Annotated in this window: 39 protein-coding genes and 1 tRNA gene (1 of these 40 running past the window's edge); 23 read left to right on the top strand and 17 right to left on the bottom strand. The window is 55.3% G+C overall.

The features are described 5' to 3' along the window. A protein-coding gene (locus Pla52o_RS25925; protein ID WP_146597549.1) for an ABC transporter substrate-binding protein crosses the window boundary here: on the bottom strand, positions 1-794 show its start. Its footprint begins 937 nt before the window's first position; only the first 794 of its 1,731 coding nucleotides appear in the window; it begins with the start codon at positions 792-794; the stop codon falls past the left edge of the window. A 329-nt stretch (positions 795-1,123) separates the two neighbouring features. Here Pla52o_RS25925 and Pla52o_RS25920 point away from each other — a divergent pair, with 329 nt between their 5' ends. Beyond that, positions 1,124-2,608 (top strand): cytochrome ubiquinol oxidase subunit I, encoded by a 1,485-nt coding sequence (locus Pla52o_RS25920; RefSeq protein WP_146597548.1) that lies wholly within the window; start codon positions 1,124-1,126, stop codon positions 2,606-2,608. After that, on the top strand, positions 2,605-3,633 hold the full coding sequence (cydB, locus tag Pla52o_RS25915; protein ID WP_146597547.1) for a cytochrome d ubiquinol oxidase subunit II: 1,029 nt from the start codon (positions 2,605-2,607) through the stop codon (positions 3,631-3,633). Before Pla52o_RS25920 ends, cydB begins: the two co-directional genes overlap by 4 nt. Here the strand turns inward: cydB and Pla52o_RS27760 are convergent. Continuing rightward, a complete protein-coding gene (locus tag Pla52o_RS27760) occupies positions 3,630-3,755 on the bottom strand; it encodes a hypothetical protein (protein WP_261343370.1) in 126 nt (41 codons plus the stop codon). The two genes, cydB and Pla52o_RS27760, sit on opposite strands and share 4 nt — an antisense overlap. A gap of 375 nt (positions 3,756-4,130) precedes the next feature. Here Pla52o_RS27760 and Pla52o_RS25910 point away from each other — a divergent pair, with 375 nt between their 5' ends. From Pla52o_RS25910 to Pla52o_RS25900, 3 genes are all read left to right on the top strand, one after another. After that, positions 4,131-6,095, top strand: coding sequence for an AI-2E family transporter (locus tag Pla52o_RS25910; RefSeq protein ID WP_146597546.1), 1,965 nt, complete (start codon positions 4,131-4,133; stop codon positions 6,093-6,095). Between the two features lie 13 nt (positions 6,096-6,108). After that, on the top strand, positions 6,109-6,492 hold the full coding sequence (locus Pla52o_RS25905; protein WP_146597545.1) for a response regulator: 384 nt from the start codon (positions 6,109-6,111) through the stop codon (positions 6,490-6,492). 423 nt (positions 6,493-6,915) lie between these two features. After that, positions 6,916-9,333 (top strand): DUF4838 domain-containing protein, encoded by a 2,418-nt coding sequence (locus tag Pla52o_RS25900; RefSeq protein ID WP_197169541.1) that lies wholly within the window; start codon positions 6,916-6,918, stop codon positions 9,331-9,333. 168 nt (positions 9,334-9,501) lie between these two features. On the opposite strand, the gene Pla52o_RS25895 is transcribed toward Pla52o_RS25900, so the two are convergent. Then, a complete protein-coding gene (locus Pla52o_RS25895; protein ID WP_146597543.1) occupies positions 9,502-11,934 on the bottom strand; it encodes a hypothetical protein in 2,433 nt (810 codons plus the stop codon). A gap of 452 nt (positions 11,935-12,386) precedes the next feature. Between Pla52o_RS25895 and Pla52o_RS25890 the strand changes: the two genes are divergently transcribed. The 5 genes from Pla52o_RS25890 (at position 12,387) to Pla52o_RS25870 (ending at position 19,410) form a co-directional block, all read left to right on the top strand. Beyond that, on the top strand, positions 12,387-14,138 hold the full coding sequence (locus Pla52o_RS25890) for an FAD-dependent oxidoreductase (protein WP_146597542.1): 1,752 nt from the start codon (positions 12,387-12,389) through the stop codon (positions 14,136-14,138). Positions 14,139-14,845: 707 nt separating this feature from the next. Beyond that, entirely contained in the window at positions 14,846-15,994 is a 1,149-nt protein-coding gene (locus Pla52o_RS25885) for a DUF1559 domain-containing protein (protein WP_197169540.1), read from the top strand. A 265-nt stretch (positions 15,995-16,259) separates the two neighbouring features. Next, positions 16,260-16,601, top strand: a complete 342-nt coding sequence (locus Pla52o_RS25880; RefSeq protein ID WP_146597540.1) for a hypothetical protein — start codon at positions 16,260-16,262, stop codon at positions 16,599-16,601. Positions 16,602-16,815: 214 nt separating this feature from the next. Further along, a complete protein-coding gene (locus tag Pla52o_RS25875) occupies positions 16,816-18,057 on the top strand; it encodes a heparan-alpha-glucosaminide N-acetyltransferase domain-containing protein (protein WP_197169539.1) in 1,242 nt (413 codons plus the stop codon). 66 nt (positions 18,058-18,123) lie between these two features. Next, a complete protein-coding gene (locus Pla52o_RS25870; protein WP_146597538.1) occupies positions 18,124-19,410 on the top strand; it encodes a heparan-alpha-glucosaminide N-acetyltransferase domain-containing protein in 1,287 nt (428 codons plus the stop codon). Between the two features lie 320 nt (positions 19,411-19,730). On the opposite strand, the gene Pla52o_RS25865 is transcribed toward Pla52o_RS25870, so the two are convergent. From Pla52o_RS25865 to Pla52o_RS25855, 3 genes are all read right to left on the bottom strand, one after another. Continuing rightward, positions 19,731-21,323 carry a serine protease gene (locus Pla52o_RS25865; protein ID WP_146597537.1) on the bottom strand — a complete coding sequence of 531 codons (1,593 nt, stop codon included), beginning with the start codon at positions 21,321-21,323 and terminating at the stop codon, positions 19,731-19,733. Between the two features lie 152 nt (positions 21,324-21,475). Next, positions 21,476-22,819 carry a DUF1501 domain-containing protein gene (locus tag Pla52o_RS25860; RefSeq protein ID WP_146597536.1) on the bottom strand — a complete coding sequence of 448 codons (1,344 nt, stop codon included), beginning with the start codon at positions 22,817-22,819 and terminating at the stop codon, positions 21,476-21,478. A 10-nt stretch (positions 22,820-22,829) separates the two neighbouring features. Beyond that, positions 22,830-25,070 (bottom strand): DUF1549 and DUF1553 domain-containing protein, encoded by a 2,241-nt coding sequence (locus tag Pla52o_RS25855; protein WP_146597535.1) that lies wholly within the window; start codon positions 25,068-25,070, stop codon positions 22,830-22,832. Between the two features lie 868 nt (positions 25,071-25,938). Here Pla52o_RS25855 and Pla52o_RS25850 point away from each other — a divergent pair. Then, positions 25,939-27,207 (top strand): right-handed parallel beta-helix repeat-containing protein, encoded by a 1,269-nt coding sequence (locus tag Pla52o_RS25850; RefSeq protein ID WP_197169538.1) that lies wholly within the window; start codon positions 25,939-25,941, stop codon positions 27,205-27,207. 258 nt (positions 27,208-27,465) lie between these two features. Here Pla52o_RS25850 and Pla52o_RS25845 read toward each other — a convergent pair whose 3' ends face one another. The 4 genes from Pla52o_RS25845 to Pla52o_RS25830 form a co-directional block, all read right to left on the bottom strand. Continuing rightward, positions 27,466-28,224, bottom strand: a complete 759-nt coding sequence (locus Pla52o_RS25845; protein ID WP_146597533.1) for a hypothetical protein — start codon at positions 28,222-28,224, stop codon at positions 27,466-27,468. A 343-nt stretch (positions 28,225-28,567) separates the two neighbouring features. Then, positions 28,568-29,032 (bottom strand): YaiI/YqxD family protein, encoded by a 465-nt coding sequence (locus Pla52o_RS25840; protein WP_146597552.1) that lies wholly within the window; start codon positions 29,030-29,032, stop codon positions 28,568-28,570. A gap of 5 nt (positions 29,033-29,037) precedes the next feature. Further along, positions 29,038-30,564 carry a 4-alpha-glucanotransferase gene (malQ, locus tag Pla52o_RS25835; RefSeq protein WP_146597532.1) on the bottom strand — a complete coding sequence of 509 codons (1,527 nt, stop codon included), beginning with the start codon at positions 30,562-30,564 and terminating at the stop codon, positions 29,038-29,040. Beyond that, positions 30,564-33,038 (bottom strand): glycogen/starch/alpha-glucan phosphorylase, encoded by a 2,475-nt coding sequence (locus tag Pla52o_RS25830; RefSeq protein WP_146597531.1) that lies wholly within the window; start codon positions 33,036-33,038, stop codon positions 30,564-30,566. The genes malQ and Pla52o_RS25830 overlap by 1 nt, the downstream gene beginning before the upstream one ends. A 530-nt stretch (positions 33,039-33,568) precedes the next feature. Between Pla52o_RS25830 and Pla52o_RS25825 the strand changes: the two genes are divergently transcribed. Then, the gene (locus Pla52o_RS25825; protein ID WP_146597530.1) at positions 33,569-34,540 is read left to right on the top strand and encodes a methyltransferase domain-containing protein; all 972 of its coding nucleotides are present in this window, start codon (positions 33,569-33,571) and stop codon (positions 34,538-34,540) included. A 115-nt stretch (positions 34,541-34,655) separates the two neighbouring features. Here Pla52o_RS25825 and Pla52o_RS25820 read toward each other — a convergent pair whose 3' ends face one another. The 3 genes from Pla52o_RS25820 to Pla52o_RS25810 form a co-directional block, all read right to left on the bottom strand. After that, positions 34,656-35,462, bottom strand: a complete 807-nt coding sequence (locus Pla52o_RS25820) for a DUF1559 domain-containing protein (protein WP_146597529.1) — start codon at positions 35,460-35,462, stop codon at positions 34,656-34,658. A gap of 94 nt (positions 35,463-35,556) precedes the next feature. Then, positions 35,557-36,534 (bottom strand): SDR family oxidoreductase, encoded by a 978-nt coding sequence (locus tag Pla52o_RS25815; RefSeq protein WP_146597528.1) that lies wholly within the window; start codon positions 36,532-36,534, stop codon positions 35,557-35,559. Positions 36,535-36,722: 188 nt separating this feature from the next. Further along, a complete protein-coding gene (locus Pla52o_RS25810; RefSeq protein WP_146597527.1) occupies positions 36,723-37,571 on the bottom strand; it encodes a hypothetical protein in 849 nt (282 codons plus the stop codon). A 357-nt stretch (positions 37,572-37,928) separates the two neighbouring features. Between Pla52o_RS25810 and ychF the strand changes: the two genes are divergently transcribed. The 6 genes from ychF (at position 37,929) to Pla52o_RS25780 (ending at position 46,040) form a co-directional block, all read left to right on the top strand. Beyond that, on the top strand, positions 37,929-39,020 hold the full coding sequence (gene ychF, locus Pla52o_RS25805; RefSeq protein ID WP_146597526.1) for a redox-regulated ATPase YchF: 1,092 nt from the start codon (positions 37,929-37,931) through the stop codon (positions 39,018-39,020). Between the two features lie 267 nt (positions 39,021-39,287). Continuing rightward, complete coding sequence (locus Pla52o_RS25800) at positions 39,288-39,908, top strand: hypothetical protein (RefSeq protein WP_231612669.1); 621 nt, start codon at positions 39,288-39,290, stop codon at positions 39,906-39,908. Positions 39,909-40,039: 131 nt separating this feature from the next. After that, positions 40,040-40,393, top strand: a complete 354-nt coding sequence (locus tag Pla52o_RS25795; protein WP_146597525.1) for an amidohydrolase — start codon at positions 40,040-40,042, stop codon at positions 40,391-40,393. A 24-nt stretch (positions 40,394-40,417) separates the two neighbouring features. After that, the gene (gene rdgB, locus Pla52o_RS25790; protein ID WP_146597524.1) at positions 40,418-41,026 is read left to right on the top strand and encodes an RdgB/HAM1 family non-canonical purine NTP pyrophosphatase; all 609 of its coding nucleotides are present in this window, start codon (positions 40,418-40,420) and stop codon (positions 41,024-41,026) included. 455 nt (positions 41,027-41,481) lie between these two features. Further along, complete coding sequence (locus Pla52o_RS25785) at positions 41,482-44,568, top strand: PSD1 and planctomycete cytochrome C domain-containing protein (RefSeq protein ID WP_146597523.1); 3,087 nt, start codon at positions 41,482-41,484, stop codon at positions 44,566-44,568. Further along, positions 44,565-46,040 (top strand): DUF1501 domain-containing protein, encoded by a 1,476-nt coding sequence (locus Pla52o_RS25780; RefSeq protein WP_390620932.1) that lies wholly within the window; start codon positions 44,565-44,567, stop codon positions 46,038-46,040. Before Pla52o_RS25785 ends, Pla52o_RS25780 begins: the two co-directional genes overlap by 4 nt. A 179-nt stretch (positions 46,041-46,219) precedes the next feature. On the opposite strand, the gene Pla52o_RS25775 is transcribed toward Pla52o_RS25780, so the two are convergent. From Pla52o_RS25775 to Pla52o_RS25765, 3 genes are all read right to left on the bottom strand, one after another. Beyond that, positions 46,220-47,599: a mandelate racemase/muconate lactonizing enzyme family protein gene (locus Pla52o_RS25775; protein WP_146597522.1), complete on the bottom strand. Its 1,380-nt coding sequence runs from the start codon at positions 47,597-47,599 to the stop codon at positions 46,220-46,222. A 245-nt stretch (positions 47,600-47,844) separates the two neighbouring features. Beyond that, positions 47,845-48,477: a response regulator gene (locus tag Pla52o_RS25770; RefSeq protein WP_146597521.1), complete on the bottom strand. Its 633-nt coding sequence runs from the start codon at positions 48,475-48,477 to the stop codon at positions 47,845-47,847. 599 nt (positions 48,478-49,076) lie between these two features. Beyond that, complete coding sequence (locus Pla52o_RS25765; RefSeq protein ID WP_146597520.1) at positions 49,077-49,349, bottom strand: hypothetical protein; 273 nt, start codon at positions 49,347-49,349, stop codon at positions 49,077-49,079. Between the two features lie 611 nt (positions 49,350-49,960). Between Pla52o_RS25765 and glgX the strand changes: the two genes are divergently transcribed. The 4 genes from glgX (at position 49,961) to Pla52o_RS25745 (ending at position 53,850) form a co-directional block, all read left to right on the top strand. Continuing rightward, complete coding sequence (gene glgX / locus Pla52o_RS25760; RefSeq protein WP_146597519.1) at positions 49,961-52,087, top strand: glycogen debranching protein GlgX; 2,127 nt, start codon at positions 49,961-49,963, stop codon at positions 52,085-52,087. Between the two features lie 303 nt (positions 52,088-52,390). Next, the gene (locus tag Pla52o_RS25755; protein ID WP_146597518.1) at positions 52,391-53,023 is read left to right on the top strand and encodes a ClpP family protease; all 633 of its coding nucleotides are present in this window, start codon (positions 52,391-52,393) and stop codon (positions 53,021-53,023) included. 80 nt (positions 53,024-53,103) lie between these two features. Further along, a complete protein-coding gene (gene clpP / locus Pla52o_RS25750; RefSeq protein ID WP_146597517.1) occupies positions 53,104-53,694 on the top strand; it encodes an ATP-dependent Clp endopeptidase proteolytic subunit ClpP in 591 nt (196 codons plus the stop codon). An 83-nt stretch (positions 53,695-53,777) separates the two neighbouring features. After that, positions 53,778-53,850: transfer RNA gene (locus Pla52o_RS25745), tRNA-Glu, on the top strand. 145 nt (positions 53,851-53,995) lie between these two features. Here Pla52o_RS25745 and Pla52o_RS25740 read toward each other — a convergent pair. Beyond that, positions 53,996-55,321, bottom strand: coding sequence for a metallophosphoesterase family protein (locus Pla52o_RS25740; protein ID WP_146597516.1), 1,326 nt, complete (start codon positions 55,319-55,321; stop codon positions 53,996-53,998). 366 nt (positions 55,322-55,687) lie between these two features. Here Pla52o_RS25740 and Pla52o_RS25735 point away from each other — a divergent pair, with 366 nt between their 5' ends. After that, on the top strand, positions 55,688-57,193 hold the full coding sequence (locus Pla52o_RS25735) for a hypothetical protein (protein ID WP_231612668.1): 1,506 nt from the start codon (positions 55,688-55,690) through the stop codon (positions 57,191-57,193). Positions 57,194-57,671: the final 478 nt, after the last annotated feature.

Genomic DNA, 57,671 nt, shown 5'->3' with positions numbered 1-57,671 from the left:
CGATGCAGAACCTTGTTTTTGGCATCCAGCGAATCCAACTGGGTGAACACGGTGATCGTTTCGACTTTGGGATACTCCGAATTCCAATAATAGGGATTCGCTCTCAGGACGGCTTTCGCGGTTTGCCGATCGCCTTCGAGATAACCTTCGCTCAAAACATACGGTCCCAAGCCGTAGGGACCCGGTCGCGACAGATTGGGACAGGTGGCCTTGCCGTTCCACCCCCCACAAATTCGAAGATACTCGGCAGTGTAAAATTGCATCCAAATCAGATCGTTCATAAAACACCCGTACTCTTCGCTCAAATGAAAGCGTACGGTGTCATCATCAATCTTTTCGACGTGGTCAAACACTTGATCGATCTTGCTATAGAGCGTCGGCTGTTTCTTAAACGCCTCCATGTTCAAGACGACGGCATCCGCGTTAAAGGGACTGCCGTCTTGAAATCGGCAGCCTTTCCGAAGTTGAAATTCATAGGTGGTTTCGTCGATCTGGCGATGAGAAACCGCCATGTCATACTCCCAGCCTTGAGCATTGTCGGACGGTTTGATCATCGCTCCGTTGATCGCATGCGACGTATATAAATACGGCAGCGTGGGAAGAAAGACCTTGACGTGAGAACCGGGGACAGCGTGGGGAAGCGCCCTGACATCAGCGTCATCGGTCCGCAGTCGTAGCGGTTCGATGGGCCGCGTTGCATCTTGCGCCGTCACTAACACGGGGTCGGACAAGCTCAGGTAAGCAATCACCGAACCCGCCATCAAACCAAGCAAAAAAATGCGTTTCAGGATCATGGACGCGATCTCGAAAGGAAGGCCGTCAGCGCAGCCGAATTCGTCGTAGAGCGTCCTCGACGAGGGAACGACCGCATTACGTAGTTTAGCGGGGACGGACCAATGCTACTAAATTAATTAAAAACTTCTCAAAAACAGCTCCGAGACGATCACATCGTGACCTTTGTCTGTCGTGCCCACGGTTGTCCCGCTCTTGGCTCACGCAGCCGCTAAGTACAAAACCGGCACCGAAGGACACTCCATCGCTGGTGCGTCCCTTTGCCACTTCTTTGCATGCTGTTTGCTTTTCGCCACAATAATGAGGTGAGACACCAGGACAAGGAGATTCGATGGACGTTGAAATACTCAGCCGACTGCAGTTCGCGCTCACCATCATGTTCCACTATTTGTTTCCGCCGCTATCGATCGGACTGGGACTGCAACTCTTCTTGTGCGAATGGCGTTACTTTCGCACCCGCGATCCGGCATGGGAGGCAGCGGCGCGGTTTTGGACTCGCGTGTTTGCTGTGAATTTTGCGATGGGGGTCGCCACCGGCATCGTGATGGAGTTCGAGTTTGGCACCAACTGGGCAGCGTATTCACGTTTTGTTGGCGACGTATTTGGCTCGGCTTTGGCCGCGGAAGGCATTTTCGCCTTCTTTCTTGAAAGCGGCTTTTTAGCGGTACTGGTGTTTGGCTGGGATCGTGTCGGAGTGAAAATGCATCTCTTCAGCACGCTGATGGTCTTTCTGGGATCGGTGTTTAGTGCCGTCTGGATCGTCGTGGCCAACAGCTGGCAACAGACGCCGGCCGGATACCACATCGTTTGGCATGACGTTCAAGGCGAAATGATGCCGAGAGCGGAAGTGACTGATTTTTGGCAGATGGTGCTCAATCCGTCCTCAGTCGATCGGTTGACCCACACCCTGATTGGCGCGTTCGTATTGGGATCATTTTTCGTCGCATCGGTGTGCTCGTTTTATCTGTTGCGGCAACGCCATCTCGAAGTCGCGAGACGATGTCTGTCGATCGCATTGCCATCCGCGTTGCTGTTCACCCTCTTGGCTGCACTAACCGGACACGACTCGGCTCAGAAATTAGTGGAGACTCAACCCGCCAAGCTTGCCGCGATGGAAGCACATTTTCATACCACCGATGAGCCCACCGGACTGTATCTGTTCGGATGGCCCGATGCCAAAAACGAAAAGGTGCATTTGGGCGTGCAATTACCGTACTTGTTGAGTGCGATGGTTTACAACGATCCGATGAAACCGGTCCCCGGCATGGACCAAATTCCTGCCGACGAGCGGCCTCCGGTGTGGCTACCGTTCCAAATGTTTCACTTGATGGTCGGCATCGGAACGATGATGATCGTCGTGGCCGCGTTTGGGTGTTGGTCGTGGTACCGTGGCTTGTTGGAGAGACGACGATGGCTGTTATGGGTGATTGTCGTCATGCCCGTCGCCGCGATGACCGCCAACCAAGCCGGCTGGATTACCGCCGAGGTCGGCCGCCAACCGTGGATTGTCTACCCTTCAGTGCAAGCGGGTGTTCCAATGATGGGGCTGAGAACCGCGGACGGTTTGAGCGAATCGGTGACCGCCGAACAAGTGCTTAGTTCAATCATCTTGTTTGGCGTCATTTACTCGCTGCTGTTTGCGGTATGGGTGTTTGTGCTTCATCACAAAATACAACATGGTCCCGAATCGCCCGAGGAATTGACGCGGTACAAACTTCTCCGTAGCGGAGAGCATAACAACGAATCAATTTCCGAGGTGATTAGCCACCAAGGAACGTCGCGTGGCGGTGGATTGATGGAGGACGACGAACGATGAGTTACGAAGCGTTGACATTCATTTGGTTCGTGCTGTTGGGCGTTTTGCTATGCGGCTATGCGATTCTAGATGGATTTGATCTCGGGGTCGGAATGCTGCATCCGTTTATCGCCAAAGATGACCGCGAGCGGCGTTTGGTCATGAATTCGATCGGCCCGTTGTGGGATGGAAACGAAGTCTGGTTAGTGACCTTTGGCGGGGCACTTTTTGCCGCGTTTCCCGTCGCTTACGCGACGGTATTCAGCAGTTTTTACACCGCATTCTTTTTACTGCTGACCTGTTTGATCGGCCGCGCGGTCAGCCTTGAATTTCGCTCGAAGGTCCAATCGGCTCGCTGGAGATCGGTATGGGATGCTGGCTTTTTCCTCTCCTCGTTGACCGCCGCGGCGCTGCTAGGCATTGCCGCCGGGAACATCATGGCGGGCATGGAACTTGGCCCTAAATACAAGTACGAAGGAAGCTTGCTTAGCCAAATCTATTGGTACCCGTTGCTCGTCGGCGCGTTGACCGTTTCGTTGTTTGCACTTCATGGTGCGATCTATTTGTATCTAAAAACCGAAGACGAGCTTCAAGATCGCGTGCGGCGTGCGATTCCTCGTTTGATCTACGCGTTTGCCAGTTTGTATGTCATCGTGACGCTGGCGACATGGTGGCACGTCCCGCACGCGACTGAAAATATCGCCGCGAACCCAATTCTTTGGATCGTTCCGATTCTCAATGGATTAGCGGTGATGAACATTCCTCGAGCGATGCATTTGGGGAAACCCGCCTACGCATTTTTCACATCATCGATGGTAATTTTGGCGTTTGCGTCGCTCTTCAGCGTCGCCATTTTTCCCAATTTCATGCTCTCGACGATCGATCCAGCCTTCAGCGTGACCCTCGACAACGCCCGCAGTAGCCAACAAACCCTAGGCACCATGTTGATCATTGCAGCGATCGGGATCCCGTGTGTACTGAGCTACACCGTCACGATTTATTGGATTTTTCGAGGTAAGGTAAAACTCGATCCACATAGCTATTAATCACTGAATCGTTGTTCCGGCCCGATCACCCCCGCCGCTGATTCGCCGGGTTGTGGGCCCAATGGAATCATTGCTGGCAACCCAATCAACTCGCGTTTGGTGTCATCGTCGCGTGGTGTCATCGTCGCGTCTCAAAAAGGTTGTCTTTCTGGGAAGTGAAGCGTTCGAGAAACGCAAAGCGACATCCCGTGAGGGTCCCAATCGGTGTCGTCTGCGTTTTCGGGTCTTTCAGCCCCCAACGCTTTCGACTTCGGCATTTTGCAACGTGCGGCTTGTCGCCGGGAGACAGCATTTTTGTGACGCGAGCACGATTGAATCGTAGGGCGTCGGTACGCGGTTTGCGTTCCCTTGTCGTTGTTAAAAAAGTGTTATCTCGTCACGAATCTCGTCGGCGTTTAAGACACGTTCGCAGTCCACCTCTCGGGCGCGTCCTCCCTTCATTTCCCGCGAACGCTCTTGTTCTTTTCACGTTCTCCAAAGTCAACCGGCAAACATGAATGGTAAAGCCTAGATCCGAGCTTGCGACCCTCGCGGCGGTCGCACAACTGTTCGCGGTCGTATTGATTGTGGCAGCACTATTCTTTGCCCGCGATGTCTTCATTCCGCTGGCACTTGGATTGTTATTGTCATTTTTGCTCAGTCCGATTGCAAACCGACTGCAACGGCTTGGCATACCCAACGTGCTTGCCGTGATCACGACTGCGGCGTTTGCCTTCATCCTGCTTGCGAGTGGCTTTACCTTACTTGGTCGCGAACTTACCACGTTGGTCGGTGAGCTGCCTAAGCACAAAGACGAGCTAGTGGAAAAAGCACGTGGCGTGGCCGGGCTGACAACGAGCGTAGGAGGCTCGCTTGGCAATTTGGCCGACCAGGTTAGCGAGGCGATTACCAAAGAAGGGGAGGCGATCGAGGCGACTCCGCCCGAGCAAACGGTGTTCCAGCGATGGACCGACAAATTGTTACCAGCCCAGAGCGACTCCGTAAAGAAGCTCAACGATGGAACTTCCGTCAAAACACCACTCTACATCAAGCAGGTTGAAGCCGACGTTCCCTTGGCCACCTGGGCGGCAACCGCGGGAACGGTGTTGGGGCCGTTGGCGACAGCGGGACTCGTCAGCGTGTTTGCGTTATTTATGTTGATTCACCGCGACGATTTGCGTGACCGCATCATCGCCGTGATCAGTCATGGTGACTATGTGACCACCACTGAAGCGCTCGACGAAGCCGCGCAACGCATCAGCCGCTATCTGGTCGCTCAAACCTTCATTAACACCAGTTACGGGATCGTGTTGGCGATCGGATTGACTTCGATTGGAGCGTTCATGACCCCGGACGGCGTTTTCCCGAACGCGATCCTCTGGGGCGTGTTAGCGACCTGCTTGCGTTATATTCCGTATCTCGGTCCCACCGCGGCAGCAATCTTGCCGGCGACGATCGCATTATCGGTCTTCCCCGGCTACAGCGTATTTTTTGCGGTGGTTGCTCTGATCACCGTGATGGAATTGATCAGCAACAACGTGCTTGAGCCATGGTTGTATGGAACGAGCACCGGGATTTCGGCCGTCGCCGTGATCATCGCCGCCGTGTTCTGGGGATGGTTGTGGGGGCCCGTCGGTCTGCTGCTTTCAACGCCGTTGACGGTTTGTCTGGTGGTACTAGGACGCTACGTGCCGAGTTTCAAAATTCTTGCGACGCTGTTGGGAGACGAAGTTGAAATCAAGACCTCGATGAGGTTCTACCAACGGCTGCTTGCGGGCGACGAGCATCGCGCTCGCGAGGTGCTCCGCCACCATTGTCACCAACATGATTTTGAGACAAGTTGTGACGACGTGCTGGTGCCCACGATCAAACGCATTCGATCCGATCACGATGCGGATCATCTGAATGATGGCGACGCCCACCGGTTGTTTGCGATGACGGGTGGCTTGATCGCTGAGTTACCGGAGCTAACCGAATCGGATGACGCGCCAATCGCGTCCGAAGCGTTCGAGCATGATCGTCCCACAGTAATCGGTTGCTCGTCTCATCACTTTAGCGAGGCGTTAGTTCTAAATCTTTTGCGACTTGGTGGTGACGAGTCTTTCCAACTCGAAACCATCGACGATGACGTGATGCCGCAAGAAATCAGTCGGCAGGTCGCCGCCAAGAACCCCGTCGCGGTCGTGATCGTCGTCGTGCCTCCGGGCGGATTGCCTCAAGCCCGATACCTCTGCAAATCAATTCGTGACGAAGGGTACCAGGGAGCCGTCGTGGTCGCTTGTTTAGGTAAGTTCAAAAACTTCGATCGCTTATTTGTCAAGTTTCGCAAAGCGGGTGCGACCAGCATGACCACGTCTTATTCTCAGACCCGTAGCAAAGTCGAATCGATTGTGCGTCGATCTTATCCCGCCCCGCGAATTGCGTCCCTCGGTCTTTCGGGAGCGACTTCCGGCTCCGCGAACCTGACCGATCCCATTACTTAGAAGGTAATCAGCCATGCCTACCATTCTCGTTGTCGACGATCACGACGACATCCGCGAACTATTGAGACTGCGATTGGAAAAGCGTGGTTTCACAGTCACCTGCGCTCGCAATGGACTCGAAGCGGTTATGGCTGCGGCCAACGCTCCGCCCTCATTGATTTTGATGGACGTCAACATGCCTGAACTCGATGGCCTCGAGGCGACGATGCAAATCCATCAGGCCGATGAAGGACATCGCATCCCCGTCATCGCGTTGACCGCCTATGCAGCGTCTGGCGACGAAGCGGGAGCGATCGCGGCGGGTTGTGACGCGTTCCATACGAAACCAATCGACTTTGAAAAACTGTTTGTTCAGATCAACCAACTGATCACAACAACATCCGCCCCGTCTTCGTAATCGCAGACCTTCCCAGCTTGTCGAACTCCAAACCAATAACGCCTTGCTACGTAGATTCGTCGAGGACGAGGGGAACGGCGCCGCTTGGGATCTGATACGATGTGAAACAATCACTCGTTTGCACAAATACCTACCAACGCATCTCGGTTTGCCTATCGCGCGTCACGACGAGACGCCCCCACCACCGCTGGAGAAGAGACCGATCGAATGCTGCGACACTCCTTTGGCATTCGGGTCCTGTCGCTGGCTGAACTCTGCTACGCCGAGCACGGGCGGTCCAATGAACGACGGGCTTGAGCATTTGATGCATAATGGCTTCTGCAATATTCTTCGTTAAAGCTCCCACGCTGACGATTCCTCCTTCGTCCATCCTGCGCATCAGACACACCTATGAAACATCCTGTGATCGCATTGCTCCTGGCTATGACATTTTCCATCCCCGCCGGAGCTCAATCCATTGAGTTGATTCAAAACGGAACCAGCCGCTATGTAATTTACCATGAAGCCACTGCGCCTCGATCGGTGACTCGAGCTGCTACTGAATTGCAGGACTACTTGCATCGCTCCAGCGGTGCGAAGCTACCGATTGTCACGCGTCCAGCCCCCAAAATGATCTCTCTGGCAGACAACGCGGCGTCCCGAGCTGCAGGTTTTTCGGCGTCAAACATTCCGTGGGAAGGATTCCGGATCGTTACGAAGGATTCCAACGTCTACCTGATCGGTCGTGACACGGCGGATCGGCAACGGACGCCCAACGGCGGCAGAGCGTCGGGAACCTACAATGCCACCTGTGAATTCCTGGAACGCTTTGTGGGGGTGCGTTGGCTCATCCCCGGAGAACACGGTGACTACGTCCCGAAACACACGGACCTAAGGATTCCTGAGACCGACGTCAGCGACGCTCCGGCGATGCAAAACCGCCGCGTGCCCTACACGCAGGAACGGCGCCCAGACGTGCAACAGTGGTGGCATCGACAACGGCTCGGGTGGAGCTTGTACCTGAATCATTCTCACAATTGGCGTCACACGATTCCTCCTTCCCATTTCGAGCAGCATCCGGAATGGTTTCCGATGCGGGCCGGCGTGCGTGTTCCTCCCACGGGCCGATACAAACTCTGTACCACGAACGCGGAGTTGGTTCGTGCTTACGCCGACGCAACCATCGCATTCTTTGATCGCAGCCCAAGTGCAACGTGCTACTCGTTGTCGCCATCGGATTCCTCAGGCTATTGTGAATGCGAGCACTGTTCGGCGCTGTACGAAATAGATCCGCATGGAAAACGGTCGGTCACCCCCGCGATTCTCACGTTCTACAACGACGTAGCCAAGCTCGTTGCCCAAAAGTATCCGGATAAAATACTCGCGGGATACGTGTATGCGGAGTATCTGTTCCCGCCTAAAAAGACGATCAAACTTGAACCCAACGTGTTTCTGGTCTGGGCTCCAAGTTTCGACTATGGTTTCACGCTGGCTCGCCCTGAACTGCAACAGCAATGGGAACAGGTTCTCGCGCAGTGGACCGAGGTCACTCACAACCTCGCCTACTACGATCTGCCGGTGAATATTAGCACCGAAGCTGGAGCATTGAATCCGCCGGGGCTAGAGATTCTAAAGTTCCTGTACCCTCGGCTGCAGGCTGCCGAAATAAAGGGCGTGTATGTTTACGGGATTTCAGCGTGGGGGCGAGCCGCACCGCTGAACTATCTGCTGGCGAAACTGGCATGGAACCCGCAGGCCGATGTCGAGGCATTATTTGATGAATATTGCGTCAAGGCATACGGGGCTGGCGGCCAGGAGATCAACCGGATGTTCCGAGGACTGGACCGCGAGGTCGCTCGTCATTACCGCGAATTCCCCAACGCTAGCTACACGTTGACGCCGGACATGATGCGGGACATTTATGCGAAAAACCTGCCGCAAATCGAACGGCTTTACCGCTCCGCCGAAGCAAAGATCCAGGACACTGACGCCAAAGCGCGACTCGCGATGATCGGCGATAACTTGACCGTATTGCACTGGAACTTACGCCAGCATGATCTGCTGGACGAACCAAAACGCTCCAGCTTCTTTCTTTCGGACGCCGAGTTCTTTGCGTTTCTGTCGAGCCATCAAGGATCGCTGGCTCTGCATCCAGGAACATCTAGCAATGCCCCGTCCTATGTGAAAACAAAGCAAAGCGTCGACGTGCCGCCAAAGTCGCAGCAGACCGAGGCGGTGCGACCGTTTCGCCTGCGTGGGGACCAACATCTGATACTGCGTCCCACCACGGACGCTCAAATGGAAGTCAAATTCAGCCGCATGGCCACTCGCGGGAAACTGGTGACGTACAGCGTCTATCGCCCCGATGGCACGGCAGTGACCAGCGGTTTGATGAGTGACGAAGTGCCGCTGGTACTGGAGGCCGATGGTGCCGAATACTATCACCTCGTGATTTCAGCAGGGACGGCGTCGTTCATGATTAAAACCAGCGGGGCCGCGTGGGCGGTCGATAGCACGTTGTCCGACCAAGGGCTGCATTTACTGGGGACAGCAACACCGCTTTACTTTTATGTCACGGAACAGACGCCTGCGTTTCACTTGTCTTTGGAAGCGACACCTCCGGGCGAAACGGCGGTTGCCACACTTTATGCCCCCGACGGTCAAACCGTGACGGAGTTCGACTGCACAAAAATTTCGGTTGATCGCCAAAAGATTAAGGTGGCAACTGGCCAGACCGGCTGGTGGAAACTGGAGATTCAGAAACCAGCCATCGGCCAGATCGATGACGTGTGGGTCAAATTGGCGGCCCCACACAGTGGCTACTTCTCACTCGATCCCGCTCAGGCTGCCGCGGTGCGTTAGAACCGTTCATCGACGGTCGAACGAGTTCGGCTTGCACGGCAACCTGCGAAAAAATCGCTGCGAGCGCAACTCGCGTGCTTTCGATTGCCGACGTTTTATCAACACCCTCCGGCGCCGTCTTAGCGTCCCGGTGGTGTTTTAGCAGCATCGTGTTTTAGCCGTCGTATTTTAACGGATGGCCACTGCGTCAGATTCCAAACCATGATGGCTTTTGAGCATCGCGATAAAATTGGGGTGAAGCTCGATCTTTTTGGCTTTAAAATGCGCGAGTAAGTCATTTCCGATCGCCGTATTGAGCTGATAGAAGCGAACTCGCTTGTTGGGCTGGATGAACTCCAGACGATCGGCCTGATCGGGTTTCGCCACTCCGGCGACCCGTGGCGCATGAACGGTGCAGTTTGTCAGATGGGTGCCCAGTTCGGCGTCGAGTGCATAGATAGGTTCCGTGCCCTCGATAACCTGAGGAGCAAGCCGACAACTTTGCAAGTTCAGACTGCCTCGTAGCGGTCCATCGGCAGCGGCGGTGCAACGATCGATCGTGGTGTCGGTAACCGAAAGATTCGCGGCGCTGCCGCCCAGATAGGCACTCAAGTTTGGACAGTTCGTAATTCGAACATGAGGATAAAGCGCCTTGCTGTCTTGATAGGGCGTGCTGCCCTTGTTGCCGATTCGAAAATGAGCATGTTCCGGATCGTTTGGTTTCGAAGGCGGAAGTTCCTCAAGTAAGATGTTCTCAAAAACCATCTGGCAATTGGGCTTCAATTGTATTCCGTCGTAGCTTCCTTCACGCCCCAAGTCGTAGTGATAAGGCTCTGGGATATTCATTAACCGCACCCCTTGCTGGCGACCGGCCACGGTGACGTTACGTGCCGAAATCTGGTTTGCAAAGAAATGTCGTGCACCATCCTCCGTCGTTGAAAACTCGGCGAGACTGATCAACCAAATAGGAGCGGTCGATGTCGGAAAGCCACTGAAGTCCACTTCGACGTTGTCGATGTCAATTGCGCGCCCACACCCGACGGGATAGCCATAGTCGAATTGACTCGGGCGGCTGCTGAGAATCACAACGGTGCTGTCGCGATAAGGGATAAGTTTGCAGTTGCGAATGCGGATATTGCCGTCCCATTTGGCACCAAAGTCACGGCGAAAGTTGACAAACACGTTGCCGTGCTGGACGGTGTTCTCGATCGTTAAGTCGCCACCCCCGGTAATCGAGATGCCGCGCAAGCCGATTACGGAATCGACGATGCTCAAGTTCCAGCAGTGGAAGTGGACATCGACGCGATTGAGTTGGCATTTTTCAATTCGGAAGTTTTTGTTCAGGTTCGTGCCAAAGACGCCCCAGTGCACCCAACTGCCTTCGGCCGTGATATTACGAAACGTACAATTGAGCATCCGGGCACCGCCGATGCCGTAGGTCCCCGCTCCCACCTTCTTTTTGGGATCGCTGCGATTTTGTTCCCAGGGAATTAAGCGAATGTTTTCCAACGTTGAGTTGTAGACTCGGCTAAGGTTATAGAAACCCGATCGAGGCTCCATCGAAATGTCACGCTTGCCCGGCTCCAGTCCAACCCATTGGTTTTGGATCTTGGTTCGACTGCGTTGGATGCGAAAGCCGTTTTGATAATAGCCCGTGTACTTTTCGCCGGGATTATCTCCAGAAACATAGAAGCCGCCCCCGTCGATGATTAAAAAACTATCGTTACAAGGCGTTGCGGTCAGGCTCGTGTAATTCTTGAACTTCCAAGCGATGTCGCCCAAGATGCGTCCCCCTTCTTCGACGTAGAAGAGTTCCTCGCGATTCCATGACTGGCCCTTGTAACGGTCACCGGCGCGGAAGCCGATTTTATCGCCGGAGTCATGAATGCTAATGAGGCAGTTTTTATAGGGAGCCATCTCTGGGATGAGCTGCACGCCTGGTTTCAGTCGTGAGAGAAATGACTTTTTGGCCGCCTCATCTAACTTGATCGACTTGGCCGAATGCGGGTTGGGGACAACGAATCTCGCCTTTCGCTTCTCGTTATATTTTTCATCGAGATGAAAGATCGTGTTTCCCCATTGGACATTGGTGGTAATGGGAATTTCGTTTGCTTTGATGATCCAAAATTCACCATGGCGCTGGATGATGGGTAATTTGTGCCGCTGGGCGAACTCATGGGCCTGTTTGATTTGCACGCCATCGTCGCTCTTGCCATCGCTCTTAGTGCCAAACATGTGATAGTTGACCGCGTTGCCTGGCAATAAATTCGCCTGCAGATCCTTGTCCAAACCAATCACCGCACCCGAGTCGGCAGGCTTTTTGGCCGCCGCAGCCGAGATCGTATAGGTGGCCTCTCCTCCGTCGCCCGCCGTGTGATAGCCAAGCGTGCGAACCACAGCGCCGGCACGCAGTGTGGTGTCCTTGCGCAGCTCCGCGATCGTCGAATAAATCCGTGACGCAGACGGCGTTTCGTCACTTGCTGCGTCATTGCTCGTTGCCGCAACCACGGTACGTTGCGTCACCGCGATTCCCCCCAAACTAAGCAATGCTAGCGCACCGCGACGCTGCAACGCTCGTTCAGTGCTTTGGGGCGGGGTGTGATCGGAATCGAGAAGAGTCATTGCGTATCCTTTGCCATGCAGACGTGGTGAGAAGGAGGGGGGGGGAGCAAATAGAGAGGTAGGCGAGCGGACTGAAAGAACGTAGAGACCTTACTTTAGTCGCGAGCGGAGCAAGGTGATTGGAGAACTTAAGTTGGAATGGGATAAATGAAAAGTGCAAAGCAGCAATCCAATCCACAGCGGGATCCACTCCGATATATCGTTCGATAACTTTCATTGGCCAGCTCGACGGCCGTGTGAAGTTTTTCCGCAGCGCGGCCCAGCCCCCCCCCCAATCCGTCATGCCGACGGCCACCCCGGGGGTGTTATGCATTCCGTGATGGTGGGCGACACCGATGAAATACCACTGAACTAACCCGTAGTAACAAACCTATCTATACTGTGACGGAAAAGGCCGTGCACTCGGGCCTCCCTACAGCATCAAATTTGAAATGCACCCTTGGAAAGTTACGATGACTAACAAAGCTAACTCCGAACAACCCCAGACGTATGCTCGCAATTTTCAGCGCCGTCGCTTCCTTGAATTGTGTGGCATTGGCGCGGCATCCGCGTTTTATCCGCAGATTGCTGCTGCGGCAGGTTCCCACAATTCCAACAAACCACTTGATGTCGATGTCGTCGTCATCGGCGGAGGTCTCGGAGGTTGTGCTGCCGCGCTCGCTGCAACGCGGATGGGGAAACGAGTGCTGTTGACAGAGCCGACCGACTGGATCGGGGGACAACTCAGCCAACAAGGCGTGCCCCCAGACGAACATCACAATATTGAGACGTTCGGCTGTACTCCCAGCTACCGTCAATTTCGTGAAAACGTCCGGGATTATTATCGCAGGAATTACCCGCTCACCGAAGCCGCTAAAAAGAACCCTCGACTCAACCCCGGAAACGGAAGTGTATCGCGATTGTGCCATGAACCACGCGTCGCAGTTGCCGTGTTGGACGCCATGCTGGCTCCTGCCGTAAGCAGCGGCCGCTTGACCATTTTGCTCAATACACAACCGATCAAAGCCGAGGTCGAAGGGGACCGAGTTCGCTCGGTAACCCTAGCCACCGATCAAGGTCAGGAACTTCACGTTGCCGCTCCGTATTTCATCGACGCCAGTGAGCAAGGCGACTTGTTGCCGCTTACAAACACGGAGTACGTCACCGGCGCCGAGTCAAAGCAAGAAACCGGAGAAGCCCATGCGCCCGAAAAAGCCGCTCCCGATAACATTCAATCGTTCACATGGTGTTTCGCAATCGACCACATCGATGGCGCGGATCACACCATCGCCAAGCCCGATCAGTACGACTTCTGGAAAGATCACACGCCAGACTTGACTCCACCTTGGTCCGGAAAGCTTCTTTCTCTGCGGTATTCCAAACCCAATACACTCAAACCACACGATCTCGCCTTCGTTCCACCGACAAAGGCCGGCCCGCCGCAGAAAACCAAAGCATTGAATCTGTGGCTCTACCGGCGCATCATCGATCCCGCAAATTTTCTCCCCGGCACATATGACAGTGGTGTGACAATTGTCAATTGGCCACAGAACGATTACATGCTGGGAAATATCATCACGGGCGGAGAGCAAGAAATTGCCAAGCATCTAGAAGGCTCTCGGCAACTTAGTTTGTCGCTGCTTTATTGGTTGCAAACCGAAGCGCCGCGACCGGATGGCGGCACCGGTTGGAAAGGACTTCGCTTGCGCAAAGACATCATGGGTACCGCAGATGGTCTCGCCAAATATCCCTACATTCGCGAGTCTCGCCGCATTCAAGCGGAGTTCACGGTACTGGAGCAACATCTCTCACGGGCCGACCGCAAAGCACGACTCAAGAATGCATCGGATAAAGTCAAGGCCGCTTCATTTCACGATTCCGTTGGAATTGGCTACTACCATTTGGACCTCCACCCCAGCTCGGGAGGCGACAACTACATCGACTTCTCCAGTGTCCCCTTTCAGATTCCACTTGGTTCTCTGATCCCACGGCGAATCGAGAATTTGATTGCCGGCTGCAAAAACATTGGCACCACTCACCTCAGCAACGGATGTTATCGATTGCATCCAGTTGAATGGAGTATTGGAGAAGCGGCTGGTGCGTTGGCCGCTCATTGCTTGGACCAACGGGAGAGTCCCCGCGGCATTCGCAACCGTTCCCAAGCCCTCTCCCAATTCCAGCACACGCTCAAAGGTCAAGGCTTTGAACTGGAGTGGCCCGCGTAAGACGTAGAGCGATCGCGTCGAGGACTGGACACGGGGCACCTCGCTATCGTGCCCCCGGATGAACCTGAAAATCGACGCAGCCAGAGATTGACGTGAAAGCCGGGTGGCGGGGAAACCGGCCTTCTCCCAAATCGCGTAGAGGGGAATGTTGCCACGCAATACCGTCCCCAGATGAACCGTCCCCAGATGACGACGAGTTCTTTACCCCGTAACGTCTGGCCCCCCCTTCTCCCTATTGTTTCCGCCCAACGCCAACCCCCGTTTTTTACTTAGCGACAGCCATTTATCCGGATCCTACCGCAGCGATTCAGTGGACCGAAGTTGGCTACGGTGGCGTGTTATCCCAGTACCGAAGTCGGTGGAAACATTCTCTAAAACGGCTCTCGCTTCGCAATGCAGAAGAGGGGGCCGGATGTGGATCTGCCGAAAATCGCAGCGTAAATTGACACCGCACCACCGCGGTTTACCCCGCCATTAACGGGAAAATCTCGCGATTGGACGCCTCGGACTCCTAACGGAGAAGCACGGCGAATGCGCTTCCTGGAAAAATATCGAAGCAAGTCTATAGAAAAGTGTTGACTTGACTCGTTCGCCGCGCTCTAATCGATTTCAACGAATCGAGCAACGCGGGTAACGCTATTCGAGAACGTTCAATGCGGGCACTCGATTCGCATCTTTTCTTTAATCTATGTTTATGGAGTCATGCTATGTTCAATGGCGCAGGTACTCGTTCGCGCAGGGCTGGTTTCACCCTTGTCGAACTCTTAGTGGTGATTGCAATCATCGGTGTTTTAGTTGGCTTATTATTGCCAGCGGTTCAATCGGCTCGTGAAGCCGCACGTCGAATGCAGTGCAGCAACAACATGAAGCAACTGGGATTGGCGTTGCACAATTTCCACGATGTTTACAAAGCGTTCCCGATGGGCGATTCGCCTCGTGCTGCAAGCGACGGTTACATGTATGTGCGATCGCATGCGATGGTTTCGCTGCTGCCTTTTCTCGAACAGTCAGCGATGCAGGATGTCCCCGACGTGCAGGATGACTGGTACGGTGCGGCAGAGAATTCAGACATCGATAGAACGGTACTTCCCGCAGCGATCTGTCCCTCGGCCACCAATGGCCCCTTAAATCCTGTCGCATTATGGGGACCTGCGGGCGACGAGATTCATAGCCCGAGTGTGGGCGTCCCTGAGTTTGCGGCGATGCATTACGCATTCTGCAAAGGGGTGACCGATGCCTGGGCAGTCGATTGGGATCGCGCCGACCAAAACGCTGCGGGTTTTGTCTTGGCTGCCGATGGTCGGCCTCAGCGGGGTAGCAAGAAAGGCTATCTCAACGGGCCGATTCCCGCCTCAGAAAAAGGGATGTTCAATCGCGCATTGAAGGTGCGATTTGCGGAGATCACCGATGGCACAAGCAACACCTTTGCGATGGGTGAGGCAGCGGGGGGCGACGCATGGCCGTTGTGTCGCGGCGTAAACTGCACCGATCCAGTATTTAACGGCGAACGTTTTCCAGCCAACTCAGGTTGGTTGATCGGCCAGCCTGGAGATGAGGATCAACCTAACGTGCTGGGTACCAACGCCTTCGGTTGCACGATGGAACGGCTCAACAAGTGGCCAGTCACCGACAGCTACATGGCGTTAGGAGGAGACCGAGCGTCGCAGCAACGCGATACAAGGAGCAGCGCCAATGGAGGGCTCAACAGCACCTCGAACTTCCGCAGCCAGCATCCTGGTGGCGGAATGTTTGTGTTGGCCGACGGTTCGGTGCGATTTGTCAGCGAATCGATCGATATGACGATTTATCGCAACAGCTCAACGATCGCGGGCGGCGAAATTGTCACCGAGTTCTAAGGCAATTGGCTGTGGATCGTAGAAGCAAGCAGCATCGAAGATTGGTCGATGCTGCTGGAGGGATTGATGATCATTTCTGCCGCCAGGTGAGTTTAGAAACGGAGCGGTCGGGTGATCCAATATGCGGAGAGTAGGGGTACTCTTTGAGTCTGGGCCGGGGTATCCGCAGACTCCCCCTGGAGTAACTAACATTCGCCTGCTGCGTGATGCGCAGGCAGACCGCTGATCATCCGATCGGCGGCTTCACAAATGGGAGACCAAGTTAATGTTGCGAGTTGTATTTTCTGCGTGTTTGCTGGCCACATGTCTCGGAATGATGGGCTGTGGTAGCGATCCGGTGCCCACCGCGACTGCACCGCAGGCGGAAGGACAAATGGCGAAGACCGACCAAGAAAAGATGGATTATCTGATCGAGATGCTGCATCGAAAGAACAGCGTAAAGAAGAACGCGCAAGCGGCGCGAGCGCTGGGTCAAATGGGGGCGTTCGCCGAGCCGGCCATTGCCGAACTGAAAAAAGCGGTCGAACAAACGTCTGACGACAAAGTGCGCTCGGATGCTCAAGCTGCGATCCAAGAGATCGAAACCGCTCTCACGACCCCGGAATAAGGTTCGCTTGAGATTCCCACTGGCTGTTTGGCACGCCAGCACGTGGTGAAAGATGGAGTCCTGCGTCACCTCACACGACGCAGCGATCCTTCGGCGGTGCAGGCGTGCACCTGCGACCCTGACCTCACCCCCGTCGATGGCCCCACGCGGCGTTTGCTGCAACGCGACGCCGAACCGCGGGCCAACCACCTTTTCTCGGGCGAAACTCGCAACCATGACGGCATCAATGGACTCCTCTTCGGCGATCGCAGAAAAAACCGTGGGCGGCAAACGAATTTTGTCGCTCGATCAATTTCGTGGCTACACCGTGGTTGGCATGTTGTTGGTCAATTTCTTGGCCAGCTTTTCCGTTTCACCCACCGTTCTGAAACATCATCACGACTATTGCAGTTATGCCGACACGATCATGCCGCAATTTTTGTTTGCGGTTGGCTTTGCATTCCGTCTGACTTTCGGGCGTCGTGTGCAACGCGATGGTGCGGTCGCGGCAAACCTGCGGATGGTGCGGCGATTGTTGGGGCTGATGTTGGTGTCGGTGGTCATATACAACGTTTCGCCCCCGGCCTCAACGTGGTCGGAATTGGTGGCCTTGGGCCCGAGCGGGATACTGCCGGAATTGCTGAAACGCAGCTGGTTCCAAACGCTCATGCATATTGCCGTCACGACGCTGTGGATATTGCCCGTGATCGCGGCGAGCACCAAAGTGCGAATTTTGTGGGTCCTTGGCAGCGCAGCGCTGCACGTGTTGCTCTCGTATTGGTTCAACTACGAATGGGTCAACACCAGTCCCAACGGCATTGATGGCGGCCCATTGGCTTTCCTAACGTGGTCGGTTCCCACGATGATGGGCACTTTTACGTGTGACGCGATCGTTACGAACCCCGATGGAGCACCGCGGATGCGACTGTTGCGTTGGGCGGTGTGTCTGATGGCATTGGGCTATGTGATGTCCTGTGGAACGCGGCTGTACGATGTCCCGCCGTCGTCGCAAGCGGCGGCAGCGAGCGAATCGAAACTGGCCGTCGATCCAGTCCTCCCATCGGCTCAACGCGTTCAAATTTGGTTGCAAAATGTTCACTGGAGCGACTATTTCGCTGAACCCCCGTTTGTTCAACCGCCTGACCAAGAACATCGCAAATGGAACTATTGGATGATGAGCCAGCGGGGAGGCACGCTTTCCTATACGACCTTCTGTGCGGGCGTGTCGGTGTTGATGTACCTTTTGTTTTACCTTGCCTGCGATCAATTCCGCTTCCATTCGTCGTTTTTTCAAACGTTTGGCACCAACGCCCTAGCGGCGTACGTGTTGCATGAGATGGTGGGAATGGCGGTGAAACCTTTTATTCCCAAAGACTCGCCAGGCTGGTACGTCGCGTTGGGTTTGTTCGTCTTTTTCCTGATCACATGGACCTTTGTCCGGAGTCTGGAGAAACAGAAGATTTTTCTACGTTTGTAGCGTGATCGCGGGTTCACGGTTTTGTAGGGCGTTACCCGTCTCTTTTCGACTTCTCAGGGATTCCGCATGTCTGTCTCAGCCGCCACAACTTCGCCGCCGCTTTCGCCGACGTCCCGTGTCGTTTCAATGGATCAATTTCGTGGCTATGCGGTCGCGGGGATGTTTGTCGTGAACTTTCTGGGCGGACTTGCGGTCACGCACCAGGTGCTCAAGCACAACAATACGCACTTCAGCTGGGCCGACTCGATCATGCCCGGATTTCTGTTCGCTTGCGGTTTTTCGTATCGCTTGTCGGTATTACGCAAGATTCCCAAACTGGGACGCCCGGCCGTCTGGCTGGGGATCGCGAAACGCTCGCTGGGCTTGGTGTTGTTGTCGTTGGTGCTGTATGGACTAGGGAGCAGCTTCGATTCATGGCAAGCAATTGATGCCGCTTCGGTGCAATCGTTCGCCGCTGAAATGTTGAAGGCCGACCTCTGGGAAGTGTTAGCCATCATCGGTGTGGTGCAATTGTTGTTGTTACCGGTGGTCGAACTTTCCTGGCGTCTGCGATTGGTAATAGCGATCGTATTATCGCTCAGTCATATCGCGTTATCGGGCTGGTTTAATTATTGGTTTGTGTACGGCCAACCCAACTGGTTCGATGAGCTGTTGGGGACCACCGGTCGCCGCGCATGGGACGGTGGCTGTTTTGGCCTCATCAGCTGGGGCGTCGTGATGCTGGCGGGCACGTTGGCGTACGATCTGATGTCGACGCAAACCGTTCGTCGCGCCGCGTCGACGCTCGTGGTGTGGGGCATTGCGTTGATGGGCATCGGATACGCCGCTTCCTGTCTGACAACGCTTTACCAGGTGGACGACCAATATCGCGCTCCGGTGGAGAGTGAAATCGACAGCAAATTTGCCACGTCCCCCGTAATCCCACCGTGGGAAAACGCAGAGGGGCGGTCTTGGAGTTCGCTATTGGCCGAAGCACCGTTTTTTGAGCCGCCGGGAACCGACCAGCGGAAATTGAACTACTGGATGATGGACAAACGCGTCGTGACACAAAGCTTCGTCTGGTTTTCCACAGGCTTTACCTGTTTGGTTTACGCAGTCTTTGTGTTGCTATGCGACTTGGGAACCCTGCGTGTGGGGCTGTTTACCTTGTTTGGACAAAATGCGCTCGTCGCGTATGCGATCCATCACCCGGTTGCCGAGATGGTCTTGCAGGTCGTGCCCAAGGACTCTCCCGTCTGGTGGGCGACCGCGGGAATGTGCCTCTTCTATCTGATCACGTGGTTATTTGTGGTTGCCTTTGTGAACATGTTCTCTGGTTCCGCTGGCAAGCCATCGTCGGGCTCATCTGCCTAATGTCCTAACCACTCTCGCGGCGCGCCGTGCCGCTCTAGCGAGTTCTTTAAAAGCAATTGGGGAATTTGGTGCCACCGGGGGAACTTGGTGCCACCCACAAATACTTGATAGCAAACAAGGTGTTGAGCTTATTGGCGATTTGGTGCCACCCACAAAAGGTTGATAGCAAACCGAAGAGGGCGTGCTCATTTTGTGGGTGGCACCAATTACCATCGCAATTCGCGGGGGCGAGCGTGGGATTCGGCCGCCCTGAAGCCAACGCGATCCCGTCTCACCGTATTCCCCCATCCAATCAACGCACTGCAAACCCTGTTTGAGGATCAATCCTTGGCTGCGGCGACGGTTAGCCAGAACTCATGGATCGTGATCGGCTCTTGCAATGCGTGAGTTGCCGTGAACGAGGCTAGGGGCGAGCCGTCCTCGGTTGATCCGACACTGGCGATGATCCGGAAGGGGCCTTGATAGGTGACGTTTTTGTCCGCGACAAGCTTCAGTTTGACGGACTTGGAGCTGTCACCTTTCACCTGCGACACTACGGGCTCGGCTTTGATCCCCTCAGGTAAGCCTTCCGCGGTGATCGTTAGCTCTTTGTCGAAGCCATGCTTTCGCGAGACCGTCACTGGAATCTCGATGCTACCCTCTTTATTGATTGCAAAGTGATCCTCGGCGACGGTCAATTCTACCGTTGCGGACGCTTCGCTGATCACGACGCTATAGGCGTGGCGGGCGCTATGACCGTCGACAAGATCCGAGATCTGCAACTCCACTTCACCCTCAACTTTGGAGCTAAACGCGACTACGGCGGGAAATTGGTCGCGAGCCAAATCGTCGTTCCTCGCCAGCTCGCTGCCGTCGGCAACGTTGATCACGCGACGTAGGGCGATAAGCGGAAACCCGAATGCTCGTGAATGCACAACCGCTTCGTAGCGTGTCGATGCCTTCACTTTGAAACGCAACCGATCGGTCTGGTTAGGCTCAGTGATATGGCCTGAAAAGATACAAGGCAGTGACGGGGCGTGGGCCGCATCGTCACCGTCGGTTTCTTGTACCACAATCGCATCTTGCGGAAGCGTCGTTTGCCATTGCCAACCGAGTGCCGAGGGAACATGTGCGATCTGCGGCGATTGCTTCGTTGCCGCGGTTTGATTGAGATCGACTTTAGCAGCCATATTCCAACCGTACGCGACACTGTTAGACGGGGAATGATTCGGTGGGACGACGAGCGGCAACGCATGATCAACAAAAACGTCGTTCGTCATACGAATGGCGTAAACAAACGAATCGGACCCGGCATATCCAATCGTGCTGTTGGGAGTTTCCGGAAAGGCAAACGTCCGCACAAAGAGCTCACGGTCTTCGCTGGCTTCGTAGACGAGCTGTGGATCGAGACCACGATCATCATCCGCTTGAGCGAGTACGTTGCCGCGTTGATCGACCAACTGCATCACGGCATCCATCGGGGATTGCAGCGGGCGATGGGCGAGCATCGATGCGATGAACGTTTGTCCCTTTTTAAGATTGACGCGAAAGGTATCGATGTCATTGGATTTCGCCAGCCGCCCGTAGACCACGGTGGGCAAATTGACCGCCGTTGCCTCGCTGATTTTTTGGTTTGGCTCGACCTCCGCGACCGCCGTCATCGGCGCGATCAACAGCGGCACGAGCTTCGACGCGGACGTGTCATCCACCAAGCGAACCCAGACAACCCCGGGCGCCACATCGGAGGACAAATTCACGCTGAGCTGCCCCGACTCTTTTTCGACAACCACTTCCACATCGTCGCGATCGACCACGGCTTTGGCAGGCCAGTTTGGGAATTTCCCTTCCGCTTTGACGACGGTTTTACCACCGACGGAAACCACCGGCGGGTAGAAGCGATCGAGTTTAACTTGTGCCGATGCAGTGGAAGACACACACAATCCAAAGAGCAACGTCAGAGACAACCTTCGGACGACGGTCGTAACGCAACGCGATCGACTCGCACACGCGGCGAGCGGTTCAGCTACGACAATCGATGAAGCTTGGATGCTACGTGGAGTGAATCGTGATTCGAATGTCTTTTGCATCAGCTCATCAATTCCGAAATCGGCGTCTCGTCGCTGACCAAATGCACAGGTCGGCCTTCAGGTGAATTCAACATTTGCCCAGGATCGATACCGAGTTTGCGATAGACGGTCGAGACAAAATTCTCGGGAGCCAGCACCCGTTCGACCGCGGCGTAACCATGGCGATCGGTTGCACCAATGACTTGGCCTCCCGATGTTCCGCCGCCCGCAAACATCACACTCATCGCATTGGACCAATGATCTCGACCACCGTCTTTATTGATCTTCGGCGTGCGTCCGAATTCACCCAACGCGATCACTAATGTCCGCTCGAGCATGCCACGGTCCTTGAGATCCGACACCAACGCTGCGATCGTGGCCTCGAAGGAGGGCATCTTTTTGTCATACGCATTGAACAGGTCGCGGTGGTGATCCCAGCCGCCTTGCGCAAGCGTGACAAAGGGCACGCCAGCGCTAACCAAGCGACGCGCCAGCAACGCTTGTTGACCGAAGGCATTGCGACCGTAGGCGTCGCGAACGCTGTCGGGCTCGGCGTGAATGTCAAAGGCAGCTTGCGATTGCGGGCTGCTGACCAATTCCATCCCTTGAGCATAAAACTCATCTGCCGCCATCACCGGATCGGCCGCGGCTGCGTCCTTGATCCGCATCAGTTTATCGATTTCCTTACGAATCTGTTGGCGTGACGCAAAACGCGCGTCGGTCAAGCCGTTGGGAATCGTGACGTCACGAACCCGAAACTTCTCGCTATTTGGATTATCGGGGACGACAAAGGGGGCATGTTTGGCACCGAGAAAATTGGGACCGCCCGAACGCGACATGCTGGGGATCGAAAAGTAGGCGGGGATGCCGTCGGGGGCACCGATCTGGTGCGACACCACGCTCCCTAGACTGGGGTGAAAACTGACAAACGCGCCACAACCAACCGGAATTCGTGTTGGCGCCCCAGTCATCATGTAATGATTTCCCGCACCATGGTTACCTTGGTCATGTCGGATCGAACGGACGATTGCCAAATCATCCGAGATCGCGGCCAAACGCTTCATCGGTTCCGAAAAGTAAATTCCGGGGGTTTGCGTGGCGATCGGCTCGAACTTACCACGAATTTCGATGGGTGCTTCGGGTTTCGGGTCAAATGTCTCGTAGTGACTCGGGCCTCCATCCATCCAAATCAAGATGCACGCATCGGCTTGTTTTTTGAGTGTCGACGGTTGCGCTTGGCTGGCCTGAGCCGAAGTTGCACGCAGCGCACCGGCGAGACCTCCGGCGATCAAGCCTTGCAATCCGAGTTTCAGTCCGTCGCGGCGAGTGATGCCGTCACAGTTCGGCAGGGGGCGTGTCGTCATGGTTCCGTACCTAATTGAGGATTGAGAATTCTGGGGAATTGAGCATGGCCCACATAATGTCTTCGATCACACTGCGGCGGTCCGTTGCCTCAGTAATCAGCTTTGCAGCGTACGCTTGCTCGCTCGCGACGGGATACCGCGAGAACACGGACAAATACAGTTCGTCGACAATCTGTTGCGCCGTCATTTCGCTGCTAGCCAATCGGGCGGCGCGACCGTTGTCAGACCGCACTCGCTGGTCGAGCTGTTGAGAGTTCATTAGATGCAGCGCCTGGGTAACGGTCGATTCAGGAGTCCGCTCACAGGGTGGATCTTGGTTCTCGTTGGGGCGTCCAAAGGTATCCAAAAATATCGAGTTGACCCGAGTCGTCCAAACTTGGTTGGCACGTGACTCTGGTGGCATCCCTTGGAATGCCTCGGGAACCTCCGTAACATCGGCGACCGCGTCCAGCAAAACCTCGGCTCGCAATCGGCGACGGTAGTGCCGTGAATAGTTCGAGTGGTCACCGACATTGGACGCGGTCGGTTCGGAACTGTGCAGGTAGACTCGCGACAATGTGATCGTCTTGAGCAAGTGTTTGAAGTCGTATCCAGAGGCTTGAAAATCAGCCGCCAAGGCATTTAGTAACGCCGGATTCGTCGCGGGATTGGTGCTACGCAAATCATCCACAGGCTCGACCAAGCCGCGTCCCAACAACATGGCCCAAGTTCGATTGACTTGCACTTGAGCAAAGAATTCGTTGTCCGTTGATGTCATCCAGTCGGCCAGCGCATCACGGGGGTCAACCGGTTCTTCGCTGCTGGCGTCGGTCGTGTTGGCATCATCCAGCCCAGCGATCTCGAACAGAGGCGTCGGCGTCATTTGCTCTTGGGTCAACGGGTGCCGCACCGATCCACGGGTTGATGTGTACACCACTTCTTCGCCTCCGGAGATAGGTGGCGACAATCCGGTGCCCTTATGACCGACCTTGGAGAAGAAGGCAGCAAATTCGTAAAAGTTTTGCTGGCTCCACTTTTCAAACGGATGGTGGTGACACTTGGCGCAGTCCAGTCGAATCCCAAGAAACAATTGGCTGACCATGGTAGCCACTTCGTCGGGGCTGCGTCGATCGCGATAAAGGGTTGCGGCACCATTTTGCCATGTGCTGCCTTTGGCCGTCACGAGTTGGCGAACGAAGGTGTCGTAGGGTGCGTTGTCACGAAATTGTTGGCGAATCCAGTTGTCGTAATTCATCACCGCTTTGATGCCGACGCGGTAAGGATTCGGGCGCAACAGGTCGGCCCAATATCCGGCCCAATGGTCGGCAAACTCAGGCCGCTCGAGCAGTCGGTCGACGAGCTGGGCTCTGAGGTCCGCTGGGCTTTCACTCTCGCTGCCATCGAGAAACTCACGAGCTTCTTCGGCCGTTGGCAAGCGGCCAATCAAATCGAGGCTGGCTCGCCGCAAGAAGACATGATCGTCAACCACCGACGAGGGCTCGATTCCCAGTGATTGCAGTTTTTCGTAAACCAATTCGTCAATGAAACCGTTTCGCGGCAACGATTCGAACAAGGAAGCCGGCAACGGTTCCGTTTGAGGAATTGCGACGTTGACCACTTCGATGTGGTACATGTAACGCGCCATCACCGCCGTTTCACCAGGTAAATCACCGGCTTGAATGACGCCGTTGGCGTCGACCGAAACGATGGCATCGTCGTTCGAGAGATAGGTGGCCAACCGGGTGACATCACGCGTCGATTGGTCACTGTAATGCGCCGTCACTCGCAACGGTTGAGACTCCTTTGGCGAAAGCGAAAAGGAAGTGCGCTCGAGTGTCACTTTCTCGAGCACCGGCTCGCCTTCAACGCGACGCGGCGCTCCTTGGCGGATCCACTGCTTCAACATTTGATAGTCTTCCGAGCCCCGCTCGATCTTTCGTCCGCCACCGTGCGGTAATTCGGCTGTCGCTTTGAGAAGCAGCAGGCTGTTCTCCGGTGATGCGGGGAAGATCCGTCGCCCTCGAGCCTCGCGGGTTACCGCAGCGTGGTCGAATTCGGGATCAAACCCTAACAACGATAGTTGGAAGCCGTTTTGGCCCCGTTGCTTCCCGTGACAAGCGCCCGAATTGCAAGATTGTGCCGACAAAATCGGTTGGATATCGAGTTCAAAGCTGAGAGGTACCTCGGCTGCAGCTGAGGCGGAAACCAACGAAGCAGCGATGCTCAACGCGAGCCAGAACGAATTGCGACAATGTCGAATGATGGTGAGCATAAAGTCCACTCGAGTGGGGCAGGACTGTCTGTCGGGGGGCGTCAAATCCTGAGCAATGATACACATACGAATCATCTCGGGAAGCGAATCAAACCGGGCAGGAAGGGGCAGCAGCAGGGTCGGGATCGGGGTGGGGCGTTCATTATAGCCTATTGTATCCCATTTTGATGCATCGATTCGTAATGGTTAGGGGAGGATTTCCCAGAAGTCTCCAAGGTGACGAGCACGTTCGCTCCCGCATTTGCCAAATTGCTCTGTTTTTCCACGCAAGACGGCAAAAACGAGGTTCTGCGTCCAACCACATTCTGGGTCCAACGGGGATGCTTAGGATCCAGCCACCGGCCCCTTGGCAATGCGGCCCCAGAAGAAATGGCACGTTAGAAAGCCCTCCACGCCCCCCCGAAGTGCTAGGCCTTCCCTGAATTCCTATTTGACCGCATTGACATTGCTATCAAGACCGTTTTATTTCCCTGCGCAGAGAAGCGTCGGGCCCCGCTGCGTCGGGCCCCGCTGCGTTGCTCCCCCTGCGTTGCCCCCCCCTGCGTTGCATGGCTGGATTTGAAACCGATACAGCGGCCCCCCACCACTCCACCGTAGAACGAAGGAGTCTTTCGCAATGCAGTCTTCGATCCAACGAGTATTCGATCCAAGGATTCGAAGGGCTCGATTTGTCATGGTGTCAAAGATGACACGGGTTTACGGGAAAACGATCGAAAATCTGCGTAGCGGAAATCGGAGCCTGCATGTCCAACGACATAGCAAGTTCGTTTAGAATCGTTTCACCGATCCCGAAAACGGCCGATTCCAAGCTACCAGCGAATCACTCAGAAATCAGATGGACGTCTCGACGACTTTACGGAGCTTCACCATGCTCCTCGCCCTGATTTCATGGCCGGCGCATCCGTTACCAGCGGTTGCCGATGAATCGGGCGCTCACGAGACGATTCAGCCTTCGGGTGATGCGGACACGGATACAGCAAACTTAATCGCTGCGGTGTCGCGTTCTAATGTTGTCAAGCTGGTCGACGGCGCCACGTACACCATTAACTCAACCGTGGCGATCCGCAATCCGACGGTTCTGTGTGGCAAGGCTACGGTCATTTCTGGAACCCGACGGGAGCTAATTCAAGTCGTTTCAGCGGATGTCGCGATTCGCGGCATCACGTTTGACGGTAATGGCAAATCAAACTATCCCGGAATGATTCGCGTCTATAAAGGGTCGCATCGATTCGCCTTTTCCGATGGGGTGATTCAGAACGTGCACTCAGGGAAGAAGGGCGTTGGAAATCTCTATCCCCTTTGGATCAGTGTCGATGGGGTTAATGATTGGTTGGTGCGTTCGAGCCGATTCCAAGACATTTCAAATCACGGCGATGGAAAACCAATCGGCAAGGGGTTTGTGGGTGCATTCCGCTACGGAGACGTCGTTAACGACACGAACCCGTTAACGCCGGTCACGATTCCATCAAACGGTCGCATCACGGGGTGTACATTTCGCGACATTTTCACGGTAACGGACAAGTTGAATGACATCGATGCGGACGCGATCCGAGCATCGGTGAGTATGCCCTCAGACGCCGACGTCGATGTCGTACTTCGGATCGAGGACTGCGCGTTCGAGGACGTGCAGAAATCGGCGGTCAAGGCGGCTCATATAGGGGGCGTGGTTATCGATAATTGCATCGTGACGAACCGCCGAACGGATTTCCCAATGTCATTTGGATTTCGCACAAACACAACCACAGGCTTTCGTGTCCACCACTGTGAAATACGAGGCAATGTTCTTCGCGGTGTGTACCTTGGTAATGGGGGACCGTGTATTGTTTCCGATTTGATCTTCCGGCCGAATGATCCGGTCAAGGTGGGTGATTCACAAGGGTTGGTTGCGGACTCGGCTGTGCAGTTGGGAGCGCGAAACAATCCCGCTCGCTTCGTGAAGCGTGCGGTGATTCACGACGTTTATGTTTCCAACGCTCGCCGCGGCATTTACGGAGCGAATTGCGATTGGATCAACGTTTCGAATATCACCCTGGCAAAGGGCGTGGAAACGGTCACAATGCCCACTGCCGCAAAACGGATCGAGTTGTCGAACACTCCATCTCCCTTTGAACCTCTCGCAGATACGTCACCCCGCTGAATCGGAGCGAATGAACGAAAGCGGGCCTGATTCAGCCTCGCTTGAATGCGCCACGAGAAACCGTATTTCGTTGGGGTCGATGACGATCGATTCTGTGAACTGCGGGGCATGTTAGCAGGCGACACAGGTTCGCAGGCGACGCAGGCAAACCATCGCTGAAGGTTGAAACGCGTCTGATCAACAACCCGATCCCCCAACCCCAAGGCGTGACGCTTACCCGCAAAGTTGCGTGGGCGGTACGCATTGGCATGTTCCCCATTATTGCGCTTCCATAAAACGCCAGTACGTCATCGCGATCGCGATGAACAGAATACCGAAAATGATTTGCTGGAGTGACAATTGGAACGGTTCGGCCGGATGGTTTTCGTCCGCCAAGTCATGCTTGGCCCATGACGTCCACGTCCACGATGCAATCATAATCATGGTTACGGCAATCATGGATAAGACGCCTCCGTACAACAGACGCTTAATCGGCATCATCCAAAACCATCGCAGCGAAAAGATCGCCAGAACACTGAGGTAGGTTTGTGCCCACGTCGCCGCGGCAACCTTTTGTCCTTCCATCCAAAACCATGTCATGCGGATACCAACGAGGGTAGCCGAGGGGATGACGATGGCGGCACAGACCATGGCGACCCGGCTTTCGCTCGTGCTGCTGAACAACAACAAAAGCCAAATCGCAAACAGATACAAAGAAAATCCGATTGGCAGCGCAATCAAGAAGCGTTCAATTTGTCGAGGGCGAACGACGACAAGGGCGATAAACAGGAGAAACGTGCCCAGGCCAAACACGTAAGGCCAGAAGAACGTGAGCGTGATCAGCGGTCTCCCCTCCGCGGCCTCGGCCCCCATAATCTCAATCGGTCGCAATGACTCATCGTTGCACCCGACCGAATGCGGTAACATCACGCAAGCGACCAACGATAGCGAGGCGACCAAATTCGAAATCGCCGTTGGCGAAACGAGCGCCGCTCGCAACGTTGGTTTTCTGCGATCCGATTCCGATGGATTGGACATTCGAGCGCACCCCCATGATTGCCAAAAGTCATCGTAGCGGATGTTGCCAAGACGCGTCCAACAAAAATCGATTTCGCCATAGCTACGCTCGCCAGAGCGTGGAATGTTTCAACGCATTCCCACCATCCGGCGACGATAGCCACCGTTTTGTCGGGGCGTGTCTGCTACGGTTTGCAGAAATCCCCCTGTGGCCAAATTCCCTGCCCTGGGAACGGTGCCGGAGCGTCGCGGCGTCTGAGGATCAACCTGGCTGCACTTGCCAGTCCCTGGTCTCGCCCGGGTTTCGCTCGCTTTGCAAGAAAGACGATGTGCTGCAGCGGGGCCGAACCAGCGATACGGTGACTCACTTGCTCGCGATTCGCAATGCCTTGGTTAGCAATCGATCGAACGTCGCAGCGAATGCCTTCTTATCGGCATCGCCGTACGGGGATGTGCGGCCGACCACCATTCCCTCGCCTCGCAAATCGTCCATAAAGTTCCGCATCGAGAGACGCGACGCAATCGTATTGGGCGAGTATTCATCACCGCGAGGGTCGATCACAAAGACACCTTTTTCCACCAATAAGCCCGCCAATGGCAAATCAGCGGTGATGGCAATGTCATGGCGTTCGCTATGCATTTCAATGTAACGGTCGGCTTGATCAGCCCCGTCACGGACCACCACCGACCGGACCATCGTCAGGGCCGGTGGCACATCGAGCGGGCGGTTAGCAACCAAGATCGTTTCAACGTCCAATCGTTTAGCGGCACGAAAAACAATCTGTTTAACGTCTTGAGGTGCCGCATCAGCGTCGATCCAAATCTTCACGTTGCTCAACGCCCCGCGTTTCGTGTCATTTCACCGATCGTTTTCGCAACCGGGTCGGTCAATTGTCCCGGCATCAATCGCCAAGCCCAATTCCCATCGGCCAATCCCGGCATATTCATTCGCGCTTCGTTGCCGAGCCCCAGGATGTCTTGGACCGGAATGATCGCGGTGTCCGATGCCGAATGAAGCACCGCAGCAATCAATTGAAGATGGATGTCGGTATCGCTGGTGACGACCTCCGCTAATAAATCTTCTTGCCCCTTGGCTACTTTACGTGCTTTATACCACCCCATCACGGTGTCATTATCGTGCGTGCCGGTGTAGGCGACCGAGTGTTCCGGATAGGTGCTGGGACGATGGAAATCATCCTCCTTCACATCAAATCCGAACTGCAACACCCGCATGCCTGGAAATCCAAGACGGTCGCGAAGTTCGTGAACCGATTCGGTGATCATGCCAAGGTCTTCGGCGATCAACGCCAACTCCCCGAGCTTTTCACGAGCCGCATCGAATACCTTTTCTTTAGGTCCCTCGACCCACTTGCCGCCAACGGCCGTTTTCGCGCTAGCAGGAATTTCCCAATACGCTTCGAAGCCGCGGAAGTGATCGATTCGCAACAAGTCGAATTGCTGGAACGCGTAACCAAAACGCTGGACCCACCAACGGTAATCGGTTTGTTCCAACACATCCCAGCGATACTGAGGGTTACCCCAGAGCTGACCTGTTTTGCTAAAGTAATCCGGTGGTACCCCGGCTACGAGCGTCGGCTTACCCGATTCAGCTAAACAGAAGATGGATTGGTTGGCCCAGACATCAGCGCTTTCATGAGCGACGAAAATGGGCATGTCGCCATAGACCCGCACGTTGCGATCATTGGCGTATTGTTTCAGTCGCCGCCACTGGGAATCAAAAACGAATTGCTGGAACTCGGCAAACTGGATTTCGCTACTAAGTTTAGCGTCCCAAGTCTCGATGGTTTGCTCGAATTCAGGCCCCGCTGCATGACGAACAAGTTCGGCGGGCCACTGGGTCCAATCCGCCTTGCCGAAATGCCGCATCAAGGCTTCGAAGCGACCGAAGTCGTCCAGCCACCAAGCGTTCAATTCAATAAAGCGATCGAAGTCCTCGCGCTGCTGCTGGCTGCCGCGTTCGCAAAAATTGTCAAACGCTTTTCGCAACACGGGCAACTTGAATTCACTAACCAAGGCATAATCGACCTGTGCCCGTGGAGTGCTCAATCCCGACGGCAACGCGATGTCATGCTCGCTTAACCAACCTTCTTCGACGAGCATGTCGAGGCTAATCAGCAGCGGGTTGCCTGCGAACGCAGAATAACTGCTGTAGGGCGAATCGCCAGCCGCGGGAGGCCCCAATGGCAACACCTGCCAAATGGTTTGTCCGGCCGCTTGTAAATAGTCGACGAATGCGTACGACGCCTTACCCAGGTCACCAATGCCATATTCACGAGCTTCGCTCGCGGTAGGCAAACTGGTTATATGGCAAAGAATCCCTGATGATCTAGGAAAACGCATTACGCATTCTCCAGTGGCTTGACGTTCCAAATCTCATCAGCGTACTGAGCAATCGTACGGTCGCTTGAGAACCAGCCGCTATTTGCCGAGTTCAGGATGCTCATTCGGTTCCATTTCTCTTGGTCCAAATAAGTTTCTCCGGCCTCGGTTTGGGCGTCAATGTAACTGCGCAAGTCCGCAATCGTCAGCCATGGGTCGTGAGGATTTCGCAGCCCTTTGGTCAAGAGATCGAAGATCCCTGGCTCCTGTTCATTGAACTGGCCGCCTTCGATCAATTCCATGACACGTCGAATTTCCTCGTCCGCAGCAATGATCGCGTTGGGATCGTAAACCTTCTTTTCTTCCTGGACACCAACTTCATCGAGTCCAAACAGGAAGAAGTTTTCAGCCCCCGCTTTTTCGCGAATTTCGATGTTTGCACCGTCCAGGGTGCCGATCGTCAAGGCACCGTTCATCATGAATTTCATGTTGCCAGTACCCGATGCTTCTTTGCCCGCAGTCGAAATTTGCTCGGACAACTCGGTCCCCGGACAAATGATCTCCATCGACGAAACGCGATAATTCGGAAAGAAAACTAATCGCAACAAACCCTTCGTCTTGGGATCGGCATTGACGACCGCCGCGACGTTGTTAATCAACTTCACGATCAACTTTGCGACGTGGTAGCCGGGAGCCGCCTTGCCGCCGATCAACACGCAACGTGGTACCATGCCTTTCGTTTCGCCACGCATGATGCGGTCATAGAGATGAACGACGTGCAGCACGTTGAGCAGTTGACGCTTGTATTCGTGGATCCGTTTGACTTGAACATCAAACACCGCATCGGTATTGAATTCAACGCCAGTGTTGGCTTTCACGTAATCCGCTAAGCGACGCTTGTTTTCCAACTTCACCGCTTTCCAGCGCTCACGGAACGAGGCATCGTCGGCGAACGGAATCAGTTTACTCAATTGAGTCAAATCCGATTCCCAACCGCTACCAATCGTTTCATTCAACAGGTTGCGCAAGCCGGGGTTACAGTGCGATAACCAACGCCGCTGAGTCACACCGTTCGTCTTGTTGTTAAACTTTTCCGGCCACAGTTTGTAGAAGTCCGCGAACAAACCGCTCTTCAGGAGCTCGGTGTGCAAGTGGGCGACGCCATTAACCGAAAAGCTTCCCACAATACTGAGGTAAGCCATGCGAATGTGCGGCTGGTCCCCTTCTTCGATCAACGAAACGCGGCGGAGTAATGCGACATCGCCTGGATATTTCTTAGCGACATCGGTCAAGAATCGCTCGTTGATCTCATAAATAATTTCAAGCAGACGAGGCAATAGGCGGCTGAACAACGCAACACTCCATCGCTCCAACGCTTCGGGGAGCAAGGTGTGGTTGGTGTAGGCCATGCACTGGGTCGTGATCTTCCAGGCGGAATCCCAGTCAAGGTGGTACACGTCCAACAACAAACGCATCAACTCGGGTACCGAGCTAGCAGGATGGGTGTCGTTCAGCTGGAAGCAATTCAAACGCCCGAAATCGGTGAAGTCTTCGCCATGCTTGGCGACCCAAGACTCGAGCACGTCTTGCAAACTAGCCGAGCTGAGGAAGTATTGCTGCTTTAGTCGCAACTCCTTTCCATTCTCGCTCGCATCGTTGGGATACAAAACCATCGAGATCTGTTCGGCGTTGTTCTTTTGAACCACCGCGTCGGGATAGTTACCCGAGTTGAATTCTTCGAGATCAAAGACGTCCGTCGCCTCGGCCTTCCAAAGACGCAAGGTGTTGACGGTTTGGTTCTTGTAACCTGGGATCGGCATGTCGTAAGGAATCGCCAACAAATCGTTGGTGCCAACCCAGCGCGTACGCGGTTTGCCTTGCTCATCTAAAGCCCGTTCGGTATGGCCGTAGAAGCGAATGGTCTTCGCGTCTTCGTGGCGTTCGATTTCCCACGGGTTGCCATCGCGGAGCCAGTGATCGGGACCTTCCACTTGACGACCATTTTCGATCGTTTGATGGAACATTCCGAACTCGTAGCGGATGCCGTATCCAGTGACTGGCAAACGCAAATTCGCACAGCTGTCGAGAAAACAGGCTGCCAAACGACCGAGGCCACCGTTGCCGAGCCCGGCATCAGGTTCATGCTCAACGATCTCTTCGAGCGCGACGCCGTATTGATGCAATGCGTCCCGAGTGGGCTCATCAAGATCCAAGTTCTGGACCGCATTGTTGAGCGAACGCCCCAACAAGAATTCGAGCGAGAAGTAGTGGACGCAACGTTCGTCGGTTTTCGCAATCCGTTCTTGCGTCGCTTGCCAAGGCTCGGTGATGCGATCGCGAACCGCAGTCGCCAAAGCGCGATAGTAGTAGTGGGGATGACCATCGTCGGTGTAATGGCCGAGCGTGTAATAAAGGTGCCGGCGAAGTTCATCCGAGAGCGGAGCCAGGATCCCGCTCAACTGGTCTTTTGAAGCTTCGAGTGTTTGTTGTGGCATCGTTTTTATTTGATTTAAGGGGGTGATGAGTGCGGCCGAAGCAGTGGATTTCGTCTCATTGTCGCGACGAACACTGTTTCTATCGATGTTCATTAGCACTGACCGCCTGCTGTGACAACATGATTCGGGGTCGATGTCTTCAACCGTACCCCTCAATTCGACATGTTGCCGTCTATTTTCCCGCTAATTTACGAGAGACTGCTTGCTAGCGCCAAGCAATCCAGGTGGAACCGCTCAGCCGGGGGTGCCCTGGAGTGAACGACGGTCAAATCACCCCGTCCGTAGTCATATCAGCCCCGCAGTAAACGCGAGTCAACGGTCCCTATTCCCACCTTACCGGCCAGAACACGCATGGGGGGGAGTGGGTGCGATTGTGCACACGAATTGAAATTAATCTTGAGCCCCAGCTTCAAATCTGGCTAACGTGCCGCCGGGGCCCCGTGGCAAGGTAGCGTGCGCGGGCTGGCTTACTCCCCCTCGCTGCGTTTCGTCATGCTCTCGCCCCCCCGTTCGTGAATCGGCTCCTCAAAATGCAAACGACTTCCTCGGTCCGCCGTCCAACTTATTCCTCGCTATCAGACAATCCCCCAGCGATAGCCCACGAGCGAATCTCCAGAGCTCGGCTATCGCAGGAAGAAAAGACACTCGGCCAATACATCCCGCTGCTTTATCACTACAACATGCTACAGGATGAGGATCGAGTCGGCGCCTTTCGTGATGCCATCGAATTGAACGTCCGTCCGGGAATGCACGTTGTCGAACTCGGTGGGGGAACCGGCATCCTCTCGTCCTTGGCCGCTCGCTGCGGTGCGAAAGTCAGTTGCGTGGAGCGCAACCCCGAGTTGGTGGCGACGGCTCGACGCTTTGTCCGCGACAATGGACTGGAGGACCAAATCACCGTGATCCACGCGGATGCGACACAATACGTACCCGATAAGCCAGTCGATGTGGTCGTCTGCGAAATGCTTCACGTTGGGCTGTTACGAGAAAAACAAGCTCAAGTGATCGCGGCATTCAAACAACGTTACCAACGGGCTCATGGACCGGCATTGCCACGCTTCTTACCCGAAGCTTCGATTTTGATGACGCAACCGATCTACCAATCGTTTGACTTCGCCGGCTATCACGCCCCCCTGCCGATGTTCCAAGCTCCGCGGTTGGATCAACCACGCACCACCGAATTCGCAGCACTATCGCCTTATGCCAGCATTTCGTATGACGAGACCATACCGATGCAATTCAGCGTGCGTGAAAACGTCGACTGCGTTCGCGAAGGCAGCGTCAACGCGCTGCGTTTCGTGACCCAGAACGTCGTTTCGATCGATATGAAAACAGAACAGGCAATCACTTGGCCTAACCAATGTTTGGTACTGCCCATCGAAACTCCGTTTGATATCAAGGCGGGAGAATCGATTGCAATCGAATTTGCTTACGCCGCGGGCGGATCCATCGAGGATTTGATGGAGTCCATCCGTGTGAGCCGCTGCGACGTGAATGCATAGCCGCCAGTCGATCGCGGATGCGGATCGACGAGAACCGTTTTTCGGCAATGTCGATGTATACGCGACGCTTGGCGATGCTAGGCTACGGGCCCGCACCCGAGGATGGCGAGGCCCGTCAAAAGTCGCCCGACAAGTCTTCGTTGCCGTCTTTCGTGACCAGGGCTTCTCGCAAAGGCGCGGCAGCGGAATCGGCCAGAAATTTCACTGCACCGTCGCCTATTAACAGATGAGTGCCACCAGGATGTGCGCCTTGTTGGTGCGTGGCTCCGCGGTCGAGAAAACGCTGCAAGTCGATGTCGTCAGGGCTCATCCAGTTGACGGCGTGATCGGGGCTGGTTTCAACTAGCAAGATTGTATTAGCCAATCCGTCGGAGACCTGCCGGATGACCGTCGACTCCGGCCCCGACATGATTCCTCGCGGATCGATCACCGCCACGTAGGTTGTCATGGCCGGATCGGTGACCGTGGAAGGACAATGGTAGGTGGGAACCACGGTTTGCGAGATTTGCCGATTCTCCGGTGCATCCCAAGGCTTCGAGAAGTCGATCTTTTGATACAGAGCTTGCTGTTCCATGAAGGGCAAGATCAACGTACGCCAACTGTGCAATGGACGACCATCTTCGTCCACAGTATACGCCGGCGGAAGCGATCCGTAGACGTCGTGATAATTGTGCATCGCCAAGCCAATCTGTTTGAGATTGTTTGCACACGACGTTCGCCGCGCCGCTTCGCGTGCCGCTTGAACTGCGGGGAACATCAACGCCACGAGGATTCCGCCGCACACCAGCATGAAGGCCAGGCCGACGGCCAGGACGACCCCAACGATGACCATCGTCGAGGTTCCACTTTTCGGGTTGCTGGTGGGAAGCGGCGGTTGATGCTGGGGCGGTTGGTTCGCAGAAAACGGATTGTCGTTGCTCATCGCTTCACTCCGGTGTGGCGTGGGGGATAACACTTCAACGTTCGCTGATCTGAAAAACGAGTTCGCCCCAAAGCAAGCATCGACTCTGCTTTATCTAAACACTCGCTACCAGACTGCGATAAAACTCGACGCTCATTTCGAGTCCCTGAGGAATCGTGACTTGAGGCTCAAAACCGAGTCGTGAACGTGCGACATTAATGTCCGCAAGCGAATCGCGAACATCGCCGGCCCGCGCGGCTTCGTGGATCGGCTCGATGCCTTGGCCGAGGATCTCACGGAGCGAATGCAGCAACATTAACAGCGACGTTCGCTCGCCACGTCCGATGTTGAACGTTCCACCAGCAGCGGTGGGTGAGGTAGCCGCCAACAGGTTCGCACGTGCGACGTCGCCGACATAAACAAAGTCGCGTGATTGTTCGCCATCGCCATAGATGACCGGTCGCTCGCCAGACAAGATCATCGAAACGAACCGAGGAATGACCGCGCTGTATTCACTCTTAGGATCTTGTCGCGGACCAAAGACGTTGAAGTATCGCAGCACCACAGTTTCCAACCCAAAGCCGCGGTAGAACGCTTGGCAATACGATTCCGCGGCCAATTTTGCGGCGGCATAGGGTGACAACGGAGCGACCGAATCCGATTCCCGTTTGGAAACGAAAGGCGAATCCCCATACGCGGCACTGGTGGATGCCAAGACCAGTCGTTTGACTCCATTGTCCGCGGCTGCTTTGAGCAATTCGACGGTGCTGGTTGCACACCACGCGTGACATAACGCCGGTTCACGCATGCTGCGAGGGACACTCGCCATGGCGGCGTGATGAAAGATGTAGTCGATATTTTGAGTTGCGTTTGCGACACAATCAGAGTCCGATGCATCGCCTTCGACGATTTCAACGTTGTCGTCCGCAGTGGTGTGTTCCAAATTGTGGCGGAAACCGGTGCTGAAGTTGTCCAGCACGCGAACACTCGCTCCCGCGTTTCGGAGTGCATCGACGAGGTGGGAGCCGATAAAGCCCGATCCGCCGGTAACAAGACAACGGGATCCGCGCAGACGATCTAGATCACTCGACATAGGGCTTATTCACTCCGAACAGGAATATTCGTTTGAGGGGGGGGGGCAGGTTCAGTGTACCACCGGCGTTCCAGGCTTTACAGCAGGACGCCGCGGCGTAGCAGAGAATGGAAATGTTTGATGGGGCCAACGTTGATCGCCATGGCGAACGTTGTCGGGCCGCTCGTAGGCAGTCTTATCCGCGTGAACTACTCGGGCTGGGTAATCCATTGGCGTATCCGCTCGGCGGGTTGCGGTGCGGGTGCCGGCAACAAAGGATCGGATTCGCGGCGCGGGCTGCTGGCGAGAGTCGCGTTTTGGCGAGCTGGAGCCGTGGCGGATGCTCCCGCCCCATTTCCTCCCGCAGCGGTTGCTGATCCTTGCGATGTTGTCGCCAAGGACGATAGCGATGGATTAGCAGCGGGGTTCACCTGAGCAAAGCGATTCGCCGCCTGGAAGCTCGGCAGCGATTCGGTGGCCGCGATGGATCCGGTCGTAGACGCTGCTGCGGTGGGAGGAATCGACGGACGTTGCCATGCTTCGCTGGAGACGCCCGCTTCGATGGGATTCATTTTGGCGACCGCTTCGCCCGCCACCTGGGCATTGCGCTGGGCTTCGGCCTGTGCGAAGGCGGGCGCGGTCGCACTGTAGCGATCGTTCACTACGGAGGGACGCGAAATGGGAACCGCCAAATCCTCGTAGGTCAACGGTTTAAAGGCTTCGCCTCGGTGGCTCAGTCGCGATGCCGATTCACTGTGTTTGTTCCAGGAAAACGACTCAAACGATTCGGTGTCGAAGGCGTCGATCGTCGTCGTTTCCAAGACGAGGTCTTCGGTGAAATCGGTGCGCAGACTTGGGGGGACCGTGGATGCTTGCAACTGCACGAGATTATTCATCTTGTGCGTCGGTCCAGTGGCCGGCCCTGCTGCAGCGTTCAACACCGCCCCGGGAGGAACGTCGATCGTGGTAGGGGCAACGTAATCGGGGACGCGTCGAAAGGGCAACGCGGCTAACGTACCGCCCGAAACAATAAGGACGCCAAGAGTAAGGTTTCGCAATTGAATGCTCGCAGCTGGGTGTTAAGCGAACGGGAACCGCTAAAGCACCAACGAGCAATCCGCTGGTGAAAAGCGACGACCAGCTTCGTCCATGAAACCTAAATTGAGCTGCATCTTGCAAGAATTAGAGATCGGCTGCGGAGCGGGCGATTCTGAAGCCGATTTCCAAAAAAACTTGCTTGATTAGGGAAAAGCTTGTCCCGGAACTGAATTCGAGCGGCTCCCACCGTTAGCGCAAGCCGGTTTCGCTGATACGATTTCGCGCTCAGCCCAATGGGTGCGGTCATTCAGTATCGGGGAATGATTTGCACGTGATCCACGGGGTAACCTCCAGTTGTTTACATAGAAATCATTGCCATGGAAGCCGGAATTGTTGGTCTGCCGAACGTCGGTAAAAGCACTTTATTTAACGCGTTGACGGCGTCGAAAGCGGCCCAAAGCGAAAATTATCCGTTTTGCACGATCGAACCGAATGAAGGGATCGTGAGCGTGCCGGATGCGCGTTTGACGCGAATCACGCACTTCATCACCCCTCAGAAGACCATTCCCGCGATTCTGAAGCTGGTCGATATCGCCGGCATCGTCAAAGGGGCCAGCGAGGGGGAAGGCCTTGGTAACAAATTCCTCAGCCATATCCGTCAAGTCGACGCGATCGTGCAAGTCGTCCGCTGTTTCGAAGATCCCGACGTGATTCACGTCGCGGGCACGGTCGATCCGATCGCCGATATGGACACGATCGAAACCGAATTAATGCTGGCCGATATTCAAACCCTTGAAAACGCCTTGAGCAAAGCCGAGCGGACCGCTCGCAGCGGCGATAAGGAAGCGAAACTGCGTGTCGCGGTGATCCAGAAATGCAATGAACACCTCAGCAAAGACGAACCGCTTCGGACGCTGGAGCTCAACTCGCTCGAACAATCGGCGGTTTCCAGCTACGGCTTGATGTCCGCAAAGCCCGTTCTCTACGTCGCCAATGTCAGCGAGAACGATCTCGAAGGCAAAGATCCGTTGGTCCAAAAAGTTCGCGACCAGGCGGCCAAGGTCGGTGCGACGGTGGTTTGTGTTTGTGCGAAACTTGAATCCGAGCTGGCCGAACTCGAAGAACCCGATCGTAGCGAAATGTTAGCCGAGGTCGGATTGGCCGAGCCAGCACTGCACCAAATCGCACGGGCCACCTACGACACGCTTGGGTTGGAAAGCTACTTCACCGCAGGGGAAAAAGAAGTACGCGCATGGACAATTCCCAAAGGCGCAACCGCACCGCAAGGCGCCGGGGTGATTCACAGTGACTTTGAACGTGGGTTTATTCGCTGCGAGGTCTACACGCTCGAAGATCTCGAAACTTACAAGACGGAAAAAGAAATTCGCCAAGCTGGAAAACTTCGCGTCGAAGGAAAGAGTTACATTATGCAGGATGGCGATATTTGCCACTTCCTGTTCAACGTCTAACCAAATCCGATCGCCCTCCGAGAAACTTTGACCTCCGCCCCAGAGAAGGGGCTCCCCGGTTGGCGTTGCGACTTTGGGCATCGAGTGCAATGACGAGGCACTCCGACCGATCTCACTCGCCAAGGGGTCCCGCTTTACCGAATGGGCGAGTTCATGTCGACGGGGGCTGTGTTTGCCCAACGGACGATGACCCGAAAGAGCTTTGATCCGAAAGAGCTTTCACTTCCCTCACTCACTGATTGCACGGTTCCTCTAACTGAGTGTTTCATGAACAAAATGTTGATTCCAATTCTATTTGCCCTCGGCACAGCGATCTTCTGGGGATGTTACGGGCCTACGATCGGTAACGCTCAGGCGCCAAAAGTCGGCGGCGTGCCAATGTGGTCTCCCTTCAAACCCTACGTCTTCATTGGCATCGCTTATTTGGTCATCGCGATCCTCGGCGGGTTGGTGATGATGAAGGTCAAAGGCGACTCATTCAGTTACGCGGGGGCGTATTACCCCACAATGAAATGGGGATTTCTAGCCGGAACGCTAGGCGCGTTCGGTGCCGTGTGTTTGACGACAGCGATGATGACCAGCCGTGGCAACGCCCTACTCGTGATGCCGATTGTTTTTGGCGGTGCGGTTTCGGTCTCTGCGATCGTTTCCATCCTCAAATTGCATGGCGACGTCACCATCAACCCGCTGCTGTGGGTGGGCATGCTATTGACCGTGGTGGGAGTCGTGATCGTGGCGATGAACACGCCTCATGGCCATGCGGCAGCCCCCAAACCTGCAGCTGTGGAGACCACTGGTGCGGTCGAATCGCCCGCCGCGGTGGAGTCCTCTGCGGTTGATGAATCCGGCGGCAACGTGGCCGAGGGAATCGAAGGCGCATCACGCTAACGATTCGGCGGAGATGCGTCTCCGCCCACCTCTCCGGTTGTGGTTAGGAGAGTCGGACCTTGGGCGTGGATCAGGACACTGCTCCGGTCCCCCTCGAAGAATCGCGTCAGTCAAACACGGTCACGAATCAGATGGATCCCTCGATAGAACCGATGTCGCGTGTTCGCGCGATTGATACCGAAATTACTCACGTGTGGATGGTTCGCACGTTTTTGAAGCATTGCGACGAAGCCGAAGATGACGAGGATCTCCGTGATATCGTTCGCGATCTTTACGACTTCATCTTGGCGGTCGGCCCCGTGGACGAAGTTGAAGACCCGGCAGTCTATTTAAAGCTGGCGAAGAAGAAAGTCTCGAAGCTTCGCAAGGCAACGGAGCTGTATGAAGCGATCCAGCCCGAGGTGAGCGGCCATACCAATTTTGTGATGGCGGCCCGATCGCTACGCACCGCGGTCGACCGGATCGCCCACTGGATTTCATCCTAAACTCTTCCCCTCAGACAAACGCCCATGTTCCAGTTCATCGTCGGTACGAACAACGCCAAAAAATTGATCGAGCTTCAACTGCTGCTGCCGCAAGACAAAGTCAAGGCTTTAGCGTTGTCCGAGGTCGACGGCGCGATCGAAGTCGAGGAAACGGGCGAGACGTTTGCTGAAAACGCGGCCTTAAAGGCCACCGAGCAAGCGAAACATCTGGGGCAATGGGTTTTGGCCGAGGACAGTGGGTTGACCGTCGACGCACTCGGTGGCCAACCCGGTGTTCACTCGGCGCGTTACGCCGGAGAACATGGCGATGACCAAGCCAACAACGACAAATTGCTCGAAGCGCTCAAAGACGTGCCTGACGATCGTCGAACGGCACACTTCAACAGCTACTTGTGCCTGTCCGACCCCGAGGGCAATGTGCGGCTCGAAGCCCATTCACGCTGCAGCGGACGGATTGCCCATTCACGACAAGGAGCCGCCGGTTTTGGTTACGACCCGCTGTTCATTATCCGTGAGTATCACCGCACCTTCGGCGAATTGGATCTTGCCGTCAAGCGAGCGATCAGCCACCGATCTCGGGCACTACGACAATTCGTGCCCGCCTTTCTGAGACTGATCGAAGCGGAAGGCTGAGGTTTTGAAGTTGCGTCATTGCCGTTTTACCTAGCAAACCATAACCCGACGCGTTAGCGAGGGACCAAGTTAAGAGTGATATCCCCTCGCTTACGCGTTGGGTTATGAAAAACTCGCGACTCCAAAGGGCTGAGGCAGAGCGAGTCACGGGCACGCGGTTGGAAACCATTGCCAACATGAACCTCCCCCCGTGAACCTCGCATCGTGCATATCACATCGCGCATATCACATCGTGAACATTGGATCGTGAACATCGGATCGGATGATGTTCACACGGACGCAGCAGGCCACCGGGGGGACAGGAAGACACCGTCGACGCATTCGGTGACTTTACATGGGTTCGCCTTTCTTGTGTAAGATAAGAGACGCGTTGATCCTCGCCCTTTGCCCACCCTTTGCTCTCGCCGTTGTCGACGCAAACGGCGGACGGTATGCCACTTGTTCGGAATGGCCCCATGCCCTGTAGTCACGGTGTTCCCTCGCGGAATCGAGTCACGTTGACGCTGCTGCTGATTGTGGGAATTGGCTTGCCGGGTAACGTGGTGCAGGGGGAAGAGCCCACGCCGGAGCAGATTCAATTTTTCGAGACGCACGTTCGACCGGTCTTTGTCGAACACTGCTACGAATGCCACAGCGTCCAAGCCAAGAAACTGCAAGCCGAATTGCATGTAGACAGTCGCGCAGCCTTGTTCCGCGGAGGCGAAAGCGGGGCATCATTGAATCTCGATGATCCCGATTCCAGCTTGATTCTCGAATCGATTCGCTACGAATCGTACGAGATGCCGCCCCGTGGAAAACTTCCCGAGGCAACAATCCAGCGGATCGCCCAGTGGGTCGAGATGGGAGCACCGTGGCCCAGCGAACCCGAACCGGTCGCGGGTGAAGCCAAGGCGACGGAATTTAACCTTAGTGATCGCCGCGAATCCCATTGGGCTTGGCAAAAGATCGCGAATCCAACGCCCCCCGAGGTGCACGACACCACCTGGGTGCGAAACGAGATCGATCGTTATGTGCTCTCGGAGCTCGAGGCAGTCAAGCTAAAGCCGGCTCCCCGCGCCGATGTGTTGGCCCGAGTGCGTCGACTCTGTTTCGATCTCGTCGGCTTGCCTCCTACGGCACAGCAACTACAGCCCTTTTTAGATTCCACTTCGAATGAGAAACATGAGACGGCGTTTGTCGCCTTACTTGACGAACTACTTTCCTCGCCCCATTTCGGTGAACAATGGGGACGTCATTGGTTGGACTTGGTGCGTTACGCCGAATCACGTGGACACGAATTCGACGACGATACTCGCAATGCGTTTCAGTACCGTGACTATGTGATTCGCGCTTTCAACTTAGATTTGCCCTACGACCAATTTGTGCGCGAGCATATCGCCGGTGACTTGCTTAAAAATGCTCGACTAAATCCCGAGCATGGATTTAATGAGTCGATACTGGGAACTGGATTTTGGTTTTTAGGCGAATGGGTTCACTCGCCGGTCGACATTCGCAAAGACGAATCAGACCGTTTCGACAACATGATTGATGTGATGTCGAAAACGTTCCTGGGAATGACGGTCGCGTGCGCACGATGTCACGACCACAAATTTGATGCAATTTCGGCCGCCGATTACTACGCGCTGTCGGGATTTTTGCAGAGCAGTGATTTCGACGAAGTGCGTTTCGAATCGCTAGAACATAATCGCGACATCGCCACTCGTTTAGCTGTCGTCGATCAAGCCTTTCGCGATGATGCCACGGCGATCCTTGACAAGTGGAACGACACGACGTGGAATGAACTCTCCGCGAATGCGGCGTCGATCCCAGCCGTTGACGCCGATCAAGTTGCGGTCGACTACTCAGCCGTGGGCAGCGACGAATTGATGCAGTCCGGCTTCCTCTTTGGTGATCGGCCTCGGAAAGTCGGCGAAATCACACTCTCCCACGAGGATGGCAAGCCCTCGTTATCGATCGTGCAACTGTCGGCCGCCGCGAGTGACCCGTTTTGGAATGGATTGGTTGCGCAATCCGAATCGGGGATGCGTACCCGTAACCGGCTGTTCCAGATTCCGCGTGCCGGTCGCACGTTGAGAACGCCGACGTTTGCCTTGACCGCCCCCGAACTTGTTTGTGTGGTGCGAGGCCGAGGACAGATCGTTGCTTGTGTTGATTCCCATCGTTTTATTGCAGGCCCGTTGCACGGCGAGACGCTTGCTCGATTTGAAACAAAAAACGAGGTTTCCCAAATCACCCTGCACCTGGGACGCTACGTCGGCCACCGATTGCATCTTGAGTTCACGCCGGACGAAGGGGCAACCGCAGAGGTGTGTGCCGTCGTACAGGGAGCGAACCCGAAACGGTTAAGGGAAATTCGTGATCGTCACGAACACGAATTGCGACTTGCCGAAAAGTTGAAGAACACGCTTGAGCCCTTCCTGGAATCTCCGGATGCACTGGCCGCTGAACTGCGGAATCTGGCGACGCGATGGAGCGAGGCACGCCATGCGCTCAACGCTGAGGTTCAGCGAACGTCAAAATTGGCGATGGCGATGAAGGACGGGACGGGTGAGGACGACCATCTGTTGATCCGTGGCAACTCTGCGACTCCGGGTGATCCGGTGCCACGACGTTTTTTGTCGGCGATCGACGGGAACGATGCGCTCGCGATTCAAGCGGGAAGCGGCCGATTGCAATTAGCCGATCGGATTAATTCAGACGACAACCCGCTTTCCAATCGCGTGATCGTTAATCGAGTTTGGCATCACTTGATGGGGCGAGGCATCGTGCCGACCACGGATGACTTTGGCGTGCTAGGACAGCGACCGACGCACCCAAAACTGCTTGACCATTTGGCAACGCGGTTTGTCGAGGAGGGTAAATCTATCAAACAGATGATTCGCTATATCGCGATGTCCAATACCTATCAAATGTCGAGCCACGTCGACGCCGTTGCACAGCATCAGGATCCCACAAACCGCTTATGGCACCATCGCCCTCCCCAGCGACTCCAAGCCGAAGCGATCCGCGATTCCTTGTTGGTGGTGTCGGGCCAATGGGCCCCAGCAATGTACGGGGAGCCCGTCCCGATCCATTTGACGAATTTCATGCAAGGACGCGGACGCCCCGAACGCAATGGGCCGCTCGACGGTGCCAATCGACGATCCGTTTATACCGCGGTGCGACGGAATTTCTTGTCGCCGTTCATGCTGGCGTTTGATGCGCCAGTGCCGTTCAGTTCGATGGGGCGACGAAACGTGTCAAATGTTCCAGCCCAAGCTTTGATCTTGATGAACGATCCGTTGGTCGTCCAACAAGCGACCAAGTGGGCCGAGCGTGCGATCGAAACGGTGCCAAGCGACTCACCTGATTGCGTCTCACGGCGGATCCAGTGGATGATCAAATCGGCATTTGCACGCCCTGCAAACGACCAGGAACTACGAGTGGCAACCGAGTTTCTTAGTATCCCTGCGGACGACCATTCCAAAGTCGACGATGTCTCGCGGTGGGCCGATTTCGCGCACGTACTCGTCAACACCAAGGAGTTCATTTTTTTACGATGAGCAACTCAATTTTCCCCTGTGGTCGAGTTCAATCGGGCCCCGGATCTCGACGCGAAATGTTACGTCAATGTGCGAGCGGATTCGGCAGCGTTGCCTTGGCTGCCCTGCTCCGGCAACCTTCGTTCGGTGCCGAATCGATCCACACGGACCTAGCGGCCGGAACAATCAATGCCTCGGGCAATGCGAATCATGGTTTGCATCACCTCGCGCGGGCAAAGCATGTCATCTTTCTTTACATGGATGGCGGGCCTTCCCAGGTCGATACGTTCGATCCCAAACCGATGCTCGACAAGTTCAATGGGCGTGATCCCGGCGCGTCGTTTAAAGTCGAACCAACTCAGTTCAACAATAACGGCAAACTGCTGGCTAGCCCTTGGAAGTTCAAGCGTCACGGCGAGCCGGGACTGCCCGTCAGCGAACTGTTTCCCAACATCGCCCAGTGCGCCGATGAGTTGGCGGTGATCCGGTCGATGACGTCGGAGTTCCCCGAACACACGTTTGCAAATTACTTTCTGCACACAGGCAGCGGACTGCAGGGCCGCCCAAGTATGGGAGCCTGGGTCAACTACGGGCTGGGCAGCGAGTGCGAGGACCTGCCCGGTTTTGTCGCGCTCAATGGCGGCTTGATTCCGCCCGGAGGCATGGACTGTTTCGGCAGCGGTTTTTTGCCGGCCAGCTACCAAGGCTCGCTATTCAAACCCTCCGGTTCGGCGGTCGCAAACATCACGCGGATCGAAAATACGCCGCAGCAACAACGCAGCAAACTCGAACTGATGAATCAATTCGATACCATCGCCGAGACGCAATTTGGGAAACACGATGCCCTCGAATCTGCGATCGAAAACTACGAACTGGCATTCCGTATGCAAATGGCGGTTCCCGAACTAATGTCGCTCGGCGATGAACCCCAGGCAATCCAAACGCTCTACGGCATGGATGCAAAATACGAGCCGACGCGAATCTATGCAGCCGAGTGCTTGTTGGCCCGGCGGTTAGTGGAGCGGGGCGTGCGTTTCATCGAGTTGACCTGTCCCAACGTTGGCAACGATCGCTGGGATCAACATAACAACCTCAAAACCGGTCACGAAAACAATGCCCGTGCCGTGGACCAGCCCATCGCGGGGCTGTTAAAAGATTTACGTCAACGTGGTTTGCTCGACTCCACGTTGGTCGTCTGGGCCGGCGAGTTTGGGCGAACGCCGTTTGCTCAAGGCGCCAATGGACGCGACCACAACCCATTTGGATTTACCATTTGGATGGCCGGCGGAGGCGTTAAACCGGGGACCGCCTATGGCGCGACCGATGAATTCGGCTACAAGGCGATCGAGAACCGCGTCGAGATTCATGACTTGCATGCGACGATGTTGCATTTGCTCGGCGTGAATCACGAGCGATCCACGTTCCGCTTCGGAGGTCGCGACATGCGATTGACCGACGTGAAAGGCCACCTGATTGAAGCGGTCGTGGCTTGAATGATCCGCTGACCGTGTGGGACGCTGCCCATGTGGGATGCAGCCCGCTGGCCTTCCCCCTACCAAGAGGTCCGCGAGAGCATTTTCATCATTGATGTAGCTACCGTTGCATTCGCGGTGAACCACGCTTTGGCGAACGCAGCTACTTTTCTAGAGCCTAGATGATTGCTCAAAATGCTCTAGCCCAACGTCGGATCATTTCCGTAGCCCAAGCCGGGGCCAGACAAAATTCCGGTGGGGACGTGACCGCCGCGGACTTCAAAGAAATCGCGATAATCGGTGAGCCAACGCTCGTTCGCAGCGGGACAGAATTGGCGACCATTGCTCTCGATCGCGGAAACGCCAGGGATATGGGCGGCCAACGATGCCGAGTGCAGCAGCGCGGCACCCACGCAAGTCAAATCCTGTACACACAAATACAAATTCTCGTGCCGCGCCACCGCCCCCAGTAACAACGCTTCGGCGTGACCCTTGCAAGCCTTCAAGGCAATCCCGCTGTAGCCCTGTTTGATTGCCATCCGCAATGAACGCAGGTTGACAAGCGATTCGTCGATCACCACCGGCAAACGCTCGCGGACGCGGTGCATCGTGATCGTTGGCAACCGCTCGAGATCGCGGTGCGTCGGTTGTTCGATGTACTCGATGCAACGCAGCGCGTCGGGTTCCGTGTTGGCGATCCGCTCGAGCACCGCAAGCACATATTCCTCGTCGCTGCACCGTTCGTTGAAATCCAACGAAAACGCCCAGTCGGATTGCCCAGGACGGGACGGGGCGCGAGCGGAGATCGCCGTTTGGTAGATGCGGATGACCCGCTGAGCATCCCAATCGAGGTCGTCGCCGTTGAGCTTGACCTTAAGGTGAGACAAGCCGTCTCGAAGGATCCATTCGTGCAGCGTTTCGGGCATCCCATCGCCAATCGGCTGGGATAGATCTTGCGCGTCCAGTGGATCGAGGGCCCCGACCAGATGATAGAGCGGCAAGGACTTGACGGGCCTGGCCGCGATGAGGTCGCCGAGCCATAGGTCGCGGTAAGCCGCGTCGCCAAGGTAATGAGCGAGATCATGATTGACGTGGGGCCGCGATAGCAACGCATAGCTGCTCTGCCCCGCCGCTTTACCATGCGCATCAAAGACCGCTGCCTCTACGGGCGAAGCGGCCAACAAAACCGCCAGCGCAGGGATACAAGTGGGAAGATTTCGATCCGACGCAAGTTGTTTTGCAATCGTCTCTCGCACCGGAACCATTTCACAACAAAGGTCCAGCGGATGGCCTGTGATCGCGTTATCGCTGAACGCAGCCGCGATTCGATGGACAAGCTCAACAAGAATCTCAAGCTTGACTGGCTCGGCGATCGATGGGTCGGGCCATGCCCAGGTAACGCCCATTGTCATCGAACCTAAGCCCAGCGCACGGCTCGATACCGTTTCAGCATCACAATCGACTGAAACCACGGTCATGTCGCTAACGACCCGACCGCCAAACTTGATTGGACTGCGAAGGTCGTAGCGGCTGCTACGGACATTCAGCCCGAGGCGTTGCAAATCAGTGGCGTTTTTCATCCTGGAAACTATAGCCGAAGTCACAGCGGGCTTCGACAGCCCACGATTTGCCAGGCGAGTGTGCTCTGATCGCCCCAGCCCCAATTCCGTTAGGCGACGGTCGTGCGCGCCCCGGTAGGATGATATTGCGCAGATGATCGCGGAGAGGGAACGCAACCGAGGGCGCTAGTCATGCACGCCCGAGAGAGCCTCTCGCTGCGGTACGAAAGCCACGACGACTTTCGTACCTTTTCCAGCCGCTCGGTTTAGACCAAGTTCTTTCGAACCGCCCATACCGCAGCTTGGGTGCGATCGCTAACACCGATCTTGCGAAGGATGTGTTGGACATGCTCCTTCACCGTTTCGTAGCTAATGCCGAGCATCTTGGCGATTTCTTTGTTGGTCAAGCCGAGTGCCATCTGGCGAAGGACTTCACTCTCTCGCTGGGTCAAAGGAACTTCGATATCCTGACTCAGGCGAGGGGTTGCCAAGGCTCCGGTGACACGCCGCAGTTCCTCGCGTGTCCAAGCCGATTCGCCCGCAACGGCAAGCTTCAATGCTTCGGTCAAGCGTTCGCGACTGGCCGACTTGAGCACGAATCCAGCAGCCCCGAGTGCAACCGCACGCGCGATGTAGGTCGGATTGTCGTAAGCCGAAAACAGCACGATCGGAAGATCGGGGTGATCGAGCTTGATACGCCCTAGGGCATTGAGCCCGTCACCGCCTTCCATGCGAATGTCCAAGAGAACTACGTCAGGCGAAATTTGCTCGACCTGGGTCAAGGCTTCCGCCGCAGTTGTCGCTTCACCGGCAACCGTGATATCGGTGCCTTCAAGCAGCAGCCCGATGCCGACGCGGATGATTTCATGGTCATCAACAATCAATAGTTTCTTAGACATTTTTTTTTCCAAATTAGTAGATGAGATATTCTGCGGTGCAGCGTGTGTATTGTCCCACCAAGTCAAGGTTGGACGGAACACCTCTTCAGTGCAGGTCACTCGGAGAGCTTGCTCTAATCGGGTGCTCACCCTTACGAAGGATGTCCCTTTACTCCAACTCCCCGCCACAAATGTAGAGGAAAGTTCATAAATCCATTATTTTCCTGAGTACATTTTCAAATCAAACGATTTGCCATGGAAACGCCTCTAAAAGCTTTGCGGCGATTTCCGAACCAAAAGATCTTGATCTGAAGTCAAACAGGAAACTTCATTTTCGCTGCATTAAACGGGGTTTAATGGTCCGACATGAAGAAGACACTGCGTGAGCCTGAGTCAACATTACGTTTGGATCTTGAAAGAAAGGGTGATCCGCACTGCGGCTCATGACACCCAAGTATTATTATAATTAAACATCGGGGGGAAAGGGGGCGCTCCTCGATCCCACGGGGAATTGGGTAGATGCCGCCAGCAGTTTAGGGGGATTTTAACCAGGTGGGGAGGCCCTGAAACGCGGCGTGATGGCCTGACAGCAATTAACGGGCCAATCAACCGCCTTGCTGCTATGCCAACGGGGTCAGCAGTTCAGATCCGCGGGCCGATGCGATCGGTTCCCCGATGGCGCGGCTGGCGACCGGGCGATGGAATTGAGCACGTATCACACGTGGGGGTATCAAGGGATGGTTGATCGCCACAACCGCCGCGAGAGGGGGATGCGGAAATCCGCAAAGTCCCAATTCGATTCGCAGCATTTGCCGGCTGGTTTGCAGGTGGGCGTCCTCGCAGGCAGCGGGGCCAACATTCGAGGGGCCCGACGGATCGGGTTTGGGAAGCACAAACTTTCTTCGAAAATTTTCCTTTTACTTTCCCAGCGAGGCCTAATTAAGACAGGACAGTCTGGTGGCGAGGGCAACTGGGGCGTCCTAACCGAGGCCGGCCCGGTGACGTGGGCGGTCGACGACGGTCGCTTTTTCCGCTGTTGTCACTCCAGTTCAAACTTCTTGAGTGCTCGTCGCACCGCTTTTCGGCTATGCTTCGTCACAATAATCCTCAACGTTTCTCCATATCACCTGGGAGGTTTCTCTGATACGGAATCGCTAGACGTTGTCTTACGCGTAGTCAGGCTGGGAATTGTGGGGCGCAGCTCGCGTTTCTCCCGCATTCCAGTAGACGCGTGGTAGGGTTGATTTGTTAGCGATCGGAGTGCCAACTCCAACGCTGCTGCTTGTTCAACGAGCGCGGCTTGGGGAGGCAAATTGATTGCCAACGCTCAAACCTAATAACAACCCTTTGAACAGCTACCAATTTAGCGGACCTATACCTGATTCGATCGACGCAGCAAGGTGAGGCGTCCCTGTCGAGAGCGCCCTTTCACAACGGGCTCATGGTCCTACTTGATTGCTGCTGAGTCAAAGCGTCTGGATTTTTCAATAGAGGAACCTGCAACATGCTCATGAAACAGCCGTGCCCCGAACAGCAATTTGCTTACCAAACACCTTACGGCTCGACTCTGCAGGACACTGGGGTTCAGTTTTCGGTGTTCAGCCGGTCGGCGACCGCAATGCGTTTGCTGCTGTACAACAAGGTCAACGACCTTGAGCCATCCGAGATCATTGAATTCGATCCGATCAAGGATCGTCGTGGCGATATCTGGAGCATGCATGTTCCCGGTCTCGCCCACGGTCAACTCTACCACTACCAAGCAAGCGGCCCCTGGGACCCTGAGCATGGTCATCGCTTTGACGCGACCGCACGGTTGATCGATCCCTATGCACAAGCACTTGCGGGTACCTATTTGCCGAGCACCGACGGCATCGTTCGGCCGCCGAAATGTGTTGTCATCGAAGACACCTTCGATTGGGAAGGCGACCGGCATCTGCGTCACGACATGAGCGAGACGGTGATCTATGAAATGCATGTGCGTGGATTTACCAAAAGTCGAACCGCAAAGGTCAAACCGGCTGGTAGCTACTTAGGGGTGATCGAAAAGATTCCCTACCTAAAGTCGCTTGGCATCACGGCGGTGGAACTAATGCCGGTCAACGAATTTCCAATTCGCGATCCGCATGGCAAGAAACTTGAGCGGGCGAACTACTGGGGCTATGACCCGATGGCGTTCTTCTCGCCCCATCGCGGCTACGCTCACAGCAAAGAACCGGGCGCGCAAGTCAACGAGTTCAAACAGATGGTCAAGGCGTTACATGCCGCTGGGATCGAAGTCATCTTGGACGTGGTCTTCAACCACACCTGCGAAGGCAACGAGCAAGGCCCCACGCTGTCCTTCAAAGGGTTGGAGAACCAAGTCTACTACATCCTGAGCGAAGGCCAACATTACTCGAATTACTCGGGTTGTGGTAACACGCTCAACGGAAACCATCCCGTGGTGCGTGAGATGATTTTCCACTGCCTTCGTCACTGGGTCTATAACTACCACATCGACGGATTCCGCTTTGACTTGGCCAGCATTCTGAGCCGGGACACGAAGGGTAACTTGATTCCGAATCCACCGATGGTCGAGATGATCGCCGAGGATCCGATGCTGGCCAACACCAAGGTGATCGCAGAAGCATGGGATGCCGCAGGTGCGTACCAAGTGGGGTCATTCGGTAACCATCGTTGGGCCGAGTGGAACGGGCGGTACCGCGATGACGTTCGTGGCTTTTGGCGAGGCGACGGCGGAACCCTCGGTGCATTGGCAACACGCTTGGCCGGGAGCAGCGACTTGTACGAACACGCGGGGCGTCCACCGCACTGTAGCATCAACTTCATCACGAGCCATGATGGGTTCACGATGAACGATTTGGTGACGTACAAAGAAAAACGTAACCTCGCCAATGGCGAAGACGGTCGGGACGGCGATAACCACAACATCAGCGACAACTACGGCGAGGAAGGCCCAAGTCGGAAGAAAGGGGTCCGCACGATCCGGGATCGGCAAGTTCGCAACATGCTGACAACGTTGCTGCTCAGCCAAGGCGTGCCGATGCTGGTCAGTGGCGATGAATGCCGACGGACTCAGAAAGGCAACAACAACGCCTATTGCCAAGACAACGATATCAGTTGGTTTGATTGGCGTTTGGTCGAGAAGAACACCGACTTGATCCGCTTTGTTAAATCGCTGATTGAGTTCCGCAAGGCGCAGCCCACCGTTCGCCGACGCGAATTCCTGACTGGCAGACCAGTCGACGGTAGGATGATTCCCGACGTTTCCTGGTACTCCCCCGCAGGGACGCCCTTGGATTGGGGCCAGCACGAATTGGCGATGGTCGCCTATATCGCCGCCCCAAGTCGCGCCGATGATCCCGAAGGCGCCGGGCGGGACGTGGTAATGATGTTCAACAGCACCGGCCAAAATCGCGACTTCACGTTGCCCGAGGTTGAACGCAACATGAAATGGAACCTGTTCGTGGATACCGCAGCGGAATCCCCCAAGGACGTCTACCCTCAATGGGATGGCCCACGCCCGCCGAGCAACCGAGTGGTCGAGGTCCCCTGTCACTCGATGAAGATCTATGTCAATCAGATCGAACCGGTGGCAAAAATCAGCCAGCCAACCGTAACGGAAGGGCGTTAACGTTCCTTCGTCGGTTCCAATTTGGCCATTACCGCCTCGTGTCACCACCGTGGGACGCGAGGCGGTCGCGTTTTGCTAGCGTCCGAATTCGCCCTCTGGACGCTTGCCCCACGCTCCCAGATTGCCTGCCTTCAACTTCCCAGCTCCCTCAATCCCCTGCTCCACCGCAACCCGTCTTGCCATCTTGGCAATAATCACGAACACTAAGCAGAAGACACCCTGACTCGTCTTTCCACCAGAGAAGTCACCGGGGTAACGCCAGCGAAGTTTCGGCACACCCCCAACTGCACTGAAAGAAATTGCATGAACCATTCCCCGCTTCACGAACTTTCGAATAGCCACTCGTACCAGAGCTACCAGCGTCAGCGCCAGCTAACGCTGGGCGATTTGCTTTTGGAAAACCGCATCGTGTTTTTGCAAGGTGAGATTCACTATGCCAATGCCAATGACGTGGTAATGAAGCTGCTTTACTTGCAGAGTGAAAACCGTCGCAAGGACATTCACTTTTACATCAACTCGCCTGGCGGATCGGTTACCGCAACACTCGCGATTTACGACACGATGCAAATGTTGTCGTGCCCCGTCGCAACGTACTGTGTCGGCGAAGCTTGCAGCGGAGCTGCAGTGCTGCTCGTCGGCGGCGCTCACGGGAAACGATTCTGTTTGCCCAACAGCCGCGTGATGATGCATCAGCCGATGGGCGGCGTTGGCGGCCAAGTGAGTGATATTGAAATCCAAGCTGCGGAAATGTTCCGCTATCGCGACGTGCTCAACGACATCATCAGCAAGCATTGTGGTCAAACGGTGGAAAAGATCGCTCAAGACACCGATCGCGATTTCTTCCTCAGTGCCGAAGAAGCGAAGACCTACGGAATTGTAGACGATATCCTGACCAAGCCACCGGCAGACGACAGTGACGAAGACGACAAGAAATAGTCCGCTGCGATTTCGTCTTTAGGACGCCGTATTGTTTACCTGAATCAAACACGCACACATTCCGTCGAAAGATATTTAGCATGCCTATCATTCCTTACGTTGTCGAAAAGAGCGGCCGCGAAGAACGCGTCTACGACATCTACAGCCGACTGCTCAAAGATCGGATCATCTTCCTTGGCCAACAAGTTGACGACCAGATTTCGAACTCATTGGTTGCCCAAATGTTGTTCTTGCAATCGGACGACCCCAAGGCCGACATCCACTTGTACATCAACAGCCCTGGGGGCAGCATCACCGCCGGGATGGCGATCTACGACACCATGCAATTCGTCTCATGTGACGTTGCTACCTATTGCATCGGACAAGCCGCATCGATGGGCGCCGCCCTGCTGACCGCGGGAGCAAAGGGCAAACGGTTCGCACTTCCCAATGCTCGTATCATGATCCACCAACCGCTGGCCGGGATGCAAGGATCGGCGCGAGAGGTCGAAATTCACGTCGAAGAGTTGCGTCGGATCAAGAAGCGAATGAATGAGTTGATGATCGAACACACCGGTCACTCGCTGGAGAAGATCGAAGAAGACACCGATCGCGACCGTTTTATGTCCGCCGACGAAGCCTGTGAGTACGGCTTGATCGACAAGGTGGTCCACAAGGCAGGCGAAGTCTGATCCAATGGGTGAAGCGGGACGTTGGTCGTTGGACTTCGGATCTTAAATCCTTAGTCCAAGCTTCACCTGATGCGATTTTCGCAGCCCCCTTCGTCTAGCGGCCCAGGACGCCAGACTCTCAGTCCGGAAACAGGGGTTCGAATCCCTTAGGGGGTATTTCGATCGCTAACGACCGGCCCCGCATTGCACTGCTTTGCGGGGCCGGTTTCGTTTGCGAATGCGTTGTAGTTTCCGGTTCTCCCCGGCCCGCTTCGGTCCACCTTTTCATTGGGCAACCGCGCTCAACCTCAATGGTGCGCTCTCAAGCCCACTGATGTTCATGCAACACGTTGCCTTTTAAATTTACGATGCGAATCGCCAGCGATTTTTGGTTGCCGTCATCATTCGCGTCGATCACCGTCAACGTAGCTTGCTCCGGTCTCGGGCCCCCACCGACAAATTGCAGGATCGGCATGTCCTTGCTCGCGGCGTCAAGCCGATCGCGGTGCATGTGCCCCGAGACAATCGCTTGACAGTTCGCTTGCTTTAGGATCGGCAGCCAGAGCTTGGCAGCGAATCCGCAGTAGCTTGCGTATCCCTCGAGCGTCGTTCCATCGTTTTGACCGTCGAGTCCTCGTAGCGGAATATGGCAGGCGGCAATTTTGTAGGGTGCATCGGCGATCTCGGGTCGCTCGAGAGCTTGAGTCAACCACGTGGCTTGTTTTTCTCGGTAGGGTTCGTAAGCCGCGGTTCCAGCGAACACGGGATGGCGATCCGGTTTGTCTTCTCCGGTATCAAGCGTGATCACAGCCAGAGGGCCAAACCGTAACGCTTGGTTATAGGGCAATTCGGATGACTCGGGACTCGCGGCAAAGCTCTTGATCACTTCACGAGCACGTTGACCTCGCACGTCATGGTTCCCATTACTAAACAGCAACGGTCGAGTGCTCGCCCAGGACAATTGCCGGTTTTTGGCGGGGTTCAGCAGCACCTGTTCTGGCGAATCGGCTGCGTCAAAATCGTTGCAACTGTCGCCATTCCAAATCAGCAAATCGGGATTCAGTTTCTCGATCTCGCGGTGCAGCGTTTGAATCGTTTCCAGGTGTTCATGCGTGTCATTAATACTCACGATGCGAACACTTGACGCCGATCGACTCGTCAACCGCAAGGGGTAAGTTGCGGTGGATTGAGGTTCACTTCGCTCGAGCACATAAGCGCTTCGATAGCGGAGCGACTGCACCATCACGCGGTAGAAAATCGCCCGATCGCTCGGCAGTGCTTCGTGGTGATGAACGCGAACATGTAGCGTGCGATCATCGGCACAGATCAATCCGTGCTGACTTGCCACCGCCGTAAACGCAAGGTCATCTTTGCTAAATCCATATTCAACCCAAGCCGTCGCCAAACGGTTCACAGCGATGCTGACGCCAAACCCGTTGACACGAGGATTTTGCACCACTGGCGGGCTGGCGATGATTTCGCTGTCGGCATTTTCCTGATTTTGCGTCTCTTGCGATTGAGCACTTTGGCCGAATCCAGCTGCGGAAATAGCCACCGCAGAAACAGGCACACTACCGATAAATTGACGACGATTGAACATGCTGGGACTCGAGAGGACTAGGTCTAGATAGAAACGATCGCGACGCACTGCAGTTTACTCCAACAGTAACTGCGGCATGCACGTCTGGCGCCCGCTTCGGTTTCCAATCCCCCCTTTGGCATTCGAAACAAGTTTTGCTCCCAAGGCAGCGAAAACACGTAGCTCAGCGTATCGGCGCGGACTTGCGTGCAGACCTTCGTTAGCCGCGATATCGGCGCTAGCACGCTTGCGTTGGACGGTCTCCCAAGACTTGAACGTTGCATCACATCGCGAAAACGACTGCATTGGACACAAAACGACAGCAGCATCGATTGGAATCGCTGCGGATCAGATACGGACGCCGATTTTTTCTAGTGTAGACTGTTAGTCCCGTCCCGCCTGAGCTAGCTGCCTTATCAATGCGAGAAAATGACGATGGAGAAAGCGATTTCAATGATGCGCGTGGTGGTCATCGTGGCCATCTCGACTTTCCCGGCCGATGCCGCTGAACCTGTTTTAAGCGTGCCGAACGTGCTAGGTGTGGTGGCCGGTGAAGCCGCTCCCCAGGCCCGCGCCTTCTTTGACGATTCACTCAACGTCACGAGCTTCGATGATCAAATCGAAACGACCACCCTTGTCGTCGACCGCTCGGGGGGGCTACCGGACAACGGTGGATTCGAACGTGGGCTAGAAGGCTGGAAGTTTCGTCCTGGGGATGATTCCCAAGTCTCCCTAATAAACGATGGGAGCCAACGTGGCCAAATCTTGGAACTAAAACCGAACGGTCAGCTGCTGGGTGTCGAGACCGCACCAATTGCAATGGGGCAACAGATTCATTCCGCTCAAGCGTACCAAGTTCTGGCAGACCTAAAGTTCACAAGCCTTGACAGCGGAGTCTTTGCATTCTCGATGTATTGCTTTGACGACCAGGGAAAATCGCTGAAGCAAATTTCCTTTTACCCACTAAATCCCAAGTCGTCTGCCCATGACTGGCGTCGCGTACGGGGCGAGTTTGGCCCCGGCACACAGAACCCGCTGCCCGAGGGGACGCAGAGCATTTGCATCCGATTTTCCTTCCATGAAGCAAGCGGCAATTGCCAGGGTGAGGTGGCTGTGGACAATGTGAGCCTGGAGGCCTACGAGCCACCCCCACAAAACGGTTGGCCAAGGGAGATCATCGCGGAATTGGGAGATCTGGAAGTTCGTTTTGAGAGTCGATCGTTCTGGACTTTGTATCGCATCGACTACAAACAAACGCGGCTTGGCTTGGACCGTTGGGGAAGCCATTACGGTTCGGTCGTAAATTTCCCGGACGTGGGGTTCATCGGCAGCGGCCATACCGAAAACGAAGACGAACAGATACTGAAGCTAACGTTTTGGGTCGACGGCAAGCCTGTCCAAACGCCGCCGACGACGCTGCGATGTCGGCAGCTGAAGTTGCAGAAAAAATCACGGATTCGCGACTTGCTGCTGGACACCGAAATCGAGGTCCAGGACAACAAAATCGTAGAGGACGTGCGGTTGCTAGCCGAAAAAGCCACTCCCGTGAATTTAATCTACCACTTCATGCATCCCTGGACGGTGACTGCTACAGACTACCTTGCCGAACTGCCCGATGGTTCTCACCTCGAAGGTGCATTTGACGGAAACGGGGGGCATAAGATCGACCGGGCGGTTCGATGGTCGGCGATTTACGATGGTCCTACTGGCAAAGGGGTTGTGACCTATGTGGCGGATGTGCCCACCGACGACGATTGGCGAACACGCTATTGGGATCTTCCCAACCGCTATCGCAAACACTACCTGACGACCTTTTTGAAAAGTACCGTGCCCGCGGGAAAAGAGTTTCACTATCGTGTGGTGACCGTCCCTTTTGAAGCCGATCCGGCGCTATGGAAAGAAGCAGCCGCACGCGTCGCGGAGAGTTGCGAAAACGACTGATCACTCCAAGCATTTAGGATGCGATGAAACATCGGAACAATCACTCGCCGATAGTCGCTGATCGCTCCGCGATCTGAACGCTCAGGATCGCTCACGATCAAGATGGTGCCACCCACGAATCAAGATGGTGCCACCCACGAATGGCACGAATGGCACAGTCGTTTGCGACTGGTCTGGCATCTGCGCATAAGATGCCGATCTGCTGGTCGGCCATTTTGCTTAAAATTGCCGACGCAGAACTGTGCTATTCGTGCCACCCACCAAATAAGAACGCGCACTGGGCGTTACATTCTCTCTTGCTTGCAATAATTCACAGCGTGTGCTATTCGTGCCACCCACCAAATAAGAACACGCACTGGGCGCTCCATCCCCTATTGCTTGCAATAATTCACAGCGACTCTACATACCAGGAGCTCGCGTTGGGTGATAAAAACAGCCGCCGGGCCGCTTGCACTGAAGGGACATGTCGCCGAAACGC

The sequence above is a fragment of the Novipirellula galeiformis genome (assembly GCF_007860095.1).
In the GTDB taxonomy this organism is placed as follows: domain Bacteria; phylum Planctomycetota; class Planctomycetia; order Pirellulales; family Pirellulaceae; genus Novipirellula; species Novipirellula galeiformis.
The sequence above is the reverse complement of the archived record's forward strand: the minus strand, read 5'-3'. Positions and strand labels throughout refer to the sequence as shown.

Bases quoted from the DNA above. Each gene is read 5' to 3' on its own strand.
- Pla52o_RS25875 (WP_197169539.1), top strand. From the start codon at position 16,816: ATGACGGCATCAATGGACTCCTCTTCGGCGATCGCAGAAAAAACCGTG.
- Pla52o_RS27760 (WP_261343370.1), bottom strand. From the start codon at position 3,755: ATGACACCACGCGACGATGACACCAAACGCGAGTTGATTGGGTTGCCA.
- Pla52o_RS25770 (WP_146597521.1), bottom strand. From the start codon at position 48,477: ATGTCTAAGAAACTATTGATTGTTGATGACCATGAAATCATCCGCGTC.
- ychF (WP_146597526.1), top strand. From the start codon at position 37,929: ATGGAAGCCGGAATTGTTGGTCTGCCGAACGTCGGTAAAAGCACTTTA.
- Pla52o_RS25795 (WP_146597525.1), top strand. From the start codon at position 40,040: ATGGATCCCTCGATAGAACCGATGTCGCGTGTTCGCGCGATTGATACC.
- Pla52o_RS25860 (WP_146597536.1), bottom strand. From the start codon at position 22,819: ATGACGACACGCCCCCTGCCGAACTGTGACGGCATCACTCGCCGCGAC.
- Pla52o_RS25920 (WP_146597548.1), top strand. From the start codon at position 1,124: ATGGACGTTGAAATACTCAGCCGACTGCAGTTCGCGCTCACCATCATG.
- Pla52o_RS25755 (WP_146597518.1), top strand. From the start codon at position 52,391: ATGAACCATTCCCCGCTTCACGAACTTTCGAATAGCCACTCGTACCAG.
- glgX (WP_146597519.1), top strand. From the start codon at position 49,961: ATGCTCATGAAACAGCCGTGCCCCGAACAGCAATTTGCTTACCAAACA.
- Pla52o_RS25880 (WP_146597540.1), top strand. From the start codon at position 16,260: ATGTTGCGAGTTGTATTTTCTGCGTGTTTGCTGGCCACATGTCTCGGA.
- clpP (WP_146597517.1), top strand. From the start codon at position 53,104: ATGCCTATCATTCCTTACGTTGTCGAAAAGAGCGGCCGCGAAGAACGC.
- Pla52o_RS25855 (WP_146597535.1), bottom strand. From the start codon at position 25,070: ATGCTCACCATCATTCGACATTGTCGCAATTCGTTCTGGCTCGCGTTG.
- Pla52o_RS25870 (WP_146597538.1), top strand. From the start codon at position 18,124: ATGTCTGTCTCAGCCGCCACAACTTCGCCGCCGCTTTCGCCGACGTCC.
- Pla52o_RS25905 (WP_146597545.1), top strand. From the start codon at position 6,109: ATGCCTACCATTCTCGTTGTCGACGATCACGACGACATCCGCGAACTA.
- Pla52o_RS25780 (WP_390620932.1), top strand. From the start codon at position 44,565: ATGAGCAACTCAATTTTCCCCTGTGGTCGAGTTCAATCGGGCCCCGGA.
- Pla52o_RS25830 (WP_146597531.1), bottom strand. From the start codon at position 33,038: ATGCCACAACAAACACTCGAAGCTTCAAAAGACCAGTTGAGCGGGATC.
- Pla52o_RS25785 (WP_146597523.1), top strand. From the start codon at position 41,482: ATGCCCTGTAGTCACGGTGTTCCCTCGCGGAATCGAGTCACGTTGACG.
- Pla52o_RS25900 (WP_197169541.1), top strand. From the start codon at position 6,916: ATGACATTTTCCATCCCCGCCGGAGCTCAATCCATTGAGTTGATTCAA.
- Pla52o_RS25820 (WP_146597529.1), bottom strand. From the start codon at position 35,462: ATGAGCAACGACAATCCGTTTTCTGCGAACCAACCGCCCCAGCATCAA.
- Pla52o_RS25845 (WP_146597533.1), bottom strand. From the start codon at position 28,224: ATGTCCAATCCATCGGAATCGGATCGCAGAAAACCAACGTTGCGAGCG.
- cydB (WP_146597547.1), top strand. From the start codon at position 2,605: ATGAGTTACGAAGCGTTGACATTCATTTGGTTCGTGCTGTTGGGCGTT.
- Pla52o_RS25850 (WP_197169538.1), top strand. From the start codon at position 25,939: ATGCTCCTCGCCCTGATTTCATGGCCGGCGCATCCGTTACCAGCGGTT.
- Pla52o_RS25735 (WP_231612668.1), top strand. From the start codon at position 55,688: ATGGAGAAAGCGATTTCAATGATGCGCGTGGTGGTCATCGTGGCCATC.
- rdgB (WP_146597524.1), top strand. From the start codon at position 40,418: ATGTTCCAGTTCATCGTCGGTACGAACAACGCCAAAAAATTGATCGAG.
- Pla52o_RS25800 (WP_231612669.1), top strand. From the start codon at position 39,288: ATGAACAAAATGTTGATTCCAATTCTATTTGCCCTCGGCACAGCGATC.
- Pla52o_RS25775 (WP_146597522.1), bottom strand. From the start codon at position 47,599: ATGAAAAACGCCACTGATTTGCAACGCCTCGGGCTGAATGTCCGTAGC.
- Pla52o_RS25910 (WP_146597546.1), top strand. From the start codon at position 4,131: ATGGTAAAGCCTAGATCCGAGCTTGCGACCCTCGCGGCGGTCGCACAA.
- Pla52o_RS25895 (WP_146597543.1), bottom strand. From the start codon at position 11,934: ATGACTCTTCTCGATTCCGATCACACCCCGCCCCAAAGCACTGAACGA.
- Pla52o_RS25815 (WP_146597528.1), bottom strand. From the start codon at position 36,534: ATGTCGAGTGATCTAGATCGTCTGCGCGGATCCCGTTGTCTTGTTACC.
- Pla52o_RS25825 (WP_146597530.1), top strand. From the start codon at position 33,569: ATGCAAACGACTTCCTCGGTCCGCCGTCCAACTTATTCCTCGCTATCA.
- Pla52o_RS25890 (WP_146597542.1), top strand. From the start codon at position 12,387: ATGACTAACAAAGCTAACTCCGAACAACCCCAGACGTATGCTCGCAAT.
- malQ (WP_146597532.1), bottom strand. From the start codon at position 30,564: ATGCGTTTTCCTAGATCATCAGGGATTCTTTGCCATATAACCAGTTTG.
- Pla52o_RS25885 (WP_197169540.1), top strand. From the start codon at position 14,846: ATGTTCAATGGCGCAGGTACTCGTTCGCGCAGGGCTGGTTTCACCCTT.